This window comes from Streptomyces sp. NPDC055013, assembly GCF_053608645.1.
On record NZ_JBSGVW010000055.1, the window covers coordinates 1 to 46,275 of the forward strand.

At 63.6% G+C, this 46,275-nt stretch carries 37 protein-coding genes and 1 pseudogene; 27 read left to right on the forward strand and 11 right to left on the reverse strand.

The window, feature by feature from the left end:
• Positions 1-38: 38 nt before the first annotated feature.
• The 3 genes from ACWGDB_RS39340 to ACWGDB_RS39350 form a co-directional block, all read right to left on the reverse strand.
• Complete coding sequence (locus tag ACWGDB_RS39340) at positions 39-1,589, reverse strand: alpha/beta hydrolase (RefSeq protein WP_453826860.1); 1,551 nt, start codon at positions 1,587-1,589, stop codon at positions 39-41.
• 135 nt (positions 1,590-1,724) lie between these two features.
• Positions 1,725-3,272, reverse strand: coding sequence for an alpha/beta fold hydrolase (locus ACWGDB_RS39345; protein ID WP_453826861.1), 1,548 nt, complete (start codon positions 3,270-3,272; stop codon positions 1,725-1,727).
• Positions 3,273-3,424: 152 nt separating this feature from the next.
• Positions 3,425-6,250: a lysylphosphatidylglycerol synthase transmembrane domain-containing protein gene (locus ACWGDB_RS39350; RefSeq protein ID WP_453826862.1), complete on the reverse strand. Its 2,826-nt coding sequence runs from the start codon at positions 6,248-6,250 to the stop codon at positions 3,425-3,427.
• A 186-nt stretch (positions 6,251-6,436) separates the two neighbouring features.
• On the opposite strand from ACWGDB_RS39350, the gene ACWGDB_RS39355 reads away from it, so the two are divergent.
• The 5 genes from ACWGDB_RS39355 to nudC all read left to right on the forward strand — a co-directional run bounded on the left by ACWGDB_RS39355 (position 6,437) and on the right by nudC (position 16,660).
• Positions 6,437-6,844, forward strand: coding sequence for an MGMT family protein (locus ACWGDB_RS39355; RefSeq protein WP_453826863.1), 408 nt, complete (start codon positions 6,437-6,439; stop codon positions 6,842-6,844).
• A gap of 257 nt (positions 6,845-7,101) precedes the next feature.
• Positions 7,102-10,494 (forward strand): ATP-dependent helicase, encoded by a 3,393-nt coding sequence (locus tag ACWGDB_RS39360; protein ID WP_453826864.1) that lies wholly within the window; start codon positions 7,102-7,104, stop codon positions 10,492-10,494.
• 114 nt (positions 10,495-10,608) lie between these two features.
• Entirely contained in the window at positions 10,609-14,148 is a 3,540-nt protein-coding gene (locus ACWGDB_RS39365; RefSeq protein ID WP_453826865.1) for a UvrD-helicase domain-containing protein, read from the forward strand.
• A gap of 10 nt (positions 14,149-14,158) precedes the next feature.
• Positions 14,159-15,562 (forward strand): dipeptidase, encoded by a 1,404-nt coding sequence (locus ACWGDB_RS39370; RefSeq protein WP_453826866.1) that lies wholly within the window; start codon positions 14,159-14,161, stop codon positions 15,560-15,562.
• Between the two features lie 156 nt (positions 15,563-15,718).
• Positions 15,719-16,660 carry an NAD(+) diphosphatase gene (gene nudC, locus ACWGDB_RS39375; protein ID WP_453826867.1) on the forward strand — a complete coding sequence of 314 codons (942 nt, stop codon included), beginning with the start codon at positions 15,719-15,721 and terminating at the stop codon, positions 16,658-16,660.
• Between the two features lie 68 nt (positions 16,661-16,728).
• Here the strand turns inward: nudC and ACWGDB_RS39380 are convergent.
• Positions 16,729-16,824, reverse strand: a pseudogene (locus ACWGDB_RS39380) (NrdH-redoxin); the annotation flags it as partial.
• Between the two features lie 140 nt (positions 16,825-16,964).
• Between ACWGDB_RS39380 and ACWGDB_RS39385 the strand changes: the two are divergent.
• On the forward strand, positions 16,965-18,521 hold the full coding sequence (locus tag ACWGDB_RS39385; protein WP_453826868.1) for a recombinase family protein: 1,557 nt from the start codon (positions 16,965-16,967) through the stop codon (positions 18,519-18,521).
• 164 nt (positions 18,522-18,685) lie between these two features.
• Here ACWGDB_RS39385 and ACWGDB_RS39390 read toward each other — a convergent pair whose 3' ends face one another.
• Positions 18,686-19,219 carry a DUF6415 family natural product biosynthesis protein gene (locus tag ACWGDB_RS39390; protein WP_453826869.1) on the reverse strand — a complete coding sequence of 178 codons (534 nt, stop codon included), beginning with the start codon at positions 19,217-19,219 and terminating at the stop codon, positions 18,686-18,688.
• A gap of 160 nt (positions 19,220-19,379) precedes the next feature.
• Between ACWGDB_RS39390 and ACWGDB_RS39395 the strand changes: the two genes are divergently transcribed.
• A complete protein-coding gene (locus ACWGDB_RS39395) occupies positions 19,380-20,531 on the forward strand; it encodes a helix-turn-helix domain-containing protein (RefSeq protein ID WP_453826870.1) in 1,152 nt (383 codons plus the stop codon).
• A gap of 358 nt (positions 20,532-20,889) precedes the next feature.
• Here the strand turns inward: ACWGDB_RS39395 and ACWGDB_RS39400 are convergent, their stop codons facing one another.
• The 5 genes from ACWGDB_RS39400 to ACWGDB_RS39420 all read right to left on the reverse strand — a co-directional run bounded on the left by ACWGDB_RS39400 (position 20,890) and on the right by ACWGDB_RS39420 (position 25,014).
• The gene (locus tag ACWGDB_RS39400) at positions 20,890-21,255 is read right to left on the reverse strand and encodes a WhiB family transcriptional regulator (protein ID WP_453826871.1); all 366 of its coding nucleotides are present in this window, start codon (positions 21,253-21,255) and stop codon (positions 20,890-20,892) included.
• A 1-nt stretch (position 21,256) separates the two neighbouring features.
• Positions 21,257-21,811 carry a hypothetical protein gene (locus ACWGDB_RS39405; RefSeq protein WP_453826872.1) on the reverse strand — a complete coding sequence of 185 codons (555 nt, stop codon included), beginning with the start codon at positions 21,809-21,811 and terminating at the stop codon, positions 21,257-21,259.
• 14 nt (positions 21,812-21,825) lie between these two features.
• Positions 21,826-23,973 (reverse strand): AAA family ATPase, encoded by a 2,148-nt coding sequence (locus ACWGDB_RS39410; RefSeq protein WP_453826873.1) that lies wholly within the window; start codon positions 23,971-23,973, stop codon positions 21,826-21,828.
• Positions 23,974-24,024: 51 nt separating this feature from the next.
• Complete coding sequence (locus ACWGDB_RS39415; RefSeq protein WP_453826874.1) at positions 24,025-24,201, reverse strand: hypothetical protein; 177 nt, start codon at positions 24,199-24,201, stop codon at positions 24,025-24,027.
• A gap of 630 nt (positions 24,202-24,831) precedes the next feature.
• On the reverse strand, positions 24,832-25,014 hold the full coding sequence (locus ACWGDB_RS39420; protein WP_453826875.1) for a hypothetical protein: 183 nt from the start codon (positions 25,012-25,014) through the stop codon (positions 24,832-24,834).
• Positions 25,015-25,244: 230 nt separating this feature from the next.
• On the opposite strand from ACWGDB_RS39420, the gene ACWGDB_RS39425 reads away from it, so the two are divergent.
• The 3 genes from ACWGDB_RS39425 (at position 25,245) to ACWGDB_RS39435 (ending at position 27,472) form a co-directional block, all read left to right on the forward strand.
• Positions 25,245-25,880: a hypothetical protein gene (locus ACWGDB_RS39425; RefSeq protein ID WP_453826876.1), complete on the forward strand. Its 636-nt coding sequence runs from the start codon at positions 25,245-25,247 to the stop codon at positions 25,878-25,880.
• A 63-nt stretch (positions 25,881-25,943) separates the two neighbouring features.
• Entirely contained in the window at positions 25,944-26,612 is a 669-nt protein-coding gene (locus ACWGDB_RS39430) for a hypothetical protein (RefSeq protein WP_453826877.1), read from the forward strand.
• Positions 26,613-26,971: 359 nt separating this feature from the next.
• Positions 26,972-27,472, forward strand: a complete 501-nt coding sequence (locus ACWGDB_RS39435; RefSeq protein ID WP_453826878.1) for a hypothetical protein — start codon at positions 26,972-26,974, stop codon at positions 27,470-27,472.
• Positions 27,473-27,561: 89 nt separating this feature from the next.
• Here ACWGDB_RS39435 and ACWGDB_RS39440 read toward each other — a convergent pair whose 3' ends face one another.
• Complete coding sequence (locus ACWGDB_RS39440; protein WP_453826879.1) at positions 27,562-27,687, reverse strand: hypothetical protein; 126 nt, start codon at positions 27,685-27,687, stop codon at positions 27,562-27,564.
• Positions 27,688-28,337: 650 nt separating this feature from the next.
• On the opposite strand from ACWGDB_RS39440, the gene ACWGDB_RS39445 reads away from it, so the two are divergent.
• The 17 genes from ACWGDB_RS39445 to ACWGDB_RS39525 all read left to right on the forward strand — a co-directional run bounded on the left by ACWGDB_RS39445 (position 28,338) and on the right by ACWGDB_RS39525 (position 46,039).
• Positions 28,338-28,559 (forward strand): hypothetical protein, encoded by a 222-nt coding sequence (locus ACWGDB_RS39445; protein ID WP_453826880.1) that lies wholly within the window; start codon positions 28,338-28,340, stop codon positions 28,557-28,559.
• Positions 28,560-28,926: 367 nt separating this feature from the next.
• Positions 28,927-29,445, forward strand: a complete 519-nt coding sequence (locus ACWGDB_RS39450) for a helix-turn-helix domain-containing protein (RefSeq protein ID WP_453826881.1) — start codon at positions 28,927-28,929, stop codon at positions 29,443-29,445.
• Between the two features lie 519 nt (positions 29,446-29,964).
• Positions 29,965-31,497 (forward strand): hypothetical protein, encoded by a 1,533-nt coding sequence (locus ACWGDB_RS39455; protein ID WP_453826882.1) that lies wholly within the window; start codon positions 29,965-29,967, stop codon positions 31,495-31,497.
• A 347-nt stretch (positions 31,498-31,844) separates the two neighbouring features.
• On the forward strand, positions 31,845-33,302 hold the full coding sequence (locus ACWGDB_RS39460) for a phage portal protein (RefSeq protein WP_453826883.1): 1,458 nt from the start codon (positions 31,845-31,847) through the stop codon (positions 33,300-33,302).
• Positions 33,271-33,873, forward strand: coding sequence for a hypothetical protein (locus ACWGDB_RS39465; protein ID WP_453826884.1), 603 nt, complete (start codon positions 33,271-33,273; stop codon positions 33,871-33,873). Before ACWGDB_RS39460 ends, ACWGDB_RS39465 begins: the two co-directional genes overlap by 32 nt.
• An 85-nt stretch (positions 33,874-33,958) precedes the next feature.
• Positions 33,959-34,879 (forward strand): phage major capsid protein, encoded by a 921-nt coding sequence (locus ACWGDB_RS39470; protein WP_453826885.1) that lies wholly within the window; start codon positions 33,959-33,961, stop codon positions 34,877-34,879.
• Between the two features lie 106 nt (positions 34,880-34,985).
• Entirely contained in the window at positions 34,986-35,411 is a 426-nt protein-coding gene (locus tag ACWGDB_RS39475; RefSeq protein ID WP_453826886.1) for a hypothetical protein, read from the forward strand.
• Between the two features lie 449 nt (positions 35,412-35,860).
• A complete protein-coding gene (locus ACWGDB_RS39480) occupies positions 35,861-36,226 on the forward strand; it encodes an HK97 gp10 family phage protein (RefSeq protein ID WP_453826887.1) in 366 nt (121 codons plus the stop codon).
• Between the two features lie 10 nt (positions 36,227-36,236).
• Entirely contained in the window at positions 36,237-36,683 is a 447-nt protein-coding gene (locus ACWGDB_RS39485; protein ID WP_453826888.1) for a hypothetical protein, read from the forward strand.
• 23 nt (positions 36,684-36,706) lie between these two features.
• Complete coding sequence (locus tag ACWGDB_RS39490) at positions 36,707-37,264, forward strand: phage tail tube protein (RefSeq protein ID WP_453826889.1); 558 nt, start codon at positions 36,707-36,709, stop codon at positions 37,262-37,264.
• A 28-nt stretch (positions 37,265-37,292) separates the two neighbouring features.
• Positions 37,293-37,634: a hypothetical protein gene (locus ACWGDB_RS39495; protein WP_453826890.1), complete on the forward strand. Its 342-nt coding sequence runs from the start codon at positions 37,293-37,295 to the stop codon at positions 37,632-37,634.
• 384 nt (positions 37,635-38,018) lie between these two features.
• Positions 38,019-40,073, forward strand: a complete 2,055-nt coding sequence (locus ACWGDB_RS39500) for a phage tail protein (protein WP_453826891.1) — start codon at positions 38,019-38,021, stop codon at positions 40,071-40,073.
• On the forward strand, positions 40,073-41,269 hold the full coding sequence (locus ACWGDB_RS39505) for a hypothetical protein (protein ID WP_453826892.1): 1,197 nt from the start codon (positions 40,073-40,075) through the stop codon (positions 41,267-41,269). The genes ACWGDB_RS39500 and ACWGDB_RS39505 overlap by 1 nt, the downstream gene beginning before the upstream one ends.
• Positions 41,269-41,631 carry a hypothetical protein gene (locus tag ACWGDB_RS39510; RefSeq protein WP_453826893.1) on the forward strand — a complete coding sequence of 121 codons (363 nt, stop codon included), beginning with the start codon at positions 41,269-41,271 and terminating at the stop codon, positions 41,629-41,631. The genes ACWGDB_RS39505 and ACWGDB_RS39510 overlap by 1 nt, the downstream gene beginning before the upstream one ends.
• Before the next feature lie 12 nt (positions 41,632-41,643).
• Positions 41,644-44,526, forward strand: a complete 2,883-nt coding sequence (locus tag ACWGDB_RS39515; protein WP_453826894.1) for a hypothetical protein — start codon at positions 41,644-41,646, stop codon at positions 44,524-44,526.
• Positions 44,527-44,537: 11 nt separating this feature from the next.
• Entirely contained in the window at positions 44,538-45,098 is a 561-nt protein-coding gene (locus ACWGDB_RS39520; RefSeq protein ID WP_453826895.1) for a hypothetical protein, read from the forward strand.
• Between the two features lie 2 nt (positions 45,099-45,100).
• Positions 45,101-46,039: a hypothetical protein gene (locus tag ACWGDB_RS39525; protein ID WP_453826896.1), complete on the forward strand. Its 939-nt coding sequence runs from the start codon at positions 45,101-45,103 to the stop codon at positions 46,037-46,039.
• Positions 46,040-46,275 lie beyond the last annotated feature (236 nt).

The window sequence follows — 46,275 nt, forward strand, 5'->3', positions numbered from 1 at the left end:
GCTTCGAGCACCACGGGTGCTCGAAGCCCCCGCCACCGTCATGAGCAGACCTTGCCGTCCTTGGGCACCGTCCCCTGAAGCAGGTACGCGTTGATCGCCGAGTCGACGCAGTCGCTCCCCTTCCCGTACGCGGCGTGGCCCTCGCCCTTCCAGGTGAGCGTCACACCCACGCCCTTGCCGAGTTCGTCGGCCATTTTCCGGGTGCCCTCGTAGGGCGTCGCCGGATCGCCGGTGTTGCCGACCAGCAGGATCGGTGCCGCACCCGGCGCGCTCACCTCGGGGGTGTCGTACTGTCCGGCCACCGGCCAGTCGTGACACCAGCCCGCCGTGTCCCAGCCCAGCATGGGGCCGAACACCGGTGAGACCTTCTCGAATCGTGGCAGCAGCTTCCTCGCCTCCTCGGCGGTGGGGCGCTGCTTGTCGTCCAGGCACGATATGACCCGTTGCGAGTGGGTCCCCGTGACGTAGTGCCCCGACGGGTCGCGGTCGTTGTACTCGTCGGCGAGCGCCAGGAGTGCCGAGCCGTCTCCCTCCTCGGCCGCATCGAGCGCACTGGTCAGCGTCGGCCAGCTCGCCTCGCTGTACAGCGGCCTGAGGAGACCGGTGAGCGCGAGTGCTTCCGTGAGCTTCCGCTCGGATCCGGTCGGGAGCGGGCTCTCATCGATCCGCTTCAGCAGGTCCACGATCTCCTGCGTGCCCTCCTCGGCACCCCGGCCGGTGGACTCGAGGTAGTTGTTCAGCGCGCGCTGGAAGCCCCTGGCCTGGTTCTCGACGTGCCCCGACGCGTCGGCGCTCGGGTCGGAGACCGCGTCCAGGATCAGCCGCCCCACATTCTTCGGGAACAAGTGGGCGTAGACGCCGCCGAGTTCGGTGCCGTAGGAGATGCCGAAGTAGTGCATCTTCGGATCGCCGAGGACCTGGCGCATCAGGTCCATGTCGCGGGCGGTGTCGGTGGTCGACACATGTGCCATCAGCTTCCCCGTGGACTTCCGGCAGCCCTGGCCGAAGGCGGTGGCATCCCGGAAGTAAGCCGTCTCCTCGGCCGGGGTGTCCGGCGTGATGTCCACCGACTCGGCGGCCTGGATCTCCTTGTCGCTGCGGCATCGGACGCCCTCGCTGGCGCCGACGCCGCGCGGGTCCCAGCTCACCAGGTCGTACCGCTCGGCCAGTTCGGACGCGTTCGAGGCGTACCACGGCAGCGTGGACACTCCTGAGCTGCCGGGGCCGCCGAAGTTGAACAGGAGCGAGCCGATGCGGTCGTCGCCGCCCGCCTTGGCGCGGATCAGGGCCAGGTCGATCGTCCTGCCGTCCGGGTCGGCCCAGTCCAAGGGCGCCTTGAGCGCCGCGCACTGCCACTCGTCGCCCGGCGCGGGGGCCCCTCCGGCGGCCTTGCACCGCCCCCAGTCGAGTTTCTGCGAGGTCAGCGAGGCCGGCAGTGTGGTCGCCGAGCCCGTGGAGGAGCCTGGTGAACTCGCGCCACTGGTCTCCCCGCCGGCCTCCGTGCCGTCCGGCGACGAGCCGCCGCTGCAGCCCGTCGCCAACAGCAAGGCTGCGGCCGTCAGAGCCGTCCACCGTACGAAACGCGCCATGCCACTTCCCCCCTCGCGGGCCGTCCGCACTGTGCCGCGGATGGCGATCAGGCCATAGTAGGCGGATCACGAAAACGCCGTCGGAGCCTGTGGATAACTCTCTGACCTGCTGTTTTTCTGGGCTCTCGGTGCGGCTCAGGAGCAGACGGTCCCGGCCGCCGGCACCTTCCCGTCCAGCAGATATCCGTTCACCGAGTCCTGCACGCACTTGCTCTTGCTGTTGTACGCCCCATGCCCCTGCCCCTTGTACGTCAGCTCGACGCCCACCCCTTCGCCCAGTGCCTCCACCATCCGCCGCGCGCCTTCGTACGGGGTGGCCGGGTCGCCCGTGTTGCCCACGACGAGGATCGGCGCGGAGCCGGGCGCGCTCACGTCGGGATGGTCGGCGGCGCCCGGCACGGCCCAGTCGGTGCAGCTGAGCATGGACCAGGCGAAGGCGTCACCGAACAGGGGCGAGGCGGCCCGGAACTCGGGCAGCTTCTGCTCCACGTCCGCCGGGGTGTACCGAGGTTTGTCGTCGGCGCAGTTGATCGAGATGTTGGCGGCGGTGATGTTGCTGTACTCGCCGTTCTCGCTGCGCCCGTTCAGCGAGTCGGACAGCAGCATCAGAATCCTGCCGTCACCGTCGTACGCCTGCTCCAGCCCCTCGGTGAGGTACTGCCAGAGGTCCTGCGAGTACAGCGCCTGCGCGATTCCGTTGGTCGCGGCGCTCTGGGTCAGCTCGCGCGGGAAGACGCCCTGGATCGGCTTGCTGTCGAGGTCCTTCAGCAGCTTCCCCATCCGGTTCTTGACGTCCTGTGCGGTGTCGCCGATCGGGCAGTCCTCGACCTTCGAGGTGCAGTCCTCCGCGAAGTTGTCGAGCGCGAGCTGAAAGCCCTTGACCTGCCCGAGTGAGCCCTGCTCGGAGTTCTGCGTCGGGTCGACCACCGCGTCGAAGACCGCGCGGCCGACGTTCTTGGGGAACAAGTGGGCGTAGACGCCGCCGAGTTCGGTGCCGTACGAGATGCCGAAGTAGTGCAGTTTGTCGTCGCCGAGCACCTGGCGCATCAGGTCCATGTCGCGGGCCGCGTCGGTGGTGCGCACATGCGGCAGCATCCCGTCGGAGTTCTCTTCACAGGCGTCGTTGAACTCCTTGGTGCTGTCCACCAGTTCGGTCCGCTCTGCGGCGTCGTCCGGCGTCGTGTCCTGCTGGAAGTAGGCGTCGAGCTGCTGGTCGTTCTCGCACAGCACCGGCGCGCTGCGGCCGACTCCGCGCGGGTCGAAGCTCACCAGGTCGTAGCGGGTGCGCAGCTTCTCGTACCCGTCGCCGAAGGCGGGCAGCGTGGTGACGCCCGAGGCGCCGGGCCCGCCGAAGTTGAAGATCAGCGAGCCGATGCGCCGGTTCGGGTCGCCGCTGGACTGCGCCCGGATCAGCTCGATGTCGATCGTGTCGCCCTTGGGGTCGTCCCAGTCACGGGGCGCCTTCATGGTGGCGCACTGCCATGAGTCGCCGTCCGGCAGAGGCGACGGGCTGCCCGCGCCGCCCTGCGCCTGGGAGGGTGCCGGGCAGTCCTTCCAGCTCAGCTCCTGGGCCGTGAGGTCCTCGTCCCCGGAGCCGTCGTCGCTGCAGCCGGCCAGGAAGGCGGACAGCAGCAGGGCGGCGGCGGTCAGGGCAGCGGCGCGCTTCCGGGGAGGGTTCGGCATGGTCCCATCCTGCGGTCGTACATGGTGGGGCGCTCGGGGCGCGGTCCGTACGAGGTACGGCTGCGCCTCACCCGCTTACGTGCCCTTACAACGTACGACGCCCTGGTCCTTGCAGGGCAAGTCCGCGGGCCCGCAGGACAAGTCCGCGCGTGTCAAAGCGCGCCCTTGCGGGTCAGGTGGTTGAAGGCAAGCCAGCCCGGCAGCACCGGCAGCCACAGTGTCAGCAGCCGGAACAGCAGCACCGACGGCGCGGCGACCTCGCTGGGCAGGCCCACGGCGATCAGACCGACGGTCAGGGTGGCCTCCACGGCGCCGACGCCGCCCGGGGTCGGGGCCGCGGAGCCGAGGGCGTTGCCCGCGAGGAAAACGACAGCCACGCTGGCGAGGCTGATCGAGGTCCCCTCGCTGCCGAACGCCCTGATCGAGGCGTCCAGGCACATCACGAAGCAGGCGGTCAGCAGCAGCATGCCGCCGATGCCGGTGACCAGCTTCTGGGGCCGCTGAAGCACGTCGAGCATGCGCGGCACGACACCCGCGAACAATGACCTCACGCGCGTGACGACGAATTTCCGCAGGAACGGCACCGACGTCACCACGAGCACCAGTACGGCCACCGTCAGCAGACCCGCGATGACGGTCCGGGACGGCGACAGCGACGGCGTCTTCTCGGTGCCGGTCAGATAGCCGAAGGCCAGCAGCATCAGGATGTGGCAGCCGAGCCCGAACAGCTGCGAGGCGCCGACGCTCGCCACGGCAAGTCCCGGCCGCACTCCCGCGCGCTGCAGGAACCGCGTGTTGAGGGCGACGCCGCCGACCGCGGCCGGCGCGACGATCTTCACGAAGGACCCGGCGACCTGCGCCGACACGGTCCGCCGGAACGGCACCCGCTCGGGCACGAACCCCAGCAGCGCCATCGCGGCCGCGAAGTAACTGGCCGCCGAGAACAGCACGGCCGCGGCCACCCAGCCCCACTGGGCGTTGGCGATGAGCGGGCCGAACTCGATGTGTGTGAGCTGCGTCAGCAGGAAGTACGCGCCGATGGCACCGGCGATGAGGCTGATCAGCGTGCGCGGCCGGACGCGCTCCAGTCGGGCGGGTTCGACGGGTGCCTGCGGCCTGATGAGCAGCACCTCGTGACGGATCTGCGTGAGCAGATCCTCCTCGCGAGCCTCGTCCAGGGCCTCGTCGATGGCCCGCTTCTCGGCCCGTGCCTGCGCCCGTACGGTCTTCTTGTCCTGCTTCTCCGGCTTGTCGAGCTTCTTGTCGAGCTCCTCGTCCGGCTTGTCGAGTGCCGGCCCGCCGTCGTCCGTGGCCTCCTCGCTGCGCGCGTGCTTTGCGTGCCGTGAGGCCTCCAGCACCGCTTCACGCTCGCGCTCGGCCCTCTCGCGGGCGAGTCTGCGCAGCGTCGCGCGCGTGGAGCGGCTCAGCGCGATGGGCTGCAGCATCGGCAGACAGTCGGCCACGGCGTCCGGACCGAGCACGCCCACCGCCGAGGCCACCGCGCGTTCGGCGCCCACGCGCAGGCCGAGCGTCACCAGCAGCTGGGAGATGTCCATGCGCAGCAGCAGGTTGTTCGCCGCGATCTCGCCGATCCGCAGGTCGGTGATGATCACCTTGCCGGAACGATCCACCAGAATCGCGTCGCCCACCAGCCTCCGGTGGGCGATGCGGCGGGACTGCAGCGCCTTCACCTGGAGCCAGGTGCCGCGCAGCAGGTCGTCGGTGATCTCCTCGTCCGGCAGCGAGTCCAGGGTGTGCCCGCCGGTGTGCTCGTAGACCAGCATCACGGCGTCCGGGCCGAGCTCGGAGGTGGCGATCAGCTTGGGCGCGTTGGCGCCGGCCGCGATCGCCGCGTAGGCGAGCAGCGCCTCCTGCTCCAGGGCCTGGCGCAGCGACTGGAGGCTGCTGCGGGTGGCGAAGCCGCGCAGCGTCAGATTGCGCCACGCGCGGTAGAAGAAGCCCTGCGCCTGCTGCTCCCGGTCGACCACCGTGACATCGAGCGGGGGACCCTCCTCGAGGGTGACGAAGTAGCGTCGGCCGCGGTCGCCGGACTCCTCGGACACCTCCTCGCGGGCCGCGCTCACCGGGCGGAAGCCGACGTGCCTGAGGCCCGCCATCAGGGTCCGCCCCGTGGGCCGGACGTTGGGCGAGCCGACCGCGTACAGCGTGCCGTAGGCGACGGTCCAGCCGATCAGCAGTGTCAGGAGGATCGAGAACGGCGTGGTGTAGCCGGTGACCAGCATGGAGAAGGCGTACAGGACCAGGACCGCCCACAGGACCGCACGCCAGCGGGGTCTGCGGGACATGCCCACGGCCGTCATGTACGCGATGACCGGAGCGAGGTAGCCGTGCACCGGGTCGGTCAGGGAACCGACGTCGCCGGGGGAGGGCTGGGTGAGCGCGTCCCGGATGGAGTCCGGGGCGGCCCGCGCGACCCACAGGTCGGTGGCGAGCGTCACGCCGTGAGCGAGGACGGCGGCGAGGACGCCGTCGGCGATGCGCAGCCCGTCCCGCTTGATCAGGCGCTCGATCGCGAAGGCGACGGGCACCAGCAGGATCGCGATGCTGGACACGAGCCCGGCGATCTTGCTGAACAAGTCCGGTGCCTGCCCGGTGCCCTTGTTGATGTCCTGCTCGAGACCCGAGGTGGTGCCGTGCGCGAACGCGGCGATCGCGAGCAGCAGGGCGATGCCCAGCACACCCACGAGGAGCCGCATGAGGTCGGAGGGACGGTGCACGCGCGCGGGGAGCAGGGGTTCGTCGCCCTCGACCTCGTCGGCGTGCACCTCTTCGAGGTCGTACCCGGCCTTCCCCTCGACGGCCTTGCGGCCGGCGTCGCTCGCGCCGGCGCCCTTGCCGGGCCCGTCCTTCTTGCCGCCGTCGCCGGAGTCCTTCTTGTCGGCGTTCGCGGTGTCCGGGCGCGACGAAGCGTCAGAGGTGCTTTCCGCGTCCTCCGGGTGCACACCCTGCTGCTTCATCGTCTCTTCTTGGTCTCGTATCACCAGTCACCGCCCGCACGATGGTGGCATGCCCCACCGACACACGGGGGCATCAGGGTGCAAATGCGGGGGCGCACAGTCTGCCCGAAGCTTCGTCTCCGGGCGAGGCATACGCACAGTGGCGAGCGCATCACATTGTCGGTGGGGTGCGGCAGGATGGGCCGGATGAGCGAGGAGAGCCTTCCGGACGACACCCGCCCGGAGTACGACCGGGCCCGCCCGGAGCACGCGGACACGCTGCCGGAGTACGCCGAGCGCGTACTCGAGGTCGCCGACCTGATTCCGCCCGGACGTGTCATGACGTACGGAGACGTCGCGGAGTGGCTGGAGCAGGGCGGTCCCCGGCAGGTCGGCCGGGTGATGGCCCTCTACGGGGGCGCCGTTCCGTGGTGGCGGGTGGTCCGCGCGGACGGGGCCCTGCTGCCCGGCCACGAGCTGCGGGCGCTGGAGCACTACCGCGCGGAAAGCACACCGCTGAAGGAGGCGAGCAGGGCCGCCGAGGGCCACCTGCCGCGCCTCGACATGAGACGGGCGCGCTGGGACGGCGGCGAACGCGCACAGGGTCACACCTGACAGCTTCCGCCATCGGACGGCCCGCTGTGTGACCTGTGATCCGTACGGGGGAAAGGGGGCACGTCCGTGGCATGACGTACGTTCGTGAGTCGAGGGACGCACGTGCCACGAGTGGCCGGAGGGATGAACCGGAAGCCCTGCTTCCGCGCCACCCCGCGGCGTAGCGTCGGCTGCACGTGTCGCCCTCACCTCGCAGCCACCGCCCTCCACGCGCGAGGGGCGACCCACCAGTACACCCACCAGGACCGGCGAACCACGTGAGCTCCTCTTTCTCCACCAGGCGCCTGTCGCACCCCCAGGTGCGACAGGGGGCCCGTGGCGCTTACCGGCTGGTGCGTACCCCGCCGGTCCGAGTGGCTCCCCCTCGTCTTGACGCCGCACAGCGCGCCGTGGTTGACCATGCAGGCGGTCCGCTTCTCGTTCTCGCAGGTCCGGGCACCGGTAAGACCACCACGCTCGTCGAGTCGGTGGCGGAGCGCGTCGCCCGCGGCTCGGACCCCGAGCGCATCCTGGTGCTGACGTTCAGCCGCAAGGCTGCCGTGGAGCTGCGCGACCGGATGGCGCTGCGCATCGGGGCGGCGCGTGCGCCCCGGGCGACCACGTTCCACTCGTTCTGCTACGCACTGGTCCGCGCCCACCAGGACAGCGATCTGTTCGTGGAGCCGCTGCGGCTGCTGTCCGGCCCGGAGCAGGACGTGGCCGTGCGGGAACTGCTCGCGGGTCAGCCGGACCTGGAGCGGCTCGGCCTCGCACATGTGCGCTGGCCGGACGAGCTGCGCGCCTGCCTGACCACCCGTGGCTTCGCCGACGAGGTCCGCGCGGTCCTCGCCCGCAGCCGCGAACTGGGCCTCGGCCCGGACGCCCTGGACGCCTTCGCCCACCGCATCGGCCGCCCCGACTGGCGCGCTGCGGCGTCCTTCCTCGCCGAGTACCTCGACGTGCTCGACATGCAGGGCGTACTCGACTACGCCGAGCTCGTCCACCGCGCGGTGCTCCTCGCCCGCCGCCCCGAGGCCGCCGAGCGGCTCGCCGCGCAGTACGACGCCGTCTACGTCGACGAGTACCAGGACACCGATCCGGCCCAGGTACGGCTGCTGCACGCCCTTGCCGGCGGCGGACGGACCCTCGTGGCCTTCGGCGACCCCGACCAGTCGATCTACACCTTCCGGGGCGCCGACGTGAACGGCATCCTGGAGTTCCCGCACGCGTTCCCGCGCGCGGACGGCCACCCCGCGCGCGTGGAGGTCCTGCGCACCTCCCGCCGCTCCGGCGCCGCCCTGCTGGCCGCGACCCGGCTGCTGACCCAGCGCATGCCGCTGACCCGCCTGCCGGCGGACAAGGTACGCGCCCACCGCGAACTGGCGCCGGTCCGTGAGGGCGGCCGCGTGGAGGTCTTCACTTACCCGACGCCGGGCACCGAGCTGGACAACGTCGCCGACATCCTGCGCAGGGCGCATCTGGAGGACGGCGTTCCGTGGGGTGAGATGGCCGTACTGGTGCGTGCCGGGTCGCGCACGATCCCGACCGTGCGCCGGGCGCTCACGGCGGCCGGGGTGCCCCTCGACATCGACGGCGACGACCTGCCTCTTAGGCATGAGCCGGCGGTGGCGCCACTGCTGACGGCACTGCGGGCGGTGGCCACGGCCGAGGCTGCCCTGACGCCCGAGTCGGCCGACGGGGGCGTCCTGCGCGAACCCGAGGGTGACGACGTACGGCCGCAGGACGGCGACGCCCTCGGCGACGACTCCACGGACGAGCCCGCCACCTCCTGGCTCGACACGGAGACCGCCCTGACCCTCCTCGCCTCGCCCCTCGCGGGCATGGACGCCGCCGACCTGCGCCGCCTCGGACGGGCCCTGCGCGACGAGGAGCGGGTCGCGGGAAATCCCCTGCCGCCCCCCTCCGACGACCTGCTCGCGCGGGCGCTCGCCGAGCCGGAGCGCCTGGCCGTGCACGACCCCACATACGCGCGTGGCGCCCAACGCCTCGGCGCGCTGCTGCGCAGGGCCCGTGAGCGCCTCGCGAGCGGCGGTACGGCCGAGGAGGCGCTGTGGGACCTGTGGGAGGGCACGCCGTGGCCCACGCGCCTGGAGCGGACCGCCCGCCGCGGCGGCGCCGCGGGCCGCAACGCCGACCGTGACCTCGACGCCGTATGCGCTCTGTTCGCGACAGCGACCCGCGCGGAGGAGCGCACCGGCGGGCGGGGCGCCCTGAACTTCCTGGAGGAGATCGAGGCCGAGGACATCGCCGCAGACACCCTCACGCGGCGTGCCGTACGCCCCGACGCCGTGCGCCTGATGACCGCGCACCGCTCCAAGGGCCTCGAGTGGCGCCTGGTCGTCGTCGCGGGCGTCCAGGAGGGCCTGTGGCCGGACCTGCGCCGGCGCGGCTCCCTCCTGGAGGCCGACCGCATCGGCCGCGACGGACTCGCCGAACCGCTCACCCCGGGCGCGCTGCTGGCGGAGGAGCGCCGCCTGTTCTACGTCGCCGCCACACGCGCGCGTGAACGCCTCGTCGTCACCGCGGTGAAGGCCCCGGCGGACGACGGCGACCAGCCCTCCCGCTTCCTGACCGAACTCGGCGTGGAACCGAGAGATGTGACCGGCCGCCCCCGCCGCCCGCTGTCCGTCGCCGCGCTCGTCGCCGAACTCCGGGCGACCACGGTCGACCCGCGCGCGTCGGACACCCTCCGGGAGGCCGCCGCCCGCCGCCTGGCCCGGCTCGCCGCGCTCGCCGACGAGGACGGCCGCCCACTGGTACCCGCCGCGCACCCCTACCGCTGGTGGGGCATGTTCGAGCCGACCGAGTCCAAGGTGCCGCTGCGCAACCGCGACCAGCCCGTCGTGCTCTCCGGGAGCGCCCTCGACCAGCTCGCCAACACCTGCGCCCTGCAGTGGTTCCTGGGCCGCGAGGTGAAGGCCGACGCGCCCGCGACGGTCGCCCAGGGCTTCGGCAACGTGGTGCATGTCCTCGCCGACGAGGTCGCCTCCGGACACACCCCGGCCGACCTCGCCGTCCTCATGGAGCGGCTCGACTCCGTGTGGAACGCGCTCGCCTTCGACGCGCCGTGGAAGTCGGCGCAGGAGAAGGACAACGCGCGCGTGGCGCTCGAGCGCTTCCTCAAGTGGCACGTGATGGACCGCGCGGGGCGAACTCCGGTGGCGAGCGAGCACGACTTCGACGTCACCCTCGGCGCGGGCGAGTTCGAGGTGCGCATCCGTGGCCAGATGGACCGCGTCGAGGCCGACGGCGATGGGCGCGCCTACGTGGTCGACTTCAAGACCGGCAAGCAGGCCCCCAGCGCGGCCGAGGTGGCCCGCCACCCGCAGCTCGCCGTCTATCAGCTCGCCGTCAGCGAGGGCGCTGTCGACGAGGTCTTCGACGGCGTACGCCCCGAGCCGGGCGGCGCCGAACTCGTCCAGCTGCGCCAGGGCGCCGCCAAACGCGACGGCGGCGAGACGCTTCCCAAGGTGCAGGGACAGGAGCCCCTGGAGGGCGCCGAGGGGGGGTGGGTCGGTGACCTGCTCGCCACGGCGGCCGGCAAGGTTCTCGACGAACGGTTCACCCCGACCGCGGGCCAGCACTGCACCCACTGTGCGTTCCGGGCGTCCTGCAGCGCGCGGCCCGAGGGGCGGCACGTGATCGAGTAACGCATCGTCAGTATCCGGAGTGACCGATCGCACCACCCGTGCTGACCTGCGTTTCATTCGGTCCGAAGGCTGATCCGGCATCGACTGTCAGTGCCCGCCGCTAGCCTCTCTGAGGTGTCCGCCCGTATCACCGATCCCGAGCAGCTCAAGGAGCTCCTCGGCATCCCGTTCACCCCGGAGCAGACGGCCTGCATCACCGCGCCGCCCGCCCCGCAGGTCATCGTGGCCGGAGCCGGTTCGGGCAAGACGACGGTGATGGCGGCACGCGTGGTGTGGCTGGTCGGCACCGGCCAGGTCGCCCCCGAACAGGTCCTCGGCCTGACCTTCACCAACAAGGCCGCCGGTGAACTCGCCGAGCGCGTCCGCAAGGCGCTCATCAAGGCCGGTGTCACGGACCCTGACGTCATCGACCCGGACAACCCGCCGGGCGAGCCGGTGATCTCGACGTACCACGCCTTCGCCGGCCGCCTGCTGACCGACCATGGCCTGCGCATCGGCCTCGAACCGACGTCCCGCCTGCTCGCCGACGCCACCCGCTACCAACTCGCCGCGCGCGTACTGCGCGAGGCCCCGGGCCCGTACCCGGCACTCACCCGCTCTTTCGCCGACCTGGTCAGCGACCTGCTCACCCTCGACGCCGAACTCGCCGAGCACCTCGTACGGCCCGAGGCACTGCGCGCGTACGACGCCGGGCTGCTACTCACCCTGCAAGGCGCCAAGCTCACCAACGCCGATCTGCGCAAGGTCCCCGAGGCGGCCGCGGCCCGCCGGGAACTGGCCGACCTGGTGCGCCGCTACCGCGCGGCCAAGCGGGAGCGGGACCTGCTCGACTTCGGTGACCAGATCGCGCTGTCGGCACAGCTCGCCGGGATCCCCGAGGTGGGCCCCATCCTGCGCGACGAGTTCCGCGTGGTCCTCCTCGACGAGTACCAGGACACGTCCGTCGCCCAACGCGTCCTCCTGGCGGGCCTGTTCGGGGGCGGCACCGGTCACCCGGTGACCGCCGTCGGTGACCCCTGCCAGGCGATCTACGGCTGGCGCGGCGCCTCCGTCGCCAACCTCGACGACTTCCCCGAGCACTTCGCGCACGCCGACGGCCGCCCCGCCGCCCGCCAGGCGCTCAGCGAGAACCGCCGCAGCGGCGGCCGCCTCCTCGACCTCGCCAACGGCCTCGCCGGGCCCCTGCGCGCCATGCACGCGGGCGTGGAGGCTCTCCGCCCGGCCCCGGGCGCCGAGCGTGACGGCACGGTCCGCTGCGCCCTCCTGCCCACCCATGCCGAGGAGATCGACTGGATCGCCGACTCCGTCGCGCATCTCGTTCGCACCGGCCAGGAACCCGGAGAGATCGCCGTCCTGTGCCGCACGGCGACCGACTTCGCCGAGATCCAGGCCGCGCTCGTCGCCCGGGACATCCCCGTCGAGGTGGTCGGCCTGTCCGGGCTGCTCCACCTGCCCGAGATCGCCGACCTGGTCGCCGTCTGCGAGGTACTCCAGGACCCCGGAGCCAACGCCGCCCTGGTCCGCCTCCTCACCGGCCCGCGCTGGCGCATCGGCCCGCGCGACCTCGCCCTCCTGGGGCGCCGCGCACGGCGGTTGGTGTCCCACGCGCGCGTGGACGGCGACGACGACCCGGACCGCCGCCTCGCCGAGGCCGTCGAAGGGGTCGACCCGGCCGAGGTCATCTCGCTCGCGGACGCCCTCGACACTTTCCTCGAGACGCCGATGGACGGCCACGGTGACGACGACGGGCTGCCCTTCTCGCCGGACGCGCGCGTGCGGTTCGCGCGCCTGGCCACCGAACTGCGCGACCTGCGCCGCTCCCTGTCCGACCCGCTGATGGACGTACTCCACCGCGTCCTCGCCGTCACCGGCCTGGAAGTGGAGCTGTCGGCGTCCCCGCACGCGCTGGCCGCCCGCCGCCGCGAGACCCTGTCCAACTTCCTAGACATCGCCGCCTCCTTCGCCGCCGGCGACAACGAGGCGTCCCTGCTCGCCTTCCTCGGCTTCCTGCGCACCGCGGCCCAGTACGAGAAGGGGCTCGACAACGCCCTCCCGGGCGGCGAGAACACCGTCAAGGTGCTCACCGCGCACAAGTCCAAGGGCCTGGAGTGGGACGTCGTCGCCGTCCCAGGACTGGTCACGGGCACCTTCCCCAGCACCCAGGGCCGCGAGAAGTGGACCGCGCAGGGCAAGGTCCTCCCCCACGAGCTGCGCGGCGACACCGACACGCTCCCGGACGTCGCCTCCTGGGACTCCCGCGGCCTGAAGGCCTTCCACGAGGCCATGAAGGACCACCAGCACACCGAGGAACTCCGCCTCGGCTACGTCACCTTCACCCGCCCCCGCTCCCTGCTCATCGGCTCCGGCCACTGGTGGGGCCCCAGCCAGAAGAAACCCCGCGGACCCTCCGACTTCCTGCAGGCTCTGTACGACCACTGCGCGGCCGGGTACGGCGAGATCGAGGCCTGGGCCGACGAGCCGGCCGAGGACGAGGAGAACCCGGCCCTGCACCGGGAGAACGCCGACCAGCTGTGGCCCCTGCCCCTCGACGGGACGGCCCTGGCCCGACGCCGGGCCGCCGCCGAGACGGTCCTGGCCCACCTGGAGACCCTCACCCGCCACGAGGACGGCCACGCGTCCGTCGCGCACGACCCGGACACGTACGACGATCCGGAGTGGCCTCCGCTGCCGGACGACGACGCGTTCGCGGACGATGTGCCCGACGAGGACGATCCTTTCGCCGACGAGACCTTTGGCGACGAGTCCTTCGCCGACGGCCAGTCGTCCGAGGCGGACCCCGGCAACCGTGACTCCTGGCCCACCGGCCGCCCGACCATCCCGCACCAGGCGACATCCCCGGAGCCCCCTGCCGGACCACCGGCACCCCGTCATCCCACGGAACCGGAACCCCTCACCCCCGAGGAGACCCGCACCCTCGCTTCCTGGGACCGCGACCTCGACGCCCTCACCGGAGAGCTCCTGCGCGCCCGAGCGAGCGTCACCGACGTACCCCTGCCCGCGTCACTGACCGCGTCCCAGCTCATGCGGCTGGCCGCCGACCCGGACGGGTTCGCGCAGGAGCTCGCGCGCCCCATGCCGCGCCCGCCTCAACCTGCCGCGCGCCGCGGCACCCGCTTCCACGCCTGGGTCGAGGCCCGCTTCGAAGAGCTCACGCTGCCCATGCTGGAGCCGGACGACCTGCCCGGCAGCGAGGCCGAGATCGCCGACGAGCGCGACCTGGAGGCCCTCAAGGACGCCTTCGAGCGCACCGAGTACGCGCACCGGACGCCGTACCGGGTCGAGGCCCCTTTCCAGCTCGCGATCGCCGGGCGCGTCGTAAGGGGCCGTATCGACGCCGTCTACAAGGAGGGTGACTGCGACGGGGCGACGTACGAGATCGTCGACTGGAAGACCAACCGGACCCGCACCGCCGACCCGCTCCAGCTGGCCCTGTACCGGCTCGCCTGGGCCGAGCAGGAGGGCGTGCCGCTGGGATCGGTCAACGCCTCGTTCCTTTACGTCCGCAGCGGCGAGGTCGTACGACCGGACGATCTGCCGGACCGGACGGCACTGGAGCGACTGCTGACCGAGGACCCGGTCACGGAGGCGGAGTGTGAGGAACCGCCCACCGAGGATGTCGGTGCGGGCCGATAGGCTCGTGACCATGAGCCAGACCCCGGACAGCGCTGTCCGCACGTACATCGAGCAGCACCGCGCCGCCTTCCTCGACGACCTCGCCGAGTGGCTGCGCATACCGTCCGTGTCGGCCCAGCCCGACCACGCTCACGACGTACGCCGCAGCGCCGACTGGCTCGCCGCCAAGCTCAAGGAGACCGGCTTCCCGACCGCCGAGGTCTGGCCGACGGCGGGCGCGCCAGCCGTCTTCGCCGAGTGGCCCTCCGATGATCCGAAGGCGCCCACGGTCCTCGTCTACGGCCACCACGACGTGCAGCCCGCCGCTCTTGAGGACGGCTGGGACAGCGAGCCCTTCGAGCCCGTCGTCCGCGAAGGGCGCCTCTACGCGCGCGGGGCCGCCGACGACAAGGGCCAGGTGTTCTTCCACACACTCGGCGTTCGCGCCCACCTCGCAACCACCGGCCGCACCACTCCGGCCGTGCACCTGAAGCTGCTGATCGAGGGCGAGGAGGAGTCCGGCTCCCCGCACTTCCGCGCTCTCGTCGAGGAGAACACCGAGCGGCTCGCGGCCGACGCCGTGATCGTGTCCGACACCGGCATGTGGTCCGAGGACACCCCCACCGTGTGCACCGGCATGCGCGGCCTGGCCGAGTGCGAGATCCGGCTGTACGGCCCCGACCAGGACATCCACTCAGGCTCCTTCGGCGGCGCCGTCCCCAACCCGGCGACGGCGGCCGCCCGCCTGGTCACCGCCCTGCACGACGAACACGCGCGTGTGGCGATCCCCGGCTTCTACGACGGCATCGTCGAACTGACCGACCGCGAGCGTGAGCTCTTCGCAGAGCTGCCCTTCGACGAGCAGCAGTGGCTGCGCACCGCAAAGTCGTACGCCACCCAGGGCGAGGCCGGGCACACCACCCTGGAGCGTGTCTGGGCCCGCCCGACCGCCGAGGTCAACGGTATCGGCGGCGGCTACCAGGGCCCCGGCAGCAAGACGATCATCCCGTCCTCCGCCATGGTGAAGCTTTCCTTCCGGCTGGTCGCGGGACAGGAGCCCGACCACATCGAGAAGGCCGTCCGCGCGTGGGCCGACGCTCAGGTGCCCGCCGGTATCCGTTGCGAGATCACGTTCAGCGGGGCCACGCGCCCGTGCCTGACGCCGCTGGACCACCCCGCCCTGCAGTCCGTCGTACGCGCCATGAGCCGCGCCTTCGAGGGCCCGGTCCGCTTCACCCGCGAAGGCGGCTCGGGCCCCGCCGCCGACCTCCAGGACGTCCTCGGCGCACCCGTGCTCTTCCTGGGCATCTCCGTCCCGTCCGACGGCTGGCACGCCCCGAACGAGAAGGTCGAGCTCGATCTGCTGCTCAAAGGCGTCGAGACCACCGCCTACCTGTGGGGCGACCTGGCCGCGAACTGGCGTCATGCGCCCTGACCCACCTGGGCCGTCCGGACGGGCACCGCGCGCGGGGCACACTGAAACGGCCGCCCCGCACCGCCGAGCCCCGATGGACCCGGTCGCCTCCCGTCGCACGTCCCGCCGATCCACCCGCCGAAGCACACCGTTCCACTGGGGGAGTTGGAAGCACCCGTGACCACTTCGACCGACCACACCGCCGACCGCCCCATCTCGCTCACCGCACCGAGCGGCATCGACCGCGCCGCCCACCACCGGCTCGACGAGGCCTGGCTCGCGGCGGCATGGAGCCACCCCACGACCCGCTGCTTCGTGGTCTCCGGCGGTCAGGTCCTCGTCGACGAGACGGCGGACGGCCGCACCGAACTCGTCATGACCCCCTCCTTCGAGGCCCCTCTCACCGAGGCGCACCGCTACTTCCTCGGCATCGACGAGGACGGTGTCAGCTACTTCGCCCTTCAGAAGGACGCACTGCCCGGCCGTATCGACCAGTCCGCCCGTCCGGCCGGCCTGCGCGAGGCGGGCCTGCTGCTGTCACCGCGCGACGCCGGCCTGATGGTGCACGCCGTCGGCCTGGAGAACTGGCAGCGCACCCACCGCTTCTGCTCCCGCTGCGGCGAGCGGACCGTGATCGCCGCGGCCGGCCACATCCGCCGCTGCCCCGCCTGCGGCGCCGAGCACTACCCGCGCACCGACCCCGCAGTGATCATGGCGGTCACCGACGAGGACGACCGCATCCTGCTCGGCCGCCAGGTCCACTGGCCCGAGGGCCGCTTCTCCACGCTCGCCGGATTCGTCGAGCCGGGCGAGTCCATCGAGCAGACGGTGCGCCGCGAGGTCTACGAGGAGGCCGGTATCAGCGTCGGGCAGGTCGAGTACGTCGCCAGCCAGCCCTGGCCCTTCCCGTCCAGCCTCATGCTCGGCTTCATGGCCCGCGCCACCTCCACCGAGGTCAACGTCGACGGCGACGAGATCCACGAGGCCCGCTGGTTCTCCCGCGAGGAACTGCACGCCGCCTTCGAATCCGGCGAGGTCATGCCGCCGTACGGCATCTCGATCGCGGCCCGTCTGATCGAGCTCTGGTACGGCAAGCCGCTGCCGACCCGCGGGGTCTGAGCGCAAAGAGAGGGTGGCCGCCCCGAGCCGGGACGGCCACCCTCTTCATGCGCTTCGATGCGCGTCGTTCACACGCTGATCTTCTGCTTCACCTGAGCCAGCGACGGGTTCGTCAGCGTCGAACCATCCCCGAACAGCACGGTAGGCACGGTCTGAGGTCTTCCCTCCGGGGGTGCACGGCCCTGACCAGGGACGTTTCATATGAAGCGGGAATATCGTCCCGTTTTATGACGTTCCCTTGACGGTGGTCACGCGACGGAGGCAGAAGGGACCTCGGGGTGCCCCACCAGCCGGAGGGGCAAGCATGGCAGCCACACGCGCACTCGGGGTGATCCGTCTATCGGTCGGCAACATCAACCAGACCGGTGAGGACACGCAGCGACGCAAGATCGAAAACCGCACCGTTGCCGATGAAGTCGAACTGGTCGATTGGGCTACTGACCTGGACGTCTCGGCAAGCTTCAGCCCGTGGGACCGTCCTCAGCTTGGGCAGTGGCTGAAGGAACGGATCGATGACTTTGACGTGATCTACGTCTTCAAGCTGGACCGTATCGTCCGCTCGGTCCGTGACCTCTCGAACCTTCTCGACTGGTGCGACGAACACGGGAAGTCGCTGGTCTCGGTTGAGGAGGGATTCGACCTGTCCAAGCCGTGGGGTCGGACAATCGCGAAGATCCTTGCGGTACTGGCCGAAGCAGAGCTGGAGATGATCAAGGAGCGCATCTCGAACTCTCGACTCGCGATGCGCATCAAAGGCCGTTGGCCTGGTGGCCTGGTGCCGTTCGGACGCGTCTCCGTACCGTCCGAGGACGGCGACGGGTACACCCTGGAATTCTGCCCCCAGTGGGGTCCGTGGCTGCTCAACATGATCGAGAAGTTCGGAGAACTCCGATCCTTCTCCGGGGTGGCCGACTGGTTGAACGAGAACAACGTTCCGACCACGCAGGACATTGCCCGCATGCGGGCTCAGAAGGCCGGTCACACGAACACCAGGCTCGGCAAGGACAAGGCCAAGGTTCGGGGACGTAAGTGGACTGCTACGTCCGTACAGGCCGTGCTCACCAGCCGGAGCCTTCTCGGTGAGTACGTCAGGGCAGACGGCACGATTGAGCGGAACCCGGACGGAACCCCGATCCTGCGCTCTGTGCCGGTGCTCACCCCGGAACAGTTCGATGAGCTTCAGTCCGTCATCGAGACCGTGAAGTACACCAAGGGGCCGAAGAGGACTTCACCGCTGCTCGGCATCCTGTACTGCGACGGATGCGAAGAGCCGCTGTACTACGTCAGGGAGTACGGGAACAAGAAGGCTCGGTTCAGGTGCCAAGGCAACAAGTCCAAGGGCATCCCAGCCTGCAAGGGCCACTCGTACCCCGCAGTCAAGATCATGCGTGAGCTGGAGTACGTGTTCCTGAAGAGCCTCGGTCACCTGAGCATCCGCGAGAAGGTGAAGCTGTCCGACGACAAGACGGCCGTTGCCATCGCTGTACTGGACGGACGCATGAACCAGCTCAGCGACGAATTCAAGCGCGGGAAGCTGTCCGCTACCGAGTTCGCCGCGATGATGTCGGAGACAGCCAAGGAGCACGAGAAGGCATCCAAGGACGTCGGTAAGAAGCAGACCTGGACGCTCCGCGACACGGGGCAGACGTTCTCTGAGTGGTGGACTGCGACCGAGGACGACGTTCAGGGACGACGCGAAAAGATGGTCCACTGGCAACTGAAGATCAAGCGCGGTGAACGCGGTCTGAGGTGGGAGGTTGGCGACAAGGTGCGGGCTGAGATCACACCAGGACGCGCGAGCCGGCCTGTGCACGGGTTCATCGCACCGCAAATGCTCGACAAGCTGAAGCTAGCCGCGTAGCAGCCCTGAGCGGGCTGTAGACGCAAGAGAGGGACACTCACGGCGGCGAGTGTCCCTCTCGGTCTGTGAGGCGCCGTAGCGGCCTCTCAGACACATTGCGTGACCCTATCGCGACTGTGGTCACCTATGGCCCCGTGTCGTGGGGCGGACGGCCGTGGAACGGCTCAGACTGTGGAGGCTCGACGACGCCGAGCAGCCTTGTAGGCCCGGTCTAGTTCGTCGGCGGTGTCACAGGGGAGGTTCAGGTTCACCCCGTTACCGTCTACGGCCGAACACGTCTTGCAGGAAGCGACATGATCGCCCAGTGCCAGGAACGCGACTTGAATGGGTTTGATCACGTCGCACTCAAGAGCCCCGTAGTGCCGGATCAGAGCGAGCACACAACGGGCCAACCGCTGTGCATGGCCCACTAGTTGGGGCACGGTCGTACCGGGGTCGGCATAGATGCGCGTCCGGGCTTCCTGAACGCCAGCACGGGCGCAGATGGCGGGGGTGTGGTTCTTGGCGTAGTGCCCTGTTGCTGCCTCTACGTCCGGCACCAGGACCATGACCATGCCTCGGAGAAGCAAGATCATCGTCTCAAGCTCATCCGAGTCCTCGATCAAGGCTCCGGCTGAGATCACTTCCTGTGCTGTCCGGCGCATGGTCTCGATGTCTGCGGGCTGGCTCTCGGTGGTTCGGTCGGCGGTACCGTTCATCGGGTCGACTCCTAGGGTCGGCTCCCCCCGGATCACGCTGCCTGTGGTCCGGGGGTTTCTTGTTGCGTCTGTCGAGCCAACCGATGTGGCGTACCCGTAGGGCAGTTGACCAGCGTTGACTAAGCTGAACGTCAACAGTCATCACTGCACGGGTGGGGCCATGATCGACTTGGGGACTGAGGTACGGGCAGCGCTGAAGGCGCAGGGCAGGAGCCTCAGGGGTGCGGCCAAAGACCTGCACTACGACGTTGCCTACCTCAGCCGAGTCCTGAGCGGGAAGCAGGCTCCCTCAGCAGAGCTGATCCAGGGGCTCAATGAGTACCTGGGGCTGTCCCTGAGTGCTCAGGACAGCGGCCCCCACGATGACGAGATGGACGCTTGGGAGCTTGCTCGACGCGTCCAGGCGAGCGACGTAGGCAACGCCACCCTTGAGCGTCTTGAGATGACCTTTGACCGCTTGGCCATGGCGTACCCCAAGGCTGATCCGGCGTCATTGCTTACTCAGGTACGTAAGCATTCCAAGTACGTGGGGAAGCTTCTGGACGGTAAGAAGACCCTGTCTGAGCACCGACGCTTGTTGGTGCTCGGGGGATGGCTCTCGCTCCTGGGTGCCACAGTCCATATCGACCTCATGCAGGACGACGCTGCTACGGCTCGACTGGAGACAGCAGCCACCCTTGCCCGCGAAGCCGGCCAACGCGAGATCGAAGCCTGGTGCTTCGAAACCGAGGCTTGGCGGCTGCTGACCGATGGGGACTACGACCAGGCCGTTGACCTCTCCCGCGCGGCTCAGGAGATTGCTCCTGTTGGCACCTCAGCGATGATTCAGGCAACAGCCCAAGAGGGCAGAGCACATGCCCGGCTCGGTGAAGGGCCAGAGACTTACGCGGCCATCGAGAAGGTTCAGCATCTCGCCTCGGCTATGGGCACTCCGGATACGCCTGAGCACCACTACCGCTACGACCCTGCCAAGTCGCTCTCGTACACAGCGACAACCCTTGCGTGGCTCGGAGACGCGGCAGCAGAGCCGTACGCCCGGGAGGTCATCAAGCGTCTGAGCCCGAGTGACGACGTGACCAAGTGGCCTAGGCGGGTAGCGTCTGCCAACATAGATCTAGCCTTGGTTCTCCTCAAGGAAAACCGCTTGGATGAAGCGTGCGACTCGGCACAGAAAGCGATTCTGAGCGGACGGGTAGTCCCCTCGAACCACTGGCGTGCCCTTGAGGTAGTTACGGCTGTTGAGGCTCGACAGCTACCCGAGAGCGCAGACCTGCGAGAGGCGTATCAGGGTTTAAAAGCCATCGAGCAGTAGACATAAAGAAGCCCTGGACCACCCTCGTGGGTCCAGGGTTTCTGTGTATGGGTTACTCAGCGGTGGTCTCCCACCCAATGATCCGAATGACTTCGGACGCAATGTCTTCTGGCCTCAAGTCGGAGCGCTCGGCACGGATCTTCTCGTACAGATGGTATTCGTAAAGGTCGTGCGCGAAGGTTTCTAAGTCGTACTCATTCATGGTCAGGCATCCTTTCGGTAAGTGTGGTATCGCCCTCCTTCGATTGCTCTCATCCCGAGCGTGTCGCCTTCTTGCAAGATCAATTATATCAAGCCTGGTCCGGGCTGCTTTCCGCAACTCGGGATAGTGAGGGGTGGGCGTCTCCCACCCCTGTCCCTACCTACGGTCCAAAGACTTCAAGATGTCATAGTCAAAACCGTGCTTCAGTCGGTCTTCCCTCAGGAAACCTCCCCAGATCCCGTAGTCACGCCTCAGGCAAGCAGCCTGTAGGCACTCAAGCCGTACGGGACACTCGTTCCAGCACACGGCTATGGCTTCCTTCGCCATATCTCGGTCACCCGGAGTGCTAGGGAACCAGTACTCAGAGTCCAACTGTGAGCTTGCGCAAGCCGCTTGATCTATCCAGTCGGCCCCGACTGCCTCGTTAGCTGATGCGGCTCTCTTGAGATGACCTTCCAGTTGACCATCAATCTTGCGTCTCTCCGCTTGCAGCTTACGAAGAGTCTCTAAGTCATCATCCATGTCATCCGCACTCCCCGTGTTCGAAACGGGCCGAGCGTGCTTTGGTCAACGCCTCAGGTAGATCTTTGGCCTTTTCATGCACCGGAACCCAACCAGTTTTAACGAACCCCTGCCACGTCCCAAGGTCGCCAGGACTCACCATGGGTGCCGATTCAAGCGACTCCCCCAACTTGGGCAAGGGGTCGGTCGTTTCAGGGCCAGCAGTCCAGGACTGGCACAGAAGACCGTATGGTCCCGTTTCGGAAACGAGAAAGGGGATTCGCGGGATATCGCCCACCAGAATCCTGAAACGATGTCCGCTCCTCCACTCTTCTCGTGCTACTTCCTCGCATCTGAGCTGATCCCGCTTGGTCGGCTTCCCGCCCTTAACTTCAATCCATGCTTTCGTTTCTGGGAGCCAGAAGTCCGGTAGGTACCGGCCGTGTTGGGTCTCAAACCCTTGCGGTTCGTAGTTCCACTCGATGCCGAGGGCATCAAAGAACACAGCCCATCGAGCCTCAAGACGGGAACGGAACCTGCATCCTGCGTAGCGTGTTTCAATTGCCTTAATAGCCATGCTAGTTCTCCTTATCAGCGTAGTCCGCACGATCCATCGCACGCGATCTGGTGGGTCGGGCGGAGCTTGCGTGTGCGCTGTGCGTCTTCCAGGGTTTTTGTCGACCCCTTGCAGCCGTTCTCACGGAGCCAATCAGTGGTCTTGTTGAGACCCCATCCCTTGTCTCCGTCGGGGATGCACTTGTCATCCATGAGTTCAACCATGCCTTGAAGTGTGGACTTGTCCGGTCCCTCCTCAGCTTCCTGCGGACTGGCCGGACGCACCTTCCAGGCCGGAATCAGTTCGTGCTTGGTCTCGCCAGGAGCCCACATGGTGTCGAGGACACGCCCGCGGCGGTAGAAGCCGAGACTATCCGGCCCGAGGCCGGTACGTGTGTGCGTGCGGCCCAGCTCGAAGGTTCCGGCATTCGCCTTCTTCAGCTCATACACGTTGTCTACGTCCTGCTCCTTGGCCGAACCACCACGACCACCTTTTGTCTTGTCCTTACCGAAGTGGTCGATACGCACGATGGTGATTTCGTCGTCATGCTCCTTCAGCGGCACGATGGCGTTGCGGTAGACCTTCAGCCACGTGTTGTTGTCGTTCTCTTCTCCCTCGATGAAGCGAGAGATGGTGTCGATGAACACGACTTTGGCACCGGTCGACTTGACCAGCTCGACGAACACTCGGCCACCCTCGGGGGTGTCGAGACCACCGATGGGCGGGAAGCTCATGAGGGTGAGCAAGCCGAAGTTGGACGGATCAGCCCCGTAGGAACGGAAGTGGTCCAGGAGCGTCGGGCGCGCGTTCTCCTTGTCCAGGTACAGGACGGGTAACGGCTCGTGCTCCTCGGTATCGCCAAGGAACTTCTGTCCGGTGGCGATGCGCCAAGCCCAGTCATGGCAAAGGACCGACTTGCCAACCTTTCCGTCTCCGATGATGGAGATGTAGTTACCGGCGATGGCGAACCCACCAGCCAGGTAGCGGAGATTGCTGTAGTCCTCGGTGAACAGGGTCTCCCAGTCCACTACAGACGCGTTCAGACGGTCGCCTAGGGTCAGGAGCTTCTTCGGCTCAGCGTCGCCCTGCGGGGCTTCTGCGATTTCGGCCGGCTGCTCCGGGGCGGACTGCTCCTCAACCTTGATGCCGAGTCCATCGAGCATCTCCGCACTGAGCCCTTGGGTCATGCCGTAACTGAGCCCGCGCTCAACGAGGTTGAAGACGTCCTCTTCGTCATCGGGCTGCTGCCAGTCCTCCAGGCCGGAGTCCAACGCTGCCTCTACGAGAGCATCCGTGATCTCCGCTTCATCGAAGAGCCCGTGTGCCAGGTACTTACCTGCGTCCGCAGAGCGGAAGTACACGGTGCCGTTCCAGTCACCCGGTAGGGCGTTGCGGACGTTCGTGATGATGTTCTCCATCCACATACGGACTAGCCCGCGTTCGAACGTGCCCAGCTCATCGAGGGTCACGTGTACGCCTAGGAACTCTCCGGGCTCGGGACGGTTACTGACAGCCTGGCTCTTGTCGAGCAGAGGGAGCAGCGGGTAAGCGACGGACGTAGCGTCCAGGAGCAGGGTGTAGGGGAGTCCGTTGACCACCGAGCCCACACCAACGCTGTAGTGCCCGACTCCGCCCTTCACGTCGACCTTGGTGGGGTTGTTGTCGTTGGCCTTGCGTCCCAGGAGCCTGCTGCCGAACGCTGCTGCCCCTCGGTAGATGTCTGTTCCCTCGGGGAGGGTGTAGTCACGGTGCTGTCCGCCCGGAGTCTTCACCAGACGCGTGGTCGGGAAGTCCCCGTGACGCTCGCGGTACTCAACAAAGGCGGGGTTCTCGCCCGGTCCGTCCCAGTCGTCATCAATGATCAGTTGGTTGACTAAGTGCTCTCCGTAGTTCATGTCAGGGTGCTTGGCGAACCAACGTCGAATCACGTTCTGGTTGGTGGTGCCCGCGTAGCAGCCGTGGCACGTATTGCCCTGGGGGTTACCGTCGGCGATGCACTCACAGCGGCTTCCGTCCTTGCACGTGTTGTGAGGGTTCTTGGCGTACTCTCCGTCAACCCAAATCTTGCGAGAGCACTTGGCGCAACCAGCTATAGGGAACTTGGTACCGGGGTTGAGTGGGAAAACGGGGATGCCCTGTGCTGCTCGGGCTAAGGCTAAATCTAAGCGTGGTGTGTGAGTCATAGTGAATCTTTCTCCTTCTAACCCGTCATCGGGTTCTTGGCTGGGTTGGTGTTATCGGTTGCCGCGTGTGGTGAACATGTACTCGGAGAGCTTGTAGCCACGGCCTTCCAGGTGGCTGGTGATGATGCGGCGCAACATCTCTCCGTCGTCTAAGCCCTGCTCTATCGCTGCGTCGTGTAACGCGCGAGCGAGCCAATCGGGCATGCGAAAACTCTTGGGGATCATCATGGGGGTACTCCTAAAGGCGGTGTAGTACTTGGTGCATACGGGCTCGGGGGCAAAGTGAACCGGGCCGATGGAGGCCCGGTTACACCCCTTGAGAGAGGCACATGGATCGGAATGGGTCTGGGAAGGACCTGATCTCTTTGCGCTCTTATCTAATTCTACCCCTATACGCTTGTATAGCTTTCAGCTACTCGTCAACTCAGGTTGACAGTCGAGAGGCCCCCTGGATGCCGTGCGGATGGCTTTTCCAGGGGGCTTCTCGTGCCCTCGGGGCGAACCGTGCCTACCGTTATTTCTGGCGTCAAATCTCGGCGTAAGGGGGGCAGGGAGCCTTGATCCTCGTGAGTTGGGGGCTCGGGCCGGCCGTGGCCCGAGGGGGCCGGAGAGGGCCGTACAGAATTTCGAGGGGGCTCGGGGGAGGCCGCGGGGGTCCGGGAGCTGGTGCGCGAGCACCACCAGGCCACCCCGCTGATGTCCTGAAACGACGGAAGGGCCCTACGCGCGGTCTGCCGTGGGCCCTTCAAGCGTTCGCTAGGGCGAGAGCTGTTCGGAGCCCCGAGCCTAGTCAGAAGCTGTCTCCAGGAGGGGTGTTCCTGGCCGACAGCCGCTCGATATGCGGTTAGATCTGTGGCTCTACTTCCCGTGCCACACGTACATCAGGACGGTAACGGTGAAGACGACCGTCCAGGTTCCCGCTGTGCAACCCGTCTCCACCGCATCCCAGAAGGTGACCTTCTCGGACGACTCCCGGTGGATGATGCCTGCCAACAACCCGACGATGATCGAGAGCAAGCTCCCGATCAGTACGTCTCTCATCCGGTCGCGGGGTGACCTGGGAGGCTCGGGGTTGGGCTGGGCGTTGTGAGGCGCAATTGTCAAGTGCGCCGACCCTTTCATTCCTAAGGGTATGGAGTTGGATAGCACCAAGTATGACGCACATGGCCTACTCGAAGGGGCAGTTGGGGACCCAGGGGCAGGAGCGAACGGAAGCGCTGAGGTTCCTCAAGTACGGGTCGCGGCGGTACGCGGGTGGGCATCATCGGGCTATGTCCACGGGTGTCATCGCGATCATCATCGCGTCAGTCAGTGCCCTCTTCACGGGGGCCAACATGCTCGTCTCCGCCCTGACGTACCGCAGGGTGAGGCCGCGTGTGCAAGTGAAGATCAACTGGACCTTGATGGGCCCGGACTCCACGCGTAAAGCGCTGGAAGGGGATGGGCGCTTCGGCTTTGAGGTCCATCTGAAGAACGTGAGCCCTACTGCGGCCACGGTTAAGGGGTTTCAGCTGGTCACCCGCCACTCAAGGCGGCCCCGACGCTGGGACGACCCCATGCGGTCCGACAAGCAGAAGTTCATTGATCTGGTTCAAGAGGTGCCCATCCTCAAGGAGCACGGCAAGGGGATGATGGTGGAACGGGACAAGGAGCTTCCCGCTTTCGGTGGGCTCCACTGGGATGTTGTGGATGAGTGGGTGGACATCCCGCCTACTGCTTGGGACTACATGACCTTGCAGGTCACACTCACCAACGGGGACCAAGTCCGGGGCGAGTGGTTCCACCGTGGACAGCTACGACTGTTCGCCGAAGAGATGCAGAAGCTCTTCCCCGAGAAGCTGAACGGCTTCCCGATGCTGCGAGAGGCAGAAGGGGAGCAGCCTCCGCGACTTGGCACTGGCGCCTGAAGTTGAGCGCTGATGTTCCTCAAGTGGGGGGCCAACGGGCTTGCTGCTGGGCATCCTTGGCCCATGTCCCTCGCAGCATGGGCGCTCTTGATCGCCTCAATCAGTGCCGTCGGCACAGTGGCAAACATGATCGCGTCATGGGCCACGTTCAAGCGTCGCCGTCCCCGCGTAAAGGTCAGGGCCCGGTGGGTCTCTCGCGCCGAGGATCACGCAGGCGAGTACCTGAACGTAGATTTGACCATCGTGAATCACGGGGAAAGCTCAGTGATCATGCAACCCCTCGGTTTGTTCGCGGTCACCAACGGCAAGGTGAACCGCGCGAAGGGCCTGTGGGTGCTTCTGTGGTACTGGTGCAGTATCCACATGCCGCGAAAGATCGGTATCTGGCGCAAATGGAACTGGGATCGCATGGAGGACTTCACCGATGTCGTCCCGATGAAAATCTCAGGGGACGTCGAACTAGAGGTGGCGCCGTTCAACGGGGTCCGGTGGAGTGGGAAGGTGAGACTTTCCGGGTTCGAAGACACGGACTTCGACGATTTTCAACCTATTACATTCCGAATCGCCGTCATGCTCTCCACCGGTCAGTCGGTATTCTCCGATCCCAGCTTGCTGTCGCTGAACCCGTTTATGACCGGGATTGCTAGGCCCGAGGCGCCGGATCAGCTTTCCCTCTTCCATCTCCCTCAGATCGAGGGGGAGACGCGGGAGCGTGAGGAGTCGGGTAGCTAGTCGGGCTCGTGGTTGGGACTCTTCGGACACTCAGGGTTCCAGCACGTCTCGTGTCCCTTCACCCATACGGACTTGCTGAACGTAACGGCGGGTACCCACTGAACGTCTCGCTCCTGGCCGCACTCGGGACACGGTGACTTGTACTCGGCACGCTCTTGGTCGGTGAACTCACTCTGTTCTGTCATGTCATCCACGCTAGCCGTAGATGTGGGGACCACCCAGGGTTAGTCACTAGCCAGTCTGGCGCCTACTTCCGTTGCGCAGTCCGGCCCAACGGCTGAAGTTGTGCCAGGAGCAGACCAGAGTGCAGAGGAGCGGGAAGGGATGCTTCGTGCCCTTCACTCTCCGAGGGATCATCCATGGCTGAGGCTGCTGTTGACTGGGTAGCACGCAGCATCGCGCTCGGGAGCGCTGGTGTGGCGACCCTCAATATGTTCATCTCCTACCGCACCTTCAGGCGGGCCCGGCCCAAAGTGAAGGTGGCGCTCCTTCGCCACATCGGGAAAGCAGGTATCGAGATGTACCCCGAGGCGAGCGAGTATCAGTTCATTTTGCGGTTCCGCAACAAGGGGACCACTGCGGTATCCGTAGAGCGCATCCAACTGGTGCACTACCCCACCAAGTGGTTTCGCAGCAAAGTCTTCTGGCCGCTAATGGCCATGCGGTTCGAACCGCCAATCAGTTCCAGACCTTTGATCCCCGCGCTGGACGGCATGACCTTTCGCTTCAACGTGGCTAAGGAGGCCCTCTCGGGCATTTCGGTCAGAAAACACCTCAGGTTCCGGGTGCTGCTCTCCAACGGGGAAACGGTCATCAGTCGGAAGATCAAACCTAGCGAGTGGCTGCTACCCGGCGACTGAGCCGGCTGGCCCTGAGGGCTAGGTGGTGCCCAGCCTGGTGGCTCTCGCACACGCGTGAGGGGCACGAGAGCCCATGCCAGGAGCCCCGGTCACCGGTTGCGGAAGCGTCGATATGCCGCGCGCACCTTGGCCGCTGAGTTGATCGTCTTGACCGCTGTGTCATTGAGGCAGGCAATCACGATTCCTGCCCCAAAGATCACTCCAGTCGTGGTCATGACCCATCCTCCAACATCCATAAGCCTCTCGCCTTTCGCTCAGTAGTCCACCAGCCGGTGGAGGGTTGCACACCATGTCAACCCCGGCAACGACGCGGCTTGCTGGATTGGTTACCGCCCAAGCGGTGCGAGCGGGAGCAAGATGAGGGCATTGGGAGAGTGGGCATATGTCCGTACGCCCCCTCACAGGTTTGGGTTCAGATTCCGCGTGCGTCCGCTTCTGATCTTGGGTAGCCGTGGCCGGCTCGTAGAAGCCCCGAGGTGACTACTTCTCTGACATCAGACCTGTTTCCTTACATCCTCCTTATCCCGATCAGGTATCCCGGAGCCCCATCCCGGGGATAGGTCGGGGGATACCTGTGGGGTATCCCGGGGATATCCCGAGGGATGAACCGCGGTCTACAAAAGCCCAGGTCAGAGGGCATCCCCGCTATCCCCGGGATAGGTGGGGATGCTCCGGGATGGTTCAAGCTCTGAGGGGTATCCCCGGTGCCCTCCACCCCATAGGGGAGGGCCCAGGGGGATACCCAGGTTGAAGAGGGGACAAAGAGGGGTACTCAGACGCTCCTTACGCCGGGGCATCCGCCAATCAGATGATGAGCAGTGCGTGTCCGACCACAGCGGACGGGCGGTCTCCGTACGTTGGTCATATGACTTTGGCCGTTGAGTATGTCCAGTTGGCGTTTAGCTGCACGGCTACCAACTGGTTCTTGGGTGTGGGTGCCTTCCTGATGCTCATCTCAATTGGCGGCATGCTTTCGGGGGAGGGACTTGATGAAGCAGCGGGTTGCTTCGGTATTGGTCTTGTGCTGATTGCGGGTATCGCTCTGGTTGGTGTGGGCATCAACTCTCTTGCTGACGGGTGCCAATAGCCGCCAGGCTGTGCGGTTGCTGATCCGGGGGAGTGCAAGTGGCTCGGGGTTCATATCAACCGTGATGCCAGGCTGGAGCTAAGCGCTTGCTTAGTCGACCTGATGAGTTGCGGAAGGTCGGATAGCCGAGAGGGTTTATGATTGGGGGTAGGCAGGAAATAGCAATACCCCTCTGTTTTGTGTTTGTCAAGCTGAATCTGGAATCTTTTCCATGATTTTTTACCCCATTCACCCCGTGTTTGCACTGCAAATCCCATGGTTGAGCCTTTGGTTCCCAGGGTGGGGAGCTTCCCCGCCTTTTATTCCTTATGGAATCTTTATGCACTCTCATTCCCCTTATTAATTCTTTACAAGAAAGGAATTCACCGTGAGTAATTACGGAAAAGGCAAGTTAGGTAATGCAGTACAGCGCGCGGAAGCGCGCGCCAAGGCGTACGAGATGTCACTCAGGGGTGAGTCCAACGTGGCCATCGGCAAGGAGCTGGGGGTGTCACGCGAGACCGTACGCACCCTGCTGAAGGAGTACATCGATGCCCTCACGGTCCCTCTGGCAGAGGAGATGCGTAAGGCCGAGGACGACAAGCTGAACAAGCGTGAAGCGCTGCTGTGGCGCACCCTGGCCGGCCGCTACAAGACCGTGAGCCACGGGAAGGTAGTCATCGACACGGCCACAGGAGAACCCGTCTCGGACTTGGAGCCACTGTTCAAGGCTGACGCTGCTCTGAACCGCATTGCGGAGCGTAGGGCGGCTCTATGGGGACTCAACACCCCAGTGAAGACCGAGCACGTTGTCACCACTACAACGCCGTTCGACATTGCATGGGCTGATCTCATCGAGCAGCAGAGGGCAATGAATGCCGAAGAGGTGGAGAACCTTGCCGACTAATTCGGCTCCGACTTCACACTCCGTGAACGCATAAGGATGCGGGTTTATTCGCCGCTCCTTTGGTTGCCTAAGGCATCCAATGCCGTGGCTCGATGCGTTGAATCTTTGCTCCAGCCGAGCCGGTTTCCTCCGGGGCCGGCTCAGCTCTCAGCTTCCACCGCAAGCCTCTGACCTGCGTGTATGTCGGCTTGGCAGTTTCTTTCAGTGCGCGGAAGAACGCGTAAGTCCAGACCGTACGCACGGTCTTGGTTCCTCCCTCCCCGAGCCCGCGTGAATGGTTATGCATTCGCATGTCAGTTGCTTCAAGCAACCTAATGCGGCGCGGTATTTGAAGGGCATTGAAGGTGGGAAGTCAAGCAAATTTGCAACCCTGGAGGTAAAAGAAATTTTACTGAAAGGGGGTACCAATAGAATTGACAAAATGGAATTAACGCGGGACCACCCGCTTTCCAATCTCTCAACAGTCACGAAAACCAAAACCCTGGCCACCGTGCCACGACCAAGAAAGGAGGGAACCCCATGGACCCAATCTTTGAGAAGCACATGAAGGGAGTCAATCAAGAGGCATGGCAGACGAGTGCTGCGTACCGCCGTGAAGTCTGCCGTTTGGACCCCATCCGTTTCGCCATCACGTACCTACCCGACACCGTGAGGGACCCCGACTCAGGGGAGATGACGTTCAGCCCCGTACATGAGGAGTGGGCGGAGCTAGCCAAGACGTGGGCTCGCCCTGGACCCAAGAAGTACCGAGGCAACCGTCACGCCATCGTGGCCCCCAGGAACCTGGGGAAGACGTCCTGGTGGTACCTGATCCTGCCTCTGTGGTGGGCGGCCTACGGCTACAGCAAGTTCACGGTGGCGTTCGCCAACTCCGACTCACAGGCACAGGAGCACCTAGAGACCTTCCGCAAGCAGCTCGACGAGAACGAGCGTCTACGTGAGGACTTCCCAGACCTGTGCGCCTACCGCATGAAGCGCCGTGGAATGCCGGACGGAGACTCCAAGGGAACGCGCCACTGTCGCAACGGGTTCGTGTTCAAGGCCAAGGGCATCGACGCTCAGAGCCTCGGTCTGAAGGTGGGCAACCTGCGACCGGACACCATCGTCCTGGACGACGCTGAGCCCGACGCAGCGAACTACTCGGCCTACATGAAGGCTCAGCGTCTCAGCTCGATCCAGAACGCCATCCTGCCGCTTGCTGGTGCGGCCAACGTGGTGTGGACGGGGACCGTCACCATGCACGGCTCCTGCGTCCATGACCTTGTGCGTTACGCGAGGGGGGAGCGAGCCGAAGAGTTGGGTTGGGTCCAGGAGGAGAAGTTCCAGGTGCACCACCACAAGCCGTTCATCACGGACCCCATCACCAACGAAGAGACGTCGGTGTGGCCGGCTCACCCCATCTTCGACCTGGACGAGATGAACGCCATCCGTCACACGGCACAGTTCAGGCTCAACTTCGAGAACGACCCCATGGGGGCGGCTGGACTGCTGTGGCAGCCCGGAGACATCCGCTACGCGGACTTCCCCTGTGAGGCCGGTACGTACATCTCGGTTGACCCGATCGTCTCGAAGAACAACCTCAAGTCGGACCTAACCGGGGTGGCCGTTGTCGGCTGCTCCCTGGACCCAACTACCAGCACGCGCAAGGCACTTGTGAAGTTTGCTGGGGGCTACCGCATGACGGGTAAGGAGCTGAAGCACTTCCTGGAAGGGATCTTGGAATCCTTCCCCGAGGCGTCCTGTCTGCTGGTGGAGACCAACCAGGGTGGAGACCTCTTCAAGGAGGTCTTTGAGGATCTGCCCATCCGCGTGGTCACGTTCAAGTCCACCGAGCCCAAAGAGGTTCGAGCGGGCAGGCTGCTCCAGCTCTACCAGGCTCGACCGGAACCGCTGATCTACCACACGCACCAGATGCACCAGGCCGAGACGGAGATGTTCACCTATCCCAACATGGGCGACGACATTACCGACGCCATCAGTGCTGCGGCTCTGCGTTGGGTGACTCCGGAGAAGCGACGCAAAGCCAGTATGGGGATGGTGTACCCGCACTAGCCGAGTTGCTGAAGGCGACTTACGGTGCATCCCTTATAATTTCTATTGAGTGGTAATTGATATGTCGCCCCACCTCTGTTGACTCCAGATCGAAGACACCGAGTAGTGACCGGTGAAACCGAAGCCTCTTTAATCCTTTCCAGGCTTCGCCCTCTTCGAGCTGTAGAGCCAGGGGTGGGGTGACACCACTCCCCGAGCCCAACCGACTGAGTGTTTGCGCCCTCTTACGGCTCAGTCGGTTGTAAAACCTGAGCAGCCTAGACGGCACGTAACTAACCCTTTGAACTCCAGAAGCCTAGACGGCGCCAACCAAGAGGAGGTCACGCAACCGAGATTGAGGTATCTGAATGACAACACCAGCAGAGCCAGCCTTAACAGGGCTGACAGACTTACACGCAGACTACTTAGAGCTGATCAAGGCTCGACCTGAGTACGACCGAGCCGAAGAGTTCTATTGCGGCATGCTCGAAGAGGCGTACAGCAGCCCGAGGGTTGCTCGACTTCTGAGCCGCTTTGGGTTGAACGACTTCCCAAGCTTCAACCTGGCCCATATCGCTGTTGATGCCATCACAGACAACCTTCACCTCAACTCCGTGACTGCGGAGGACAACGCGCTAGACAACCTCCTGGACGACCTACGCGACTCCAACGACCTTGACGCCGAGTTCCCGCTACTGATTCAGACCGCTGGGAAGTTCGGAGACGCGTACCTGTTCGTGTGGCCAAGCGTCGATGACCAGGGCGACACCATCGGTGTCCGCATGGAGCCGCAAGACCCCCGCGTAGCCCGCGTCTTCTACAGCGTGGAGAACCCGACCGTCATGGTCAGGGCCATCCAGTCATGGGAGGCCGGAGCCAAGGAGACGCTTCAGGTCAGGGCGAATCTCTACTACGCCGACCACATCGAACGTTGGGTGCACTTCGGCAAGGTGCCGACCAACGCCAAGCGAGCCAAGTGGGTTCCCTTCACCGAGGACGGACAGCCGGCCTCCATCCCGAACCCGTTCGGTCAGGTGCCGTACTTCCACTACAGGACGGCTCGCCCATACGGCGTGCCCCTGCACCTGAACGCGTACGGCCCCCAGCTCGCCATCAACAAGCTCGTGCGCTCGCACCTGGCAACGGTGGACTACCAGTCCTTCCCTCAGCGCTACGCCCTGGTCGACCCCAGCGCAGACCTCAGCGGTACGCAGACCGGTGACTTTGAGCCCGAGCGTCCGCTAGACGGCCTCGACCCCGAGGAGCCCGGAGACAGTCAGCTAGACAGCTCCCCAGCAGCCCTCTGGAACCTCCAGGGCTACAAGGAAGTTGGCCAGTTCGACGCTGCCAATCCTGATCACTTCCTGAAGCCCTTTGACCGCTACATCAAGGCCATGGCTCAGGCCACTCAGATTCCGTTCCAGGCTTTCGACTCAACCGGTGACGCCATCTCTGGCGAGAGCCGCCGCGTCGCCAATGAGCCGCTGTACGTACGCGTAGAAGCCCTACAGAGGGACTTTGGAGCCTCGCACAGGCGCGCCTTCTCTTTCGCGCTCTCGATTCTCGATGAGCCCGAGGCAGACATCACGATCAACTGGAAGCCAGTCCGCAACGTCAACGACTTGCAGGGATGGCAAACCCTCCAGATCAAGCGACAGATGGGCGTCCCTCTTGACGTCATCCTCGCAGAAGCCGGTTACAACTCGGCTGACATTGACCTCTGGTTAGCGAACGCGCCAGAAGAACCAACACAAGTACCGCAGCAGGCGGATTCCAATGAAGGAGTAACAACAAATGAGCGACCAAACCCAGACTCAGGCGACTGAGAGCGAAAGCGTCGACAACACCGACACCACTCCTCACGAGTGGATTCCACCGACTCGTGAGGAGTGGGAGGGACAGTTAGCGAAGACCAAGCGTGCCAACGGCGAGGCTGCTAGCCGTAAGCGTTGGCTCTTGAACTTGGGCTATGACCCCAAGACCGGTCAGAAAATTGCAGATGGCGTTGAGAGTGACGATGACGAGACCGAGGCATCAGAGGCCAAGCCCGCTGTGCAGCCGGCTCAGGTCGACGCAGGAGCCATCGAGAAGGCTGTAGCAGCCAAGACCGAAGCCATCTTCGTGGCCCTTGCTGAAGCAGGAGTAGGGCCCAAGTCCCTCACTCGCGTAAGCAAGATGATCGACAAGACCGGAATCACCATCGGTGAGAACGGCATTGAGGGTCTGTCCGAGCAGATCGATTCCCTCAAGGAAGAGCTACCTGAACTCTTCAAGCGCTCTCGCGCTACCAGCGTTGCGGACGCATCCGCTGTAGGGGCTGGAAAGAAGCAGACACCTGCTGCGGACCAGTCCAAGGACTTCGCACACAAGCTCGCAGAGAACCTTTTGCGCGGATAGCTCCAACACAACGCACAGCACCAAGTACGCCGAGTCCAGGCAAAGGAGGTCCCACATTCACGAACTTAGAAAGTGAGTTACAACCGTGGCTAACAACACAAACTTAACCGACTGGACCCCAATCGAGTGGGATTCCAACGTCATTCAGCGCGTTCTCAAGCTATCGGCCGTTGAGGCCAACGCGCTACCAACTCCTATGGGCACCGCAACAAAGCGCGTTCTCCGCGCAGGTGCCTTCACCCTTACAACCGGTAGCTCTTACACCGATGACACTTCAGAGCTTGACTACGTAACTCTGACCGCGCGTCGCTTCAATGGTAAGACAACCCTCGATGAGGACACACTAAACGACGTCGAGTCAATTGCTGACGCTATTGGTCAGCGCGCATATGACTGGGCGGTTTCTTACGCAACCCAGCTCGACAACGCTTGCCTTGCTGTGACAGGAGCGGAAAACGGCACAACCATCCCGTTCACCTCTGTCTACAAGTCCGTACGCACCAACGGTGCTGACGTAACTTCTGGCTACACAGCAGACGCCAACTACGTGAGCTACAACGGCACTGCCTCTGCCGCTTACGACAAGTTCTCGGAGCTTCTACGACTAGTGGAGGTTGGAGAGTACTGGGACGAGACAAACGCTCTGGTCATTGCTAACCCTGCTTTCCGTGACGTTATTCGTCGCACCAAGGACGACAACGGCATGCCTGTCTTTGTCCAGGGAACCAACGGCACACCAGACACCTTGTTCAACGTGCCGATTGCTTGGAGCCGTGGTGCCAAGACTTCTCCTACCAACACAGCAGCTCCAGCCGGTAACCCGCTGATGATCTTCTGTGGTGACAAGCGTCTTCTAAAGCTAGGTGTCCGTTCTGGACCGGAGAGTCTCCTTAAGGCTGCCGACGCTGCCGACAACACCGACGACACAGCCCTGAAGTTGCGCTCTCGCCGTGGCTTCGCCGTAGGAAATGTCAACGGTTTCTCCGTCTTGGAGAAGGTCGCGTAAATCAAGAACGCCGGGGAGGGTTTTGTTACTCCTTTTCCCTCCCCGGTCTTGATTTCTAACCACGAAGGGTGGTGAAGAAATGGCCTGGTGCACGACTGCGGACGTTATGACCTACACAGGAGTCACTGTCTCCCAAGACACCGTTGACGCCGCACAGTTACTAATCGAGATCTTTGCCGACACCACCGAGGACTCCTCAGACGCCGGCTCAATCTCCAGCACGAATCTCCGCCTACTCAAGGGCGCGGTTGCCTACCAGGCAGCGTGGCTGACGGCTCATCCGGACCAGTTCACCAACACGGACTTTGAGTCCTTCCAGATGGACGGTCTATCGGTGACCAACCGACACGCCAACTCGATGATCCTGGCTCCCATGGCCAAGCGATGCATTGACCGACTGTCCTGGAAGCGCAACCGAAACACCTACATACGCGCAGCAGGCTGGTATAGCTCCCGCTCGCCAAGGTGGAACGACAGCAACAACGCTGTCTTGGACGACGACAACCCGGACTGGCGTCCGCTCGAACTTTAGGCGGGTGACGTCCAGATGATCGCTTCAGCTACTACAACCATCTCGATTCTCCGAGGCCAGACCGAGGACGAATGGGGTGACGTCACCGACACAAGCGCGGTGGCAGCGTCCGGTATCAGTGCCTCAATCACCGAGGTCAACCAGGACGCTTCAACGGAGACAAGCGGAACACCGCGAGTCATCCGTAAGGCGATTGGCCGAGTTGGCTCAGAAGTCGACGTAAGGGCCAACGACCGAATCTACGACGAGAAGAACGAAGAGACCTGGATTATCCGCTCTCTCGCAAGGGTCCAAAACCCTGTCTGTGCGATGGATACCAAGCTGGATCTTCAGCGCGTCGACTAACCAAAGCAGACAACTGAACACCAATACAGATGGCGTACGACACCAGTCCCAGTAGATGGGAGCCCGTATTCATCTTCCTTGACTCGTAGAGAGAAGGAGCCGTTATGGCTAAGTCCTATGAAATCCACGTGAGCCCAAATTGGCCCAAGCATCTTCGCGATGCTGCTCACGACTTCCTGACGAAGATTGCTCGGGAGGTTCACAGGGACATGGTCCGCTACGCACCTGTAGAAACCGGACGGCTCCGTAATGACCTCGATTGGGAAGTGAACGGACTCCAAGCCCGAGTAGGCGCAAGGACGGTGTCGTACGCCTTGTTTGTTGAGGAGGGCACTTCTCCCCACCTCATTAAGGCCAAGAATGGCAGTGCTCTCCATTGGGAGGGAGCCGATCACCCAGTCAACGAAGTCAATCACCCAGGTTCCAACGCAACGTGGTTCATGAGGCGAGCGACTTACCAGAAGCGCTAGGAGCCGCCTCATGGGCATCACCTATGCCAATGACGAACTGGTGGCCCGAGCCTGGTTAAAGACTGTGGCCGGCCTACCCGTGAACCAGATTGGCACCATCGTTCCGCAGGACAACACGACTTGGGCAGCCTCAGGGTTCGTCCAGATAACTGTCACAGGCGACGCAAGCCACAAGTACTACAGGCTTCGCCGACCAGTGATTACCGCCGTTTGTTGGGCGGTCGCCCCAGGAAAGCAAACCCCTCCTTGGGGCAAGGCTTGTGACCTTGCCGAAGCCATTGCAGAAGCCTGCTGGTCTTTCGAGCCGTCCGAGCTATCCCTAGGAGTCACCGGGGCTCCAGCAGTCCGCACATTGCAGGCAAACATTATCCAGCCACCGAGAAGGGCTTTTGGAGATGCAGCCGAGTACGCCAAGTACACCGTGGACTTTGAACTCATTTGGAATGAAACCGACTAGACCTCAAAGGAGGGGTCCCGCAAATGGCAAACGAAGATGTTTTAGTAATGGGTCCAGCGACCCTATACATTGGTGCTTTTGGAGCAACCGAGCCCGTTGACTCTGCATACGCATCAGTTCCGGCTTCCGCAGCTTGGACAGACCTTGGATTCACCGATGGTGGAGCTGAGCTATCCATCGAGCAGGATTACAAGGAGCTTGTTGCTGATCAGGTGCCGGACAAGATGGGTGCTCGCCTACAGGAGCGCTCTTTCAAGGTGAAGGTATCTCTGGCAGAGCCGACCCTAGACAACCTGGCAGTCGTCCTGAACGACGGAACTGTTGCCTCTGGATCTGGCTACCACACCTACACACCTGCATTCATGACCAGCGCAACTCAGCCCACATACCGAGCCCTAATCATTGACGGTTGGGCTTCTGGTGGTGGCCGTGCTCGCCTCATTGTTCGCAAGGTGCTGAGCACCGACAACGTCAAGTTCAAATACTCGAAAGAGGATCAGACCGTTTTCGAGGTTGAGTTTGAGGGCTTCTACGTGGACGAGTCCACAGCCCCTTGGAAGATGATCACCGAAGACGCCTAATCGGCGCGACCAATAAAGGAGTAACCAAATGACTGACAATGGTGTAACCAACCTCAACCCCGTAGTCATCGGCGCGAACAAGTCCGAGTCTCGTGAGATGCGAACCCTGTTCATCCTCAACGACAAGGAATACAAGGTTCCCGCAAAGCTAGATCCACGCCTTCCGATTCGCTTAGCCAAGCGACTACGTGAGTGCAAGACCGAAGAAGAGCGCATGATGGCTCAGCTTGCGATGACAGAAGACCTCCTAGGCAAGGAGAACTTCGAGATTCTCATGAATGACGATGAGGTCTCGCCTGAGGACTTTGACGCCGTGCTGGCTCTCGTGTCCAGGATCGCAATGGGTGACTCGGCAGCCACAAAAAACTGATCAAGCGAGTTGGGGAGATTGATTGGGTCCTGGACCACATCGAGGATCTTGAGTCCGACTTCTCGGCTATCCACGGAATCCGGGACCCGTACACCGAACTCTCCGGCTCGCAGTACTTCCAGATGGCTGAGCGCATGGCGGCTTACAAGGGTGTCATGCGTGCACGACTAGAGGCCGAGCAGGAAAAGGCTCGACCGAAGTCACGCGATGAGCTAGAAGCTCTCGCGAAGTCTGGCCGTGCAAGCGAAGAGGAGAAGAAGGCTCTCCACTACTCCAAGCTTCTAGGCGGCGGCCGAACGAAACGCTAAGACCACGGGATTTCTTCAGAGGGCGGAAGGAGACCTTATCGACTGATACAGAGGGCAGGAAGGTGCTAGATATGGGATGGCTGGTTCTGGATTCTTAATCGCATCGGCGCACGTTGATATTGCGGCCGATACCAGGGATGCACTCGACAACATCTCTGGACTCATTACCAAGCTGGTGGCCGTTGGGCCGGCTGCTGGTGGAGTCGCCACAGTCGTAGCCGGAGCACTGGGCAGTATCACAGCCGGAGCTGTAGCGGCTGGTGCCGCTGCTGGTGCTTTCGGTCTCGCAGTCAAGCCACAGTTTGAAGCGGCCAAGACGGCTGCTGAGCAGTACGCGGCGGCTCAGCACGCTGCGGCTGTCGGATCTGCGGACGCTGCTGAGAAGCAAAAGAAGTTCGAAGAGACCCTCAAGGGGATGCCGCCCGCTACTCAGGCAACCGCTATTGCCTTGGGCAAGCTCAAATACGGGTGGAAGCAGTGGTCTGATTCCCTTGCTTCAACCACGATGCCGGTTGTCACCAAGGGCATTGAGCTTATGGGTATCGGCATGCACCAGCTCACCCCGCTGGTAAAGACAGCTTCCGGTGTCTTTGGCGACATGATGGACAAGCTGAAGGCGGGCATGGCCTCTGGCGGCTGGAAGTCCTTCATGGCGGGGCTGAACGAAACCGCTAAGAAGACCCTCCCCGACTTTCTGAACACCTTCGGTCAGGTCTTTCGTGGTATCGGCGGGATCTTCCAGGCGTTCTTCCCCCACGCCGACAAGTTCACAACCAAGATGTCCGACATGGCCACCGGGTTTGGAAACTGGGGTCAGAGTCTTTCGACAAGCCAGGGCTTCAAGAACTTCATGACCTTTGTGTCCGAGAACGGGCCGAAGGTTGCGTCGACACTCGGAAGTCTCGCAGAGATTGCCGTGAAACTCTGGCAGGCGTTTGCTCCTCTGGCTTCTATTCAGCTCACGTTCTTGGCGGCTCTAGCTGACTTGGTGAGCAAGCTACCACCACCGGTAATTCTCGGTCTCGCTGCGGCTTTCGTTGCGCTGAAGATTGCGCTTCTCGGTTTCCGTATCGCGTCCATGCTGACAGGTACTGCCATGTGGCCGTTGATCACAGCTACTTGGGCTTGGACAGCAGCGCTTCTAGCGAACCCAATCACCTGGATCATTTTGGCCATCGTGGCTCTGGTAGCGGCCATCGTTCTTATCGCTACCAAGACCGACTGGTTCCAGCGTTTGTGGGCTGCTGCTTGGCCAGCGATCAAGGCTGCTTGGGATGCAACCTGGAATGCCCTCAAGGCTGGTTGGAATGCCATGGGTAATTTCTTCACCCAGACCATTCCGGGTTGGCTGACCAGTGTGAAGAATTTCTTCACCAACAAGTGGAACGAGATCAAGACCAACACGAGCAACATGCTGACCGCCATCAAGGCGACCTTTGTGAACGTCTGGAATTCCATTATTTCGTGGGTGTCTAGCAAGGTCTCCAGCCTGGTCAACACCGTGAAGAGCGGCTGGAACAACGCAAAGTCTTTCGTCTCCAGCATCGGAAGCGCGATTGTCAGCCTGGTCCGTAACGCCTTCTCCAGCATGGTCAGCGCCGTACGAGACAGGATCTCTTCTGCGGTCTCGACCGTGAGGGGCTTCAAGAGCAGCGTCGTGAGTTTCTTCTCGGGTGCTGGCTCCTGGTTAGTCAGTGCTGGACGCAGGATCATTCAGGGCTTGGTCAACGGTATTAAAGGCATGGTCGGCCAAGTCAAGAACGCGGTGAGCAACGTCATGAGTGCCGCTCGAAACCTCCTGCCGTTCTCTCCGGCCAAGGAAGGTCCGTTCTCAGGTAAGGGCTGGACCGAGTACAGCGGTGCTTCCCTTATGCAGGGTCTCGCCACCGGTATCGACAACTCGGCCTCTCTGCCGCGCCAGTCCATGAGCAGCGCTCTTAGCGGGGTGTCTGCTGGTGCCGGACTACAGCCGGTACAGGGCTCGGGCGGAAGCCTGCATATCGAGAGCCTGACTCTGAACCTTGACGGTAAGTGGGATCTCACTAAGCCGGATCAGAACCGAGCCGCAGCAAGGCTGTTGGCCAAGAACCTTTCTACCGAACTACGCAACTATGAGAAGGAGCGTCGCTAATGGCCGTCGATTGGGGAACCATCACAGTCGGTCGCATCTCTCTGCGCGAAACCTTCCCGGTTGCAGAGTCAGGCGGATCAGACCCAACGCTCTCTCTGGAAGGTCAGGAGGCTTCTCCTGACCTATCCCGAGCAGAGCTGTACCAGTTACACGAAAACATCCTGGCCCTGGAACAGGGCAAGCTCCTGCCAGTCACCTTCACCGACAAGCCGGAGCGAGACGGCTTCTACACCGTCACCTCCAACTCGGCCACCGTGACCGAGTACGCCGGAGACCTAGTCCTCTGTGACTGGAAGCTAGGGCTGAAGCGTGTGGGTGCCGAGAACGAGACGGACCTACAGAGCCGTCTCACCGGAGCAGTCAGGGCGAACGACTTCTCTCTGTCGGGGGAGAAGACGCATGCGCCGGCCCTCAGCCACTACGGCTACTTCACGGGCGCCACGTCGCCCAGCTCGATGACGCGCACGGGCCTGGACGGCTCGATGACCGTCTATCGCAACATCCCTGCGGACGTATCCCCGAGGTGGGGAGCGACAGCAGCGGACGCCCTGACCGGACGCGTCAGGATCACAGCCAACGGCTATGAGCTTGAGGGCTGCTCTCAGCGCATGGCTCCGGATGACTGGACCCTGAGCAACGGCCTGGTCAACGTCTCCCCGAACGCCTCGGCCGGAGTGCTGAACGTCTCCGCGTACTCAAGCGGCGGCTTCCACGCGAAGCAGTGGGCCGTGACCGTTGCCAGTGCTGGACCGGTATGGGACTCGGCATCGATCCTGCGCAACGACTTGGAGATGTGCCGAGTCCGTCTGACCGCGTCCAGGAGCCCCGGACGCATCGTCCTGGACCTGACGCTTAGGCGTGGCTCTCGACTCCTTGAGGGCTACCTACAGAGCGGTTCCAGCGCGACTCACGGTGTGGCCCTGGTCCCGACCGAGACCAACGTGAACACAGCGGCCTCGGGCTACCTGACAGCCACGTCCAACGATGGCGACGGGAACCGCTTTGTGTGCGGCTCGGCGCGCACGTTCACGGGCTCAACCACAGGTGCCATGACCAAGGCGTCCACAACCACCCTGGACTTTTTCCTAGGGGCCGTTGTGGGCGGAGGCTCGGCCGGCTCGGGGGACACAGCCCTAGATCTGCGCAACCAGTACATCGGGTTCATGGCTGAGCAGACGTACGGGGTGAGGCGTTAATGACTGGCTTAGAGATTCCCTCACTCCTGATCTTTATCGGTTCCCTAGCCGCTGCTCTGACCGCTCTCGGGATCATCTGGAACAAGCTTGTTCGCCCGTTGTGGCGGAGCATCCGCCGTGGCGAGCAGATATGGGAGAGCGTCAACACCATCGAACCGTTCCAAGCGGAAGTACGAGAGTTCATGGGCGAGATGCGCGACTTCCGAGAGTTCGTCAGTCACGAACTTGCCTACAACTCGGGCAGCAGTGTCAAGGACATGACGCGCGATACGAAGCGGCTCATCGAGCAGCACGTAAGCAACCCGGACCTTCATCGTCCATTTCAAGTAAACGTCAACACTGACAACAACCAGCAGCAGTAAGGAGGATTGGCAATGGCTGTAACTGAGATCCTGCACTCCCTTGGGAACTTTGAGCTGAAGCTCAAGGGCAACGTTCCCCGTGAAGTGCTAGACAGTCTCGACTACTTCGGGCACGTAGCGATTCTGCCCGGACGCGTCGACACCGTGCAGGCCGGAGACAACTCCCTTACTGCTGCTCGCTATGTCGGCGTCCTGCGTAAGAAGAAGATTGGCGATGACGGACGTACCAATGAAGTCGGAGACTCGGTTTCGGTTGGAGGAGTCGGCGTAGCTTTCTGGCTCGGTGACGACGACAGCAACCGAGGCAAGGGAGACATCTACGAGTCTGCTCAGACCTTCACGAGTCAGACCTTTGCCAACACCGTTCGTGCGCTGCTGCCGGACGCGGTTACAGAAGGAACCCTGTACTCGGTGTCTGGGACGTTCACCGGACAGTTCCAGTACGAGACTCCGCGCACATCGATTCAGTACGTGTGCGACACCATGTCGACCACCAACGTTCCTGTCTCTTGGAGGGTCAACGGAGACGGCTCATTAGATGCCGGACCTGAATCAGACCTATACGTGACCAACCCGACTTGCGTTGTGGTCCGTAAGGGCTTTGGTGAAGACGTATCCATGCGAGCCCTAGAAGGCTCGATGGACGTAGAGCAAGACATGGAGGACTTCACGACTCGCGTTGTCCTCTTGGCTGAGGGAGAAGGCAGCACCGTAGCCACGGGCTCAGCGAATATCTCTGGTGGTCTCAACCCGTACAAGGATCTGCACGGCAACGCTCTCAAGCTCACTCGGCTGGTGAGCGAGTCTGAGACGTCCACTGGCAACGCGACTGCTCGCGCACAGCTCCAGCTCAACCGCTTCTCGGGAACCCGTGACGCACTGTCCCTCTCTGCTGGTGACTACGACGTCCACGGAACATTCCAGGTGGGCGACTACATCTGGGTCTATGACCCGGACGCCGGCCTAGTGGACACCAACAATGAGATCTACTTCCGTGGCGAGCGTCTGAACCCCCTCAAGCTTCAGGTGCACGAGACCTCTTGGAGCATCACGGATGGATACTCCGTCGGCTACCGAGACCGTGACGGGAACTGGTTCGACCTCACTGACTACGTCGATTTCGAGGCGGAGGCGTCTTCCAAGATCACCGTGGGTGCGTTCTCTCGTACCCTCTCGGTCGCGAGTGGTGAAAGCGTCGGGACACGTCCGAACGCGGACACGTCTACCCCAGCTTCCGGCTCCTGGGTGACCCCGTTCCAGGTGGTCAACTACCAGGACGACTTGGGTATGACGCGCTCTCGCGTGCTGCTGGCGTGGAACGCTCCGCTCAACACGGACGGCTCGACCGTCCTGGACGGAGACCACTACGAGATTCAGGTGCGCGTCGACACAGACGCCATCTACCAGCAGTCGTGGGCAGCCATCAGCTCGACCCCGTGGGATGACCTGAACACCTGGGATCAGCCGTTCACTCCGTCTCTCAGCGCATGGCAGACGTTCTACGTCGCATGGGGTGAGAGCACGTACTTCCTGAACGACTTGGCTACGGGTGTCGGCTATGACGTGCGCATCCGACTGGTCGACACAGCGGGGAACATCGGGGCCTGGACGGAGACGACGTTCGTCACGACTCAGGACAACATCCCTCCGAGCACTCCGGCTGCTGCGACCGTGGCCGGCTCACGCATCGCAGTCCAGGTGACTCACGAGCTGGGCAAGGCAACGGGTGGAACCTTCAACCTGGAACAGGATCTGCACCACCTTGAGATCCACGTGGACTTTGAGCCGCACTTCACGCCCTCTGAGGCGACTCTCAAGGGCACGGTGATTGCCAACCAGGGAACACTTACCGCGCAGATTCCGGCTGTCGTCACGGTGCCGGTTGAGGAGACCTCGGCTCGCTACGTGCGTGTGGTGGCGGTCGACAAGGTGGGTAACAAGTCGCTTCCGTCCGAGGCTGCTTCGGCTACCGCGCTGCTGATTGATGACGCGCACATCAGTGATCTGACCGTAAGCAAGGTGACTGCCGGAACCATCTCAGCGGACTTCATCCTTGGTGCCCGTATCAAGACCTCGGATACAGGGGCACGTGTTGAGCTAAACAGTGAGGGACTCCAGGCGTTCAATGCTGCTGGGTCTCAGACAGTCGATATCGACTCCGCTACGGGAAACGTCACCGTCTCGGGAACTTTCCGTTCTACGGCTGACAACCTCGGTGCTGTTGAGGTTGCTCAGGCTGGTGATGTCGGTCATGTCAAGTTCTACTCACCTGATGGCACAACCTACGCGCGCATCTTCTCCAAGGATGACAGCACCGTTGCCGGAGCTAGCGCTGACATCAAGATTGTCTCCAGCACGGATGACAACGGAATCGTGTCCTTCACGGGAATGCTTGAGGATCGCTACGTCGCGGGGCGACTCACCTTGGAGAACGGCTTCTACGTATACAAGGGTGGCGGCTTCTATGCCGACAACAGTTTCGCCGTCATGTCCTACCAACCCGATGCGACTGTCGGAACCATCGGACAGAACGCGGTATCGGTGGCCGACAGCAACGCAATCATCGGATACAAGCGTGGTGAGGCGGACGAACAAACGCTGTGGCTGTATGAGGACAACATCAGGTTCCTAGGAACCTTCCCGGACTTTGAAACGCCGCTCGGTTCCAACCAGGCAATCTTCACCGGGTCGAATGATGCTACGTCGGGATCTAGCTCCATCTCGATCGGTTTCGGGCCGACTATGGACTCACAGCTCTTGCCGATCATCACCATCCGAGACGACGTCGTGCACTCGTACGCCATCACCAATTCAGATGCCGACGGTTTCACATTGACCATCAGCCCAGCAGGCTCAGGCGTATGGGCGGTCTACTACTGGTGCTTCAGGATCTAAGGAGTAAATAAATGGCAGCAGAACAGTATGAGGTTCAGGCGGTCATCGAGACCTATTCACGAGACGGAAACGCGTTGTGGCACATCGTCTCTCTCAAGCCCGATGGCACGTACCACGATTACTATTTTCCGCAGGACACCTTGGAGTGGCGTGCGGCCGAGTACGACATTGACCCAACCGATGTAGAGGGGTTGTTAGACATTGTCTTGCACGAACCCCACAAGGCTCCAGTGGGCAGGGATGACCCTGCGCTGAAGGAAGGGCGTGTGTCTCAGGCCGTAAGTCCCTCCAAGGGAACCCGAGTTGGTGACTTGGAGGCAACGGGGCTCTACAACGCGGAGACCAAGCAGGATGCCAAGGAAGCTCACCTAGTCCGCATCGAGCATGCCAAGGCCAACCGCGTACGCGTGGTCTCGCCCGAGGGTAAGAAAGACCCCCTGGACAAGATCCGAGCCAAATACCTTGCCCGAGTGGATCGGGTTGAGGACAAACGCAAGATGGTTGATGAGCGACGCGACTTGTACAAGCGTCGCCGCGACCAAGCCCTAGAGCAGATAAGGAAGGAGGCTTAGGGATGTCGACCAACACAAGCCGATTAGCCCTCTTGAAGCCAGACGGCTCAGAGGACGTCAACGTTACAACTCAGCTCAACAACAACTATGACGCTATCGACCTGAACATGAACTTCCGCGTATGCACGTCCAGCACGCGCCCGAGTTCGCCCTACGTCGGGCAGACCATTTACGAGACCGATACGGGTAACACCTACTTCAGGAGTAACTCAAGCACCTGGATTCAGATCCTCTCTGCGGCCGGCTCGCAGCAGATCTCTTTGAACAACACCACGGACGCTTCCCTAAGCAGCTCCGGGCATGCCTTCCAGATTGGCCCTACTTCGGGCATCAACTTGATTGCGGACAACAACGAGATCATGGCCCGTAACAACGGGTCGGCTTCCACGCTCTCTCTCAATGCGGATGGTGGAAACGTAAGTATTGGTGCGTCCGGCTCAACCGTAACTGTTGCTGGTGCTCTGACAGTTGGTGGCCAGTACTTCCCCAGGACCATCTATCGCGAGACGGACTTGGATAGGGCAAGCACAACAACCTTTGTTGCCGACCCTGTGCTACAGGCCAGTCTTGCAGCCAACGCGGTCTATTTGATCGAGGTCTACCTTTACTACGGAGCATTGGCAGCAGCGGACATCAAGACTCAGTGGACAGTTCCAGCCGGAGCTACCGGTAACCGTTCCTGCTTCGGTCCTGGTTCTTCTGCGTCTGACTCGTCCGCTACCAACATCGTGGTTCGTTGTGGTGTCCACGCTTTCACTACCTCTATCCCTTACGAAGGTGTGAGGAACAGTCAGAGCAACCTGACCCTTGCTTGGGAATCAGGAATCGTCACCACAACCAACAGCGGTACGTTCTCCTTTGACTGGGCTCAGAACACGTCCAACGCAACTGGTAGCCGTATGGGTGCCAACAGTTGGTTGCGCGTTACTAGGCTGGCGTAAGGGGGGTTCTGATGGCTACTAAAGTTCAGGTATTTGGAACCCTCTTAGGTTCTCTCGGTCTGAGGGACAACACGGTCACGGCAACACTGTGCGACTTGGACGGCACCCCGAGGCTTGGGTTCGTTCCCGATGAAGAGAGCGAACTAGGGTCCGTCTTCAAAGATCATCGGAGGGTGGATCATGGTGGGGTGATACGACGCCATGAACTCACCGACCAGGAGTGGGAGTTACTCGCT

Coding starts and splice junctions, on each gene's coding strand:
- ACWGDB_RS39340 (WP_453826860.1), bottom strand. CDS start 1,589: ATGGCGCGTTTCGTACGGTGGACGGCTCTGACGGCCGCAGCCTTGCTG.
- ACWGDB_RS39345 (WP_453826861.1), bottom strand. CDS start 3,272: ATGCCGAACCCTCCCCGGAAGCGCGCCGCTGCCCTGACCGCCGCCGCC.
- ACWGDB_RS39350 (WP_453826862.1), bottom strand. CDS start 6,250: ATGAAGCAGCAGGGTGTGCACCCGGAGGACGCGGAAAGCACCTCTGAC.
- ACWGDB_RS39355 (WP_453826863.1), top strand. CDS start 6,437: ATGAGCGAGGAGAGCCTTCCGGACGACACCCGCCCGGAGTACGACCGG.
- ACWGDB_RS39370 (WP_453826866.1), top strand. CDS start 14,159: ATGAGCCAGACCCCGGACAGCGCTGTCCGCACGTACATCGAGCAGCAC.
- ACWGDB_RS39385 (WP_453826868.1), top strand. CDS start 16,965: ATGGCAGCCACACGCGCACTCGGGGTGATCCGTCTATCGGTCGGCAAC.
- ACWGDB_RS39390 (WP_453826869.1), bottom strand. CDS start 19,219: ATGAACGGTACCGCCGACCGAACCACCGAGAGCCAGCCCGCAGACATC.
- ACWGDB_RS39395 (WP_453826870.1), top strand. CDS start 19,380: ATGATCGACTTGGGGACTGAGGTACGGGCAGCGCTGAAGGCGCAGGGC.
- ACWGDB_RS39400 (WP_453826871.1), bottom strand. CDS start 21,255: ATGGATGATGACTTAGAGACTCTTCGTAAGCTGCAAGCGGAGAGACGC.
- ACWGDB_RS39405 (WP_453826872.1), bottom strand. CDS start 21,811: ATGGCTATTAAGGCAATTGAAACACGCTACGCAGGATGCAGGTTCCGT.
- ACWGDB_RS39410 (WP_453826873.1), bottom strand. CDS start 23,973: ATGACTCACACACCACGCTTAGATTTAGCCTTAGCCCGAGCAGCACAG.
- ACWGDB_RS39415 (WP_453826874.1), bottom strand. CDS start 24,201: ATGATGATCCCCAAGAGTTTTCGCATGCCCGATTGGCTCGCTCGCGCG.
- ACWGDB_RS39420 (WP_453826875.1), bottom strand. CDS start 25,014: ATGAGAGACGTACTGATCGGGAGCTTGCTCTCGATCATCGTCGGGTTG.
- ACWGDB_RS39425 (WP_453826876.1), top strand. CDS start 25,245: ATGTCCACGGGTGTCATCGCGATCATCATCGCGTCAGTCAGTGCCCTC.
- ACWGDB_RS39430 (WP_453826877.1), top strand. CDS start 25,944: ATGTCCCTCGCAGCATGGGCGCTCTTGATCGCCTCAATCAGTGCCGTC.
- ACWGDB_RS39435 (WP_453826878.1), top strand. CDS start 26,972: ATGGCTGAGGCTGCTGTTGACTGGGTAGCACGCAGCATCGCGCTCGGG.
- ACWGDB_RS39440 (WP_453826879.1), bottom strand. CDS start 27,687: ATGACCACGACTGGAGTGATCTTTGGGGCAGGAATCGTGATTGCCTGC.
- ACWGDB_RS39445 (WP_453826880.1), top strand. CDS start 28,338: ATGACTTTGGCCGTTGAGTATGTCCAGTTGGCGTTTAGCTGCACGGCT.
- ACWGDB_RS39455 (WP_453826882.1), top strand. CDS start 29,965: ATGGACCCAATCTTTGAGAAGCACATGAAGGGAGTCAATCAAGAGGCA.
- ACWGDB_RS39460 (WP_453826883.1), top strand. CDS start 31,845: ATGACAACACCAGCAGAGCCAGCCTTAACAGGGCTGACAGACTTACAC.
- ACWGDB_RS39465 (WP_453826884.1), top strand. CDS start 33,271: ATGAGCGACCAAACCCAGACTCAGGCGACTGAGAGCGAAAGCGTCGAC.
- ACWGDB_RS39475 (WP_453826886.1), top strand. CDS start 34,986: ATGACCTACACAGGAGTCACTGTCTCCCAAGACACCGTTGACGCCGCA.
- ACWGDB_RS39480 (WP_453826887.1), top strand. CDS start 35,861: ATGGCTAAGTCCTATGAAATCCACGTGAGCCCAAATTGGCCCAAGCAT.
- ACWGDB_RS39485 (WP_453826888.1), top strand. CDS start 36,237: ATGGGCATCACCTATGCCAATGACGAACTGGTGGCCCGAGCCTGGTTA.
- ACWGDB_RS39490 (WP_453826889.1), top strand. CDS start 36,707: ATGGCAAACGAAGATGTTTTAGTAATGGGTCCAGCGACCCTATACATT.
- ACWGDB_RS39495 (WP_453826890.1), top strand. CDS start 37,293: ATGACTGACAATGGTGTAACCAACCTCAACCCCGTAGTCATCGGCGCG.
- ACWGDB_RS39500 (WP_453826891.1), top strand. CDS start 38,019: ATGGCTGGTTCTGGATTCTTAATCGCATCGGCGCACGTTGATATTGCG.
- ACWGDB_RS39505 (WP_453826892.1), top strand. CDS start 40,073: ATGGCCGTCGATTGGGGAACCATCACAGTCGGTCGCATCTCTCTGCGC.
- ACWGDB_RS39510 (WP_453826893.1), top strand. CDS start 41,269: ATGACTGGCTTAGAGATTCCCTCACTCCTGATCTTTATCGGTTCCCTA.
- ACWGDB_RS39515 (WP_453826894.1), top strand. CDS start 41,644: ATGGCTGTAACTGAGATCCTGCACTCCCTTGGGAACTTTGAGCTGAAG.
- ACWGDB_RS39520 (WP_453826895.1), top strand. CDS start 44,538: ATGGCAGCAGAACAGTATGAGGTTCAGGCGGTCATCGAGACCTATTCA.
- ACWGDB_RS39525 (WP_453826896.1), top strand. CDS start 45,101: ATGTCGACCAACACAAGCCGATTAGCCCTCTTGAAGCCAGACGGCTCA.